Origin of the sequence: Pseudomonas sp. CFBP 13727 (assembly GCF_014841915.1) — a bacterium.
Lineage (GTDB): Bacteria > Pseudomonadota > Gammaproteobacteria > Pseudomonadales > Pseudomonadaceae > Aquipseudomonas > Aquipseudomonas baltica.
Map to the genome: position 1 here is coordinate 55,221 of NZ_JACYUT010000003.1, position 56,829 is coordinate 112,049.

Annotated in this window: 53 protein-coding genes and 5 pseudogenes (2 of these 58 running past the window's edge); 22 read left to right on the top strand and 36 right to left on the bottom strand. The window is 54.6% G+C overall.

All coding sequences use genetic code 11. The features are described from left to right. From IFT76_RS10865 to IFT76_RS10890, 6 genes are all read left to right on the top strand, one after another. Positions 1-261, top strand: the end of a protein-coding gene (locus tag IFT76_RS10865; RefSeq protein WP_192058331.1) for a lactonase family protein. The gene continues 804 nt to the left of window position 1, outside the view; only the last 261 of its 1,065 coding nucleotides appear in the window; its start codon lies beyond the left edge, outside the window; the stop codon is at positions 259-261. Between the two features lie 97 nt (positions 262-358). After that, positions 359-1,687, top strand: a complete 1,329-nt coding sequence (locus IFT76_RS10870) for an MFS transporter (protein WP_192058333.1) — start codon at positions 359-361, stop codon at positions 1,685-1,687. Further along, positions 1,684-2,430, top strand: a complete 747-nt coding sequence (locus IFT76_RS10875) for a transporter substrate-binding domain-containing protein (protein ID WP_192058335.1) — start codon at positions 1,684-1,686, stop codon at positions 2,428-2,430. The genes IFT76_RS10870 and IFT76_RS10875 overlap by 4 nt, the downstream gene beginning before the upstream one ends. An 841-nt stretch (positions 2,431-3,271) precedes the next feature. Further along, positions 3,272-4,015 carry an acetoacetyl-CoA reductase gene (gene phbB, locus IFT76_RS10880; RefSeq protein WP_192058337.1) on the top strand — a complete coding sequence of 248 codons (744 nt, stop codon included), beginning with the start codon at positions 3,272-3,274 and terminating at the stop codon, positions 4,013-4,015. A gap of 57 nt (positions 4,016-4,072) precedes the next feature. Beyond that, entirely contained in the window at positions 4,073-5,416 is a 1,344-nt protein-coding gene (locus tag IFT76_RS10885; protein ID WP_192058339.1) for a CitMHS family transporter, read from the top strand. A gap of 47 nt (positions 5,417-5,463) precedes the next feature. Next, a complete protein-coding gene (locus IFT76_RS10890; protein WP_192058341.1) occupies positions 5,464-6,537 on the top strand; it encodes an isocitrate/isopropylmalate dehydrogenase family protein in 1,074 nt (357 codons plus the stop codon). Positions 6,538-6,878: 341 nt separating this feature from the next. Here the strand turns inward: IFT76_RS10890 and IFT76_RS10895 are convergent, their stop codons facing one another. Next, on the bottom strand, positions 6,879-7,400 hold the full coding sequence (locus IFT76_RS10895) for a DUF2199 domain-containing protein (protein ID WP_192058343.1): 522 nt from the start codon (positions 7,398-7,400) through the stop codon (positions 6,879-6,881). An 815-nt stretch (positions 7,401-8,215) separates the two neighbouring features. Continuing rightward, entirely contained in the window at positions 8,216-8,761 is a 546-nt protein-coding gene (locus IFT76_RS21015; protein ID WP_414704842.1) for an NMCC_0638 family (lipo)protein, read from the bottom strand. 256 nt (positions 8,762-9,017) lie between these two features. On the opposite strand from IFT76_RS21015, the gene IFT76_RS10900 reads away from it, so the two are divergent. Then, positions 9,018-9,335 carry a histone-like nucleoid-structuring protein, MvaT/MvaU family gene (locus IFT76_RS10900; protein WP_197976921.1) on the top strand — a complete coding sequence of 106 codons (318 nt, stop codon included), beginning with the start codon at positions 9,018-9,020 and terminating at the stop codon, positions 9,333-9,335. Between the two features lie 310 nt (positions 9,336-9,645). On the opposite strand, the gene IFT76_RS10905 is transcribed toward IFT76_RS10900, so the two are convergent. The 3 genes from IFT76_RS10905 to IFT76_RS10915 form a co-directional block, all read right to left on the bottom strand. Further along, positions 9,646-10,032 carry a limonene-1,2-epoxide hydrolase family protein gene (locus IFT76_RS10905; RefSeq protein ID WP_087673361.1) on the bottom strand — a complete coding sequence of 129 codons (387 nt, stop codon included), beginning with the start codon at positions 10,030-10,032 and terminating at the stop codon, positions 9,646-9,648. 80 nt (positions 10,033-10,112) lie between these two features. Further along, on the bottom strand, positions 10,113-10,823 hold the full coding sequence (locus IFT76_RS10910) for a glutathione S-transferase family protein (protein WP_192058345.1): 711 nt from the start codon (positions 10,821-10,823) through the stop codon (positions 10,113-10,115). A gap of 50 nt (positions 10,824-10,873) precedes the next feature. Next, entirely contained in the window at positions 10,874-11,632 is a 759-nt protein-coding gene (locus IFT76_RS10915) for an SDR family NAD(P)-dependent oxidoreductase (protein ID WP_192058347.1), read from the bottom strand. 157 nt (positions 11,633-11,789) lie between these two features. Here IFT76_RS10915 and IFT76_RS10920 point away from each other — a divergent pair, with 157 nt between their 5' ends. Then, positions 11,790-12,704, top strand: coding sequence for an AraC family transcriptional regulator (locus IFT76_RS10920; RefSeq protein WP_087673365.1), 915 nt, complete (start codon positions 11,790-11,792; stop codon positions 12,702-12,704). Positions 12,705-12,843: 139 nt separating this feature from the next. Here IFT76_RS10920 and tnpC (IFT76_RS10925) read toward each other — a convergent pair. The 4 genes and pseudogenes from tnpC (IFT76_RS10925) to IFT76_RS10940 form a co-directional block, all read right to left on the bottom strand. Next, positions 12,844-14,369, bottom strand: a pseudogene (tnpC, locus tag IFT76_RS10925) (IS66 family transposase). A gap of 63 nt (positions 14,370-14,432) precedes the next feature. Then, the gene (gene tnpB, locus IFT76_RS20830; protein WP_140684503.1) at positions 14,433-14,768 is read right to left on the bottom strand and encodes an IS66 family insertion sequence element accessory protein TnpB; all 336 of its coding nucleotides are present in this window, start codon (positions 14,766-14,768) and stop codon (positions 14,433-14,435) included. Continuing rightward, positions 14,765-15,097 carry an IS66-like element accessory protein TnpA gene (gene tnpA, locus IFT76_RS10935; protein ID WP_087673368.1) on the bottom strand — a complete coding sequence of 111 codons (333 nt, stop codon included), beginning with the start codon at positions 15,095-15,097 and terminating at the stop codon, positions 14,765-14,767. The genes tnpB (IFT76_RS20830) and tnpA overlap by 4 nt, the downstream gene beginning before the upstream one ends. Before the next feature lie 169 nt (positions 15,098-15,266). Then, positions 15,267-15,578, bottom strand: coding sequence for a hypothetical protein (locus IFT76_RS10940; protein ID WP_192058349.1), 312 nt, complete (start codon positions 15,576-15,578; stop codon positions 15,267-15,269). A gap of 786 nt (positions 15,579-16,364) precedes the next feature. Here IFT76_RS10940 and IFT76_RS10945 point away from each other — a divergent pair. After that, positions 16,365-16,820: a 3'-5' exoribonuclease gene (locus tag IFT76_RS10945; RefSeq protein ID WP_192058351.1), complete on the top strand. Its 456-nt coding sequence runs from the start codon at positions 16,365-16,367 to the stop codon at positions 16,818-16,820. Here the strand turns inward: IFT76_RS10945 and IFT76_RS10950 are convergent. The 4 genes from IFT76_RS10950 to IFT76_RS20930 all read right to left on the bottom strand — a co-directional run bounded on the left by IFT76_RS10950 (position 16,817) and on the right by IFT76_RS20930 (position 19,070). After that, positions 16,817-17,086 carry a nucleotidyltransferase family protein gene (locus IFT76_RS10950; protein WP_320498431.1) on the bottom strand — a complete coding sequence of 90 codons (270 nt, stop codon included), beginning with the start codon at positions 17,084-17,086 and terminating at the stop codon, positions 16,817-16,819. The two genes, IFT76_RS10945 and IFT76_RS10950, sit on opposite strands and share 4 nt — an antisense overlap. Before the next feature lie 683 nt (positions 17,087-17,769). Further along, the gene (locus tag IFT76_RS20835) at positions 17,770-18,159 is read right to left on the bottom strand and encodes a hypothetical protein (protein WP_320498430.1); all 390 of its coding nucleotides are present in this window, start codon (positions 18,157-18,159) and stop codon (positions 17,770-17,772) included. A 2-nt stretch (positions 18,160-18,161) separates the two neighbouring features. Further along, positions 18,162-18,632: a hypothetical protein gene (locus IFT76_RS10955; protein WP_192058355.1), complete on the bottom strand. Its 471-nt coding sequence runs from the start codon at positions 18,630-18,632 to the stop codon at positions 18,162-18,164. Positions 18,633-18,674: 42 nt separating this feature from the next. Continuing rightward, on the bottom strand, positions 18,675-19,070 hold the full coding sequence (locus IFT76_RS20930) for a DUF6957 family protein (RefSeq protein ID WP_306458173.1): 396 nt from the start codon (positions 19,068-19,070) through the stop codon (positions 18,675-18,677). Between the two features lie 157 nt (positions 19,071-19,227). On the opposite strand from IFT76_RS20930, the gene IFT76_RS10960 reads away from it, so the two are divergent. Further along, positions 19,228-19,683: a helix-turn-helix domain-containing protein gene (locus tag IFT76_RS10960; RefSeq protein ID WP_122528815.1), complete on the top strand. Its 456-nt coding sequence runs from the start codon at positions 19,228-19,230 to the stop codon at positions 19,681-19,683. A 342-nt stretch (positions 19,684-20,025) separates the two neighbouring features. Here the strand turns inward: IFT76_RS10960 and IFT76_RS10965 are convergent. The 3 genes from IFT76_RS10965 to IFT76_RS10975 all read right to left on the bottom strand — a co-directional run bounded on the left by IFT76_RS10965 (position 20,026) and on the right by IFT76_RS10975 (position 22,874). Further along, positions 20,026-21,188 (bottom strand): IS3 family transposase gene (locus IFT76_RS10965; RefSeq protein WP_122796607.1). Its coding sequence is split into 2 segments (ribosomal slippage): positions 20,026-20,936 and positions 20,936-21,188, totalling 1,164 coding nucleotides; the frame shifts between segments, so codons are not numbered across the junction. Positions 21,189-21,336: 148 nt separating this feature from the next. After that, positions 21,337-21,882 carry a cysteine hydrolase family protein gene (locus IFT76_RS10970; RefSeq protein ID WP_192058357.1) on the bottom strand — a complete coding sequence of 182 codons (546 nt, stop codon included), beginning with the start codon at positions 21,880-21,882 and terminating at the stop codon, positions 21,337-21,339. 101 nt (positions 21,883-21,983) lie between these two features. Next, positions 21,984-22,874, bottom strand: a complete 891-nt coding sequence (locus IFT76_RS10975) for an MBL fold metallo-hydrolase (RefSeq protein WP_192058359.1) — start codon at positions 22,872-22,874, stop codon at positions 21,984-21,986. A gap of 132 nt (positions 22,875-23,006) precedes the next feature. On the opposite strand from IFT76_RS10975, the gene IFT76_RS10980 reads away from it, so the two are divergent. Continuing rightward, positions 23,007-24,029, top strand: coding sequence for a GlxA family transcriptional regulator (locus IFT76_RS10980; RefSeq protein WP_192058361.1), 1,023 nt, complete (start codon positions 23,007-23,009; stop codon positions 24,027-24,029). An 84-nt stretch (positions 24,030-24,113) separates the two neighbouring features. Here IFT76_RS10980 and IFT76_RS20840 read toward each other — a convergent pair. The 4 genes and pseudogenes from IFT76_RS20840 to IFT76_RS10995 form a co-directional block, all read right to left on the bottom strand. Beyond that, a pseudogene (locus IFT76_RS20840) lies at positions 24,114-24,695 on the bottom strand (hypothetical protein); the annotation flags it as partial. Positions 24,696-24,828: 133 nt separating this feature from the next. Continuing rightward, the gene (locus IFT76_RS10985; protein ID WP_192058364.1) at positions 24,829-25,803 is read right to left on the bottom strand and encodes a GlxA family transcriptional regulator; all 975 of its coding nucleotides are present in this window, start codon (positions 25,801-25,803) and stop codon (positions 24,829-24,831) included. A 600-nt stretch (positions 25,804-26,403) separates the two neighbouring features. After that, a pseudogene (locus IFT76_RS10990) lies at positions 26,404-28,461 on the bottom strand (TonB-dependent receptor); the annotation flags it as partial. 109 nt (positions 28,462-28,570) lie between these two features. After that, entirely contained in the window at positions 28,571-28,966 is a 396-nt protein-coding gene (locus IFT76_RS10995) for a DUF2946 domain-containing protein (protein WP_122797568.1), read from the bottom strand. Positions 28,967-29,142: 176 nt separating this feature from the next. Between IFT76_RS10995 and IFT76_RS11000 the strand changes: the two genes are divergently transcribed. From IFT76_RS11000 to IFT76_RS11010, 3 genes are all read left to right on the top strand, one after another. After that, a complete protein-coding gene (locus IFT76_RS11000; protein WP_192058366.1) occupies positions 29,143-30,027 on the top strand; it encodes a LysR substrate-binding domain-containing protein in 885 nt (294 codons plus the stop codon). A gap of 95 nt (positions 30,028-30,122) precedes the next feature. Further along, positions 30,123-31,289, top strand: a complete 1,167-nt coding sequence (locus tag IFT76_RS11005) for a pyridoxal phosphate-dependent aminotransferase (RefSeq protein ID WP_192058368.1) — start codon at positions 30,123-30,125, stop codon at positions 31,287-31,289. Next, positions 31,286-32,212 (top strand): AEC family transporter, encoded by a 927-nt coding sequence (locus IFT76_RS11010; protein WP_192058370.1) that lies wholly within the window; start codon positions 31,286-31,288, stop codon positions 32,210-32,212. The genes IFT76_RS11005 and IFT76_RS11010 overlap by 4 nt, the downstream gene beginning before the upstream one ends. A 233-nt stretch (positions 32,213-32,445) precedes the next feature. On the opposite strand, the gene IFT76_RS11015 is transcribed toward IFT76_RS11010, so the two are convergent. Beyond that, complete coding sequence (locus IFT76_RS11015) at positions 32,446-33,411, bottom strand: endonuclease (RefSeq protein WP_192058372.1); 966 nt, start codon at positions 33,409-33,411, stop codon at positions 32,446-32,448. A 76-nt stretch (positions 33,412-33,487) separates the two neighbouring features. On the opposite strand from IFT76_RS11015, the pseudogene IFT76_RS11020 reads away from it, so the two are divergent. Beyond that, positions 33,488-33,823, top strand: a pseudogene (locus tag IFT76_RS11020) (IS66 family transposase); the annotation flags it as partial. A 54-nt stretch (positions 33,824-33,877) separates the two neighbouring features. Here the strand turns inward: IFT76_RS11020 and chrA are convergent. The 3 genes and pseudogenes from chrA to IFT76_RS11035 all read right to left on the bottom strand — a co-directional run. Continuing rightward, the gene (gene chrA, locus IFT76_RS11025; protein ID WP_192058374.1) at positions 33,878-35,095 is read right to left on the bottom strand and encodes a chromate efflux transporter; all 1,218 of its coding nucleotides are present in this window, start codon (positions 35,093-35,095) and stop codon (positions 33,878-33,880) included. A gap of 153 nt (positions 35,096-35,248) precedes the next feature. Continuing rightward, entirely contained in the window at positions 35,249-35,575 is a 327-nt protein-coding gene (locus IFT76_RS11030; protein WP_192058376.1) for a metallophosphoesterase, read from the bottom strand. A gap of 29 nt (positions 35,576-35,604) precedes the next feature. Further along, positions 35,605-35,940: pseudogene (locus IFT76_RS11035) on the bottom strand (inositol monophosphatase family protein); the annotation flags it as partial. A gap of 493 nt (positions 35,941-36,433) precedes the next feature. On the opposite strand from IFT76_RS11035, the gene tnpB (IFT76_RS20845) reads away from it, so the two are divergent. Then, positions 36,434-36,769, top strand: a complete 336-nt coding sequence (tnpB, locus tag IFT76_RS20845; RefSeq protein ID WP_192058380.1) for an IS66 family insertion sequence element accessory protein TnpB — start codon at positions 36,434-36,436, stop codon at positions 36,767-36,769. A 61-nt stretch (positions 36,770-36,830) separates the two neighbouring features. Continuing rightward, positions 36,831-38,357, top strand: coding sequence for an IS66 family transposase (tnpC, locus tag IFT76_RS11045; protein WP_192058382.1), 1,527 nt, complete (start codon positions 36,831-36,833; stop codon positions 38,355-38,357). 25 nt (positions 38,358-38,382) lie between these two features. Here the strand turns inward: tnpC (IFT76_RS11045) and IFT76_RS11050 are convergent, their stop codons facing one another. Beyond that, complete coding sequence (locus IFT76_RS11050; RefSeq protein WP_122797584.1) at positions 38,383-39,345, bottom strand: arsenic resistance protein; 963 nt, start codon at positions 39,343-39,345, stop codon at positions 38,383-38,385. A gap of 91 nt (positions 39,346-39,436) precedes the next feature. Between IFT76_RS11050 and IFT76_RS21020 the strand changes: the two genes are divergently transcribed. Continuing rightward, the gene (locus IFT76_RS21020; protein ID WP_080898798.1) at positions 39,437-39,871 is read left to right on the top strand and encodes a MerR family transcriptional regulator; all 435 of its coding nucleotides are present in this window, start codon (positions 39,437-39,439) and stop codon (positions 39,869-39,871) included. 386 nt (positions 39,872-40,257) lie between these two features. Here the strand turns inward: IFT76_RS21020 and IFT76_RS11060 are convergent, their stop codons facing one another. The 7 genes from IFT76_RS11060 to IFT76_RS11090 form a co-directional block, all read right to left on the bottom strand. Next, positions 40,258-43,014 (bottom strand): AAA family ATPase, encoded by a 2,757-nt coding sequence (locus IFT76_RS11060; protein ID WP_192058384.1) that lies wholly within the window; start codon positions 43,012-43,014, stop codon positions 40,258-40,260. Further along, positions 43,007-43,576 carry a hypothetical protein gene (locus IFT76_RS11065; protein ID WP_192058386.1) on the bottom strand — a complete coding sequence of 190 codons (570 nt, stop codon included), beginning with the start codon at positions 43,574-43,576 and terminating at the stop codon, positions 43,007-43,009. Before IFT76_RS11065 ends, IFT76_RS11060 begins: the two co-directional genes overlap by 8 nt. Beyond that, on the bottom strand, positions 43,566-45,968 hold the full coding sequence (locus IFT76_RS11070; RefSeq protein ID WP_192058387.1) for an ABC-three component system protein: 2,403 nt from the start codon (positions 45,966-45,968) through the stop codon (positions 43,566-43,568). Before IFT76_RS11070 ends, IFT76_RS11065 begins: the two co-directional genes overlap by 11 nt. Before the next feature lie 511 nt (positions 45,969-46,479). After that, positions 46,480-47,412, bottom strand: coding sequence for a DUF2971 domain-containing protein (locus IFT76_RS11075; RefSeq protein WP_192058389.1), 933 nt, complete (start codon positions 47,410-47,412; stop codon positions 46,480-46,482). 454 nt (positions 47,413-47,866) lie between these two features. Next, on the bottom strand, positions 47,867-48,202 hold the full coding sequence (locus tag IFT76_RS11080; RefSeq protein WP_192058391.1) for a hypothetical protein: 336 nt from the start codon (positions 48,200-48,202) through the stop codon (positions 47,867-47,869). A gap of 219 nt (positions 48,203-48,421) precedes the next feature. Next, positions 48,422-48,769, bottom strand: a complete 348-nt coding sequence (locus IFT76_RS11085; RefSeq protein WP_192058393.1) for a hypothetical protein — start codon at positions 48,767-48,769, stop codon at positions 48,422-48,424. Between the two features lie 361 nt (positions 48,770-49,130). Beyond that, positions 49,131-49,367: a hypothetical protein gene (locus IFT76_RS11090; RefSeq protein ID WP_192058395.1), complete on the bottom strand. Its 237-nt coding sequence runs from the start codon at positions 49,365-49,367 to the stop codon at positions 49,131-49,133. Positions 49,368-49,859: 492 nt separating this feature from the next. Between IFT76_RS11090 and IFT76_RS20850 the strand changes: the two genes are divergently transcribed. Beyond that, positions 49,860-50,069 carry a hypothetical protein gene (locus IFT76_RS20850; protein ID WP_244647940.1) on the top strand — a complete coding sequence of 70 codons (210 nt, stop codon included), beginning with the start codon at positions 49,860-49,862 and terminating at the stop codon, positions 50,067-50,069. Positions 50,070-50,084: 15 nt separating this feature from the next. Here the strand turns inward: IFT76_RS20850 and IFT76_RS11095 are convergent, their stop codons facing one another. Next, positions 50,085-50,519, bottom strand: coding sequence for a hypothetical protein (locus tag IFT76_RS11095; protein ID WP_192058397.1), 435 nt, complete (start codon positions 50,517-50,519; stop codon positions 50,085-50,087). A gap of 1,311 nt (positions 50,520-51,830) precedes the next feature. Between IFT76_RS11095 and IFT76_RS11100 the strand changes: the two genes are divergently transcribed. The 3 genes from IFT76_RS11100 (at position 51,831) to IFT76_RS11110 (ending at position 54,935) form a co-directional block, all read left to right on the top strand. Beyond that, positions 51,831-52,967 (top strand): acyltransferase family protein, encoded by a 1,137-nt coding sequence (locus tag IFT76_RS11100; protein ID WP_192058399.1) that lies wholly within the window; start codon positions 51,831-51,833, stop codon positions 52,965-52,967. Between the two features lie 161 nt (positions 52,968-53,128). Continuing rightward, positions 53,129-54,013: a sugar nucleotide-binding protein gene (locus IFT76_RS11105; RefSeq protein WP_122475625.1), complete on the top strand. Its 885-nt coding sequence runs from the start codon at positions 53,129-53,131 to the stop codon at positions 54,011-54,013. After that, positions 54,006-54,935, top strand: a complete 930-nt coding sequence (locus IFT76_RS11110; RefSeq protein WP_122475623.1) for an NAD-dependent epimerase/dehydratase family protein — start codon at positions 54,006-54,008, stop codon at positions 54,933-54,935. Before IFT76_RS11105 ends, IFT76_RS11110 begins: the two co-directional genes overlap by 8 nt. A gap of 62 nt (positions 54,936-54,997) precedes the next feature. On the opposite strand, the gene IFT76_RS11115 is transcribed toward IFT76_RS11110, so the two are convergent. The 3 genes from IFT76_RS11115 to IFT76_RS11125 all read right to left on the bottom strand — a co-directional run. Next, positions 54,998-55,696, bottom strand: a complete 699-nt coding sequence (locus IFT76_RS11115) for an OmpW/AlkL family protein (RefSeq protein WP_192058401.1) — start codon at positions 55,694-55,696, stop codon at positions 54,998-55,000. Positions 55,697-55,790: 94 nt separating this feature from the next. Continuing rightward, positions 55,791-56,306 (bottom strand): DUF3299 domain-containing protein, encoded by a 516-nt coding sequence (locus IFT76_RS11120; protein ID WP_192058403.1) that lies wholly within the window; start codon positions 56,304-56,306, stop codon positions 55,791-55,793. A gap of 11 nt (positions 56,307-56,317) precedes the next feature. Then, positions 56,318-56,829, bottom strand: partial view of an ABC transporter permease gene (locus IFT76_RS11125; RefSeq protein ID WP_122475617.1) — the 3' portion only. Its footprint extends 754 nt past the window's final position; the window shows 512 of its 1,266 coding nt (coding positions 755-1,266); the start codon falls outside the window, past its right edge; its stop codon occupies positions 56,318-56,320.

The window sequence follows — 56,829 nt, forward strand, 5'->3', positions numbered from 1 at the left end:
TACGACAGTATTGCCGTCTTCTCGGTCGACCCTCTAAACGGGTTGCTTGGCTTCAAGGAGGCGGTTCATAGCGGAGGATGTACGCCGCGCTTTTTTGCACTGACTCCTAATGGGCGCTATCTGATGGCGCTGAATGAAGACAGCGACAGCATCGTCACCTTTGCCGTAGATCAAGAGCAGGGCACGTTGCGGGCCACGGGTTTTCAGACATCCACTGGCAGCCCAGTGTGCATGATTTTTTCCCCCTCGCAACGATGTTGATGTCCTGCAAGAGCTAGTTGCCGGCTCTTTCGATAACGCGCTTACAACCACGAACAAGAACAATGCAGGCCGCCTCGAAGCGGCCCCGTGAGGCCCTATGTCTACTGAAAGCTCAGCCTTCGAAAAGTCGGTGGTGCGCAAAGTTACGCTGCGTATCATCCCTTTCGTGTTCCTGCTCTATATCGTGTCCTACCTGGATCGCGCCAACATTGGTTACGCCGCGCTCCAGATGAACGCAGATTTGGCGCTAACCAGTGAGGCGTTCGGATTTATTTCCGGGATTTTTTTCATCGGTTATTTTCTGTTTGAAGTCCCCAGTAATGTTTTGCTCAATCGCTACGGTGCCAGGGTATGGATAGCCCGCATCCTCGTGACCTGGGGCATTATCGCCGCCGCCACGGCATTCGCGGAGACATCTACGCATCTGTATGTCTTGCGTTTTCTACTCGGGGTTGCCGAGGCCGGGTTTTTCCCAGGCATCATCGTCTATCTCACTTATTGGTTTCGCTCCAAGGAGCTAGCCACTACGGTCGCGCTTTTTACCGCAGCGATTCCCGTTTCCTACATCATAGGCGCGCCCCTCAGCACCTGGATCATGGACAACATTCATTGGTTCGGCTGGAGCGGCTGGCGCTGGATGCTGTTTCTGGAAGGCATCCCTGCGGTATTCCTGGGCGTGGCATGCTTTTTCTATCTGACGGACAAACCAGAGCAGGCGAAATGGCTTAAACGCGATGAAAAAGAATGGCTACTAGCCGAACTGGAACGTGATCGTCAGTCGCGCAAGAATGTGAAGAACTTTGGCGCATTGAAGGCCATGACCAATCCTAAAGTGCTGTACTTATCCTTCATCTATTTTGTGTATCAATGTGGCAGTTTGGGGGTCGGTTACTGGATGCCGCAAATCATTAGGGGGTTCTCGGATTCCCTGACCCATACCCAAATCGGCATGATCGCGATGGTGCCTTACATCTTCGCAACATTGATGATGATAGGTTGGTCACGCAGCTCTGATCGGCATGGTGAACGCAAGCTCCACTGCGCTATACCATTGGCTGTCGCAACGGCTGCAATGGTAGGCGCGAGCATGGTAAGCAGTCCAATCGTCGCCGTCGCCATGATCAGCCTTGCTCTAGCAGGTCTTTACAGTTTCAAGTCGCCTTTTTGGGCACTTCCAACGCTTTTCCTAAGCCGATCTACTGCTGCCGTTTCAATAGCTGTGATCAACTCGATTGGTAATCTTGGGGGTTTCGTCGGCCCTTTTGCGATAGGCATGATCAAAGGATCGACCAACAGCGCTTCGATGGGGTTGCTGTTTCTTAGCGGTCTGTTGGCAGTAGCCTTCGTTATGACGCTGTTGATGCGAACCCACAACGACGACGCTCCAAACCATAAGCACCCAACCATTGCAGAGAAGCACCCATGACTACTTTAGATTCAAGCGTTCTCGCTGACCTAGCCCCTACAGGTGTCTTGCGTGCTGCCATCAACTATGGAAATCCGGTGTTGGCTCAGCGCGACATGAGCGGAACCCCTGCTGGAGTATCTGCCCGCCTAGCCAAAGCCCTGGCAGACGAGTTGAACGTGGCCATCGAATTCGTGACATTCGATGCTGCAGGCAAAGTATTCGCAGCCCTGACCGAATCGATCTGGGATCTGGCGTTCCTGGCCATAGAGCCCGTACGCTCAGCGGAAATCGAGTTCAGTCATCCCTACGTCATCATTGAAGGAACCTACTTGGTACGTGACGCAAGCGCGTACCAAGCCGTAGCCGAACTTGATCACCTAGGTGCGCGACTTGCCGTTGGTAAAGGCGCGGCCTACGACTTGTACCTAACCCGTACGCTGACGGCTGCAGAACTGGTTCGTGCACCGACATCCGCTGCAGCGGTGGAGTGGTTTTTGGAAAAGGGTCTTGAGGCCGCCGCTGGCGTTCGGCAGCCCTTAGAGGCATTTGCAGATAAGAACGAAGGCTATCGCGTATTGCCGGACAGCTTCACTGAAATCCGCCAGGCGATGGCCGTACCAAAAGGACGTACGGCGGGAGCTGAATACGTACGAGCATTTTTGGATCAGAAGATATCTAGCGGTTTTGTTGCAGATGCATTACGTGCCAGCGGCCAGGAAGATGTCCGCGTGGGGCCAACGCTGAACGAGCAGCGCCAATGAGCATCACGGTGCTGAGTGGAGCCTCCTGAAGCGAAAGCAGGAGGAATTTTGCGGATTATCGCATTGCCAATCTATTCGTTTGCACACAGAAAGCGTTCCACGCTTCGCTGCACGTGCATAAAGCGTCAGCTCAGCGCTTGCTCCGCTATTGGCAAGCGCTCAGCCCTTTCTTGGTCATCCTTACCTACGTTCGTTATTTCTCAGTAAGGACGCTATCTCTGGCGTCTGTTGGGTACTGGCAGCGGCTGCGCTCACAGAGCAGCTGCTACCCACCTGTCCCACCTAAGGCTCGTGGTAGTGCCTCAATTCCATCTGGCAGGCATACAGCGATTTGCTCCACTCCTCTCTAACGTGTGGCAGCCCCGACGAATCCCACTGAGCGGCAGGCCTTCGCATTAATATCTCGGATTCGCTACCGATTTCCCATCAAGTCTCAAGGCGAGCGTCGGTGCGATGGTTTGACTGAGCGACGCTGCTATACGCAGCCCCTAGTTTCTGATCGATATCACCGTCCGACTGTCCCCAGCATTCTCATTTGGAGAAGGCTACGTTACCTAATGACCAATTCAAATGTCGTGTGCGCGCCCCTAGGATGAAGACTCAGCCAGTTCATGAAAACAATAAAAGAGACTCGCCCGTGGATAGACTCCTCCAGATACGCCGGATCAATTTCCCTCCACTGAGTTATCGGCAACCGCCTGCCGGGCCGAACCGCCGGGTGACCTTTTAGGCCTTCGTCTAGTAGCGGTAACCGGTATGCGAATTACCGAACTACATCCGACGAAGAGCTCCGGTAAACGCCCAAACTTCCGATGCACCTTGTCACTTAGGAGGACTGCTCATGTCCAAACGAATCGCGTTCGTAACAGGTGGTATGGGCGGAATTGGCACCGCTGTATGCCAGAGACTTCATAAAGACGGCTTCATTGTCGTAGCTGGCTGCGGGCCAGATTCTGCGATCAAGGACGCTTGGTTGAAGAAGAACAAGAAGCTGGGATTTGAGTTCATTGCGTGTGAAGGCAACGTAGCAGATTGGAATTCTACAGTGGCCGCCTTTGACAGGATCGTAAGCGAAGTGGGCCCTATCGACGTGCTGGTAAACAATGCCGGTACCACATGCAATGTGGTTTTCAAGGACATGTCTCCGAATGATTGGCAAACCGTCATTGATACCAACCTCAACTCGCTGTTCAACGTGACCAAGCAAGTTGTTGACGGCATGAGCTCACGACGCTGGGGACGGATTATCAATATCTCAACGGTTAATGCACAACTGGGGCATATCGGCCAGGTGAACTACACCACGGCAAAATCCTCGATTCGTGGTTTCACTCGAGCCCTTGCTAGGGAGGTTGCCCACCGTGGGGTCACCGTCAATACCGTCTCCCCAGGCTACATAGGCACCGAGCGGCTCAAATCGATCACCCACACGTCCCTGATGGACAAAATCGTGGAAGACATCCCGATGAAACGTCTTGGTAAACCCGAAGAAGTCGCGGCGATGTGTTCATGGTTAGCGTCAGAAGAATCCTCGTTCGTCACAGGTGCCGATTTCGCCGTGAACGGCGGGTTGCACATGACGTGAAGCCGGGGCTCTGCGTAACTACCTCCTTATAAAAATAATCTTGATCAGGAGAATTCAATGCTGTCCTTTTTTGGCTACGGCATGATTGTAGTGTTCATGACATTGATCATGACCAAGCGGCTTGCACCCTTGGTAGCTATGACAATCATCCCCATCATCTTTGCCATGATGGCTGGGTTCACAGGCGACATGGGCACCATGATGATCGAGGGGCTGCGCAAGGTCGCACCCACCGCAGTGATGGTCATGTTCGCCATCCTCTATTTCGGGATGATGTTCGATACCGGCCTGTTCGATCCCATTATCAAAACGTTCATTCGTCTGATCAAAGGCGACCCCGCCAAAGCCGTAGTGTTTGCGACAATATTGGCTGGCATGGTTTCCCTCGACGGCGATGGATCTACGACATACATGATTACGCTTACAGCCATGCTGCCATTATTCAGGAGGCTTGGACTCAATCCACTGATTCTTCCCTGCGTGGTGATACTGGCCGCGAGCGTGACAAACCTACTGCCTTGGGGAGGGCCGCTCGCACGCGCCGCTGCGGCGCTGCAAGTCGAAACTACTGAGTTGTTCCTGCCTTTGATTCCATCAATGCTCATTAGCTTTGCCGGCGTAGTTCTGCTGGCTTTTTACCTGGGGATACAAGAGCGCCGACGGTTAGGTACGCTAAAGCTACCCACTGAACGAAGCGGTCGTTACGCCCAGGGCGCAGATGAAGACATGTCTGACCTGATGACCCTCAGCGCGGAAAACGCTGAGTTGCGTCGCCCTAAAATGTTCTGGCTCAATGCAATTCTGACCGTGACGTTGATGGGTTGCCTGGTGGTGGAGCTTCTGCCGCTGCCGATCTTGTTCATGATGGCTTTCTCGGTCGCTTTGGTAATCAACTACCCCAGCATTGATGACCAACGTCGGCGTATTGCCGCACATGCCCCGACCGCACTGAATCAGATAGCCATCTTCCTAGCAGCGGGTATTTTTGCGGGCATCTTGTCCGGGACAGGGATGGTAAAAGCCATGTCCGATACGCTCCTGTGGGCTTTACCTGAATCGTGGGGTGCCTATTTAGCACCGATTACCGCCTTGCTTAGCATTCCGGGCACCTTCTTCATGTCCAACGATGCTTTCTACTACGGCGTGCTTCCGGTGCTGGCTCATGCTGCTGAGGCTTACGGCATTTCCGCAGCGGAAATCGGGCGTGCGTCTATGGCAGGTCAGCCGGTGCATCTGCTTAGTCCTCTGGTAGCCTCCACCTACTTGCTTGTAGGTCTCGCCGGCGTGGAATTCAGTGACCATCAGAAGTACACATTCAAATGGTCACTGGCGCTTTCCTTACTCATCATGATGTCTTCAATGTTACTGGGCTTGTTCCCACTGTACTCAGTGGCATCGTAAAAAAACGAACTCGGCTGGTGCTTCGTGCCGGCCAAGGAGCTAAGGCTATGCGTTTATTAGTATTACCTGGTGACGGTATCGGGCCCGAAATCGTGGAGTGCGCTCTGGTCGTCCTCTCAGCGGCTAATGAGAGGTTCGGGCTAGGGCTGAGCTTTGATCATGACGTCATCGGCTTCGCCAGTCTCAAGGAGCACGGCACCACTCTGCGGGATGAAGTATTGGAAAAAGCGAAGGGGTACGATGGCATCATCCTCGGTACCCAATCCCATGCCGACTATCCTGCACCAGAAAAAGGAGGGCGTAATATCTCCGCTGCCTTCCGTACAGGACTGGATCTCTATGCGAACATCCGGCCTGCCAGAACGCGTCCCTTCTTGCAATCGAACCTGCGCGAAGGGAGAACCATGGATCTTGTGATCATGCGAGAGGCGACCGAAGGTTTTTATCCTGATCGCAATATGAGCCGGGGCTGGGGTGAGGTGATGCCGACGCCAGACATGGCACTGTCTACCCGCAAGATCACACGTCACTGCTGTGAACGAATCGCCCGCCGCGCCTTCGAGCTTGCATCGGTAAGAAGAAAGAAGGTGACTGCTGTCCACAAGGTCAACAGTTTCCACATGACCGATGGCTTGTTCGTGGAGTGTGTACGCGACGTCAGCCGCGACTTCCCAGAAGTACATCTGGATGACTTGCTGGTAGATGCGTGTACTGCGCATCTGGTACGCAATCCGGAACGTTTCGATGTGCTGGTAACTACCAATTTTTACGGCGACATTCTTAGCGACTTGGCTAGTGAGCTATCAGGCAGCCTTGGTCTCGCTGGGTCGATAATGGCCGGCGACAAACACTGCTGCGCTCAGGCCCAACATGGGTCTGCACCCGACATTGCGGGCCAGGATAAAGCCAACCCAGTATCGATGATTCTATCTGTCGCCATGTTGCTTGGTTGGATTGGCGAACGTCGCGAACACCAAGGGTTGTTAGAAGCGGCTGCCGCCATCTCTAGGGCAGTAGATGTCGTACTAGAGGATCCCAGCAAGCGAACCCACGATATCGGAGGCTTGCTTGGCTGCAACGCCTTTGGACGGGAGACAGCGGCTGTACTGCGCAGTTACTGAATAGTGGATGCGTTCGATAGACACGAAGCATCAATTTGTAAGCCGTTTGCTGACGCTGGTCACCAGGAGGCAATCGGGCGGGAAGGTAGAAACAAATCAAAGTAAGGGCCGTGAAGCTGTATTGGTCGCCTGCTACCCCAGAACATGACCCAAGACAGCTCCTAGTAGCTCCCGGGCTGACACTTTGCAACTCTGTTATAGCTTAAGTGCCTTGCTGATCAAACTCCGAGTGGCTCGCCAGCGTCGGTGACTACGCCACCGTAGCCAACATGGCGGCTTTGATGGGCTTGCCGCTTTGCATACCTCGCTGGCTATTCTCGCTTAAGCCTGGAGATCATAAATCAATGTCTATGAATCACAAATTCGGCAATCTCTTGAGCTTTAGCCATGGATATCCCGGCTTCCTGATCCCGGATCAAAGGATGATCATCCTCACCGCCTGAGTGCAAACGCACTATCGGTCTGTTTCCGTCCGGCTGCACATAAACGTTGGCGGCTAAATTCCCTGCTTCCGGGTACCAAGGGATGGCGTTTGAAACCCAACCAAAGAACCCGTCACCTGCCGCCGGAGCATCGAAGGTTTCAACGTAGCGGTCGTAGCTTTGCTGCGATGCAGAAACCCAGACGCCCCACAGAAAGGGCTCGGTCACGCCATGGATGGGGACTTCGAGAATCGCGCGGATAAAATAATCTGTGTGTCCCTCGAACGTGACTTTGCACAGGTCATCGGTGATCCAGCCATACGATTCCTTCTGCTCTTCAGTAAGGTGCGCATAATAGTCGGGAGCGTCAAAACCAAACGACGGGGCGCCCTCATGAATTTCGCCGCAGCATTCACATCGGTATGCGAAGGTTCCAGCCATAACCAAGTCCTTTAAGGCGGGTTAGGCTTAGCACCCTACAAGGGTGACTCAGCCAAACCAAGCTCGGCTACGAATTTTCGCCACGGAAGATCAGCCAACGATGCCAGCCAGCCCAATCTGAATTCCAGAGGACAGGCAGCCCCCTGACCTGTCTAGCCCCCAACGCTTTAGGCCTTTGGTGCATCCTGTTCACCCGTCGCCCTGCGTTTGCGTTGGTTTAGCGCTGGCTTACGGGAATAGTGCTGGCCAGCTTACAATCGGGATGGCAACAGAGGGAAGGCGATGATCATCAGTAAGCCGAACCGACGACATAGCTAAGCGTCGCAGCGGTGAGCCGCTCGGGACTAACCGTCTGCGTGTGCCATTGCGTGTCTCGCGTGAAGTCGAACAATCAATCAGGACTGAATTGCTTTAATGAATAGGATGATCGCAAGGCCTCGGCACCGAATCGGCCATTGGCTGGCTGTAATAGCTGTCACCGTGCTGTCAGGATGTGACGACAGCAGTGAAATGTACTGTCCCCAGGAAGGGCAGGCTTTCTTTGAAAGCTCAATCGATGCGTACTTCGAAAGGCACCCGCCACGACAAGGCGACACGGTGCATATCCTGCCGGGCGCTAACTACGATAGGACGACGAACTGGTGGCTAGTCCCGGTGGATGTCGGCCCCGAAAAACTATTGGCGCTTCTTAGCTGTGATGGACACCTTGAGTTGTCTGGCCGCTGAGTCACCGCGTCCACCTGCACGAATACGATCCCTTAGCTCGCGGAGATCGAAATGCAGTGCTGCGAAAGCAGCCGCTTCGCCCTACTGGTTTACGGGGTAATGAGCGCTGCTGAGCCAAGCACCTGGAGTCCTGCAGATTCAGATGGGGCAGTTGTAATCGTAAACACCATTTTCCGGGGCGCGTTCGGAACCGACCATTCATACGATATGGTATGTACCGTCCCGCTTGCGGCGGTATGCCTCTGCTCATCCTGTACCAGCTTTGCGGTAATTGGAGGGGGAGCGTTAGCCACTAGCGCAGTGAACAGCCTAGCTGCCGTCTCAGTGTTCGCTCGACGGGCATGCACTGCGCAGAAGTTCTTTCCGTTCAGAAGGGATAGTACAAACGTTCCGTGCTTGTCGGGCACAGGCCAGACTTCGCCTTGTCTGCCCGAGAGAAAGAAAGCTGCTTTGTCTGGTGGAAGCTTCGGCAACGGTGCCAGCTTTTCGCGAAGCGCCTCTAAATCCTGAAGGTTTTTCAGGCAGAGCGATGCGTAGATCTTGGCAAATGACTTGGCCTGATCATCACCTTCGGAGGCGATGCTGACATTCGACACAAGACTAAGCGCAACTACGGCGAAGCAACATCTCAGCATGCAAAATCACCTCGGGGTTAATCAACCTAAGCGCCACCTCTAGCGACGAACCAGTCAGAGCGGAAACCTTGTATTTCACACATACGTAACTCGGCATCATCACCGCTCTCATTCTGCATCAGCCTGGTCTCGAAAGCTCTCATCCATGATGGCCGGACGATGTTAACCTCCTACCAATTTTTCCTGCCTATCATTCGGAGCACCCATGTCAAAACTTGCTGAATTCCGCCAGCTCGAACGCCACCTCGCATAACAGTTGGCCGCTCTGGAGGCTATGAAAGGCGACGAGGGCCTGGAGCAAGAAATTGAGTTTGAGACCAAACTGCGAGCTCTCCTGGGTGAGTACAACAAGAGCCTGAAGGACGTGATCGCGATCATCGCTCCGCAGGCTGGAGCCAAAGGTGGCCGTGCTCCTGTGGCTTCGTCGAAACAAACACGCAGGGCGCGTGCGGTGAAGCTCTACAAGAATCCACACTCAGGTGAAATCGTCGAGACTAAAGGTGGTAACCACAAGACGCTGAAGGCGTGGAAAGCTGAGTACGGTTCGGACGTCGTGGAGTCGTGGCTTTCCTGAGTTGAAGCAACTCCTAGGAGCGGAGACAGCTGCTTAGCTCTGCTACCTAGATGGCCGGTAGGGCCTGAGTTAGAACCATCTGCCCCATCCTCCTCCGGACGCGAGCTTGACCTTCAACAAGCAAGGTATGATCGGATCAAGCGGAAGTCGTATTTACCGCTTGTAGAGCGCACTAGCGTAAGCGTCCGGCCAACACACCTATCCGATCCAAAGCCAATGATCTCTTGCTCCCAACTTCGTGAGCCCAAGTTGTTCCAAACGCCGTGCCCGCAAAACCGTGGTTACCAAGCTTCAGTAGCTGCGATACTAATTAGCTATCGGAGATCTTCTGGGCGAAATTGACATCGAAATAATCTCTCCAAGCGACGATGTGATCGCCGTCAAGCTCAAGTATTCCCATTACCGTTGGCGCTCCGACCTGGCTGCCATCAGCGCGTTCGAACATATCAAGCCGTTCGGTAAGCACCTTGTTACCGTCAGCGGCGATGGCGAGCATTTCAAAGCGCACCGTAGCGATGCCCGAGGCCTTCTCAAGCGCATCAATGAACGCAATCGCTTCATCGATCCCGGTAGTAGTGGCCACACCTTCATTGACCCAAACCGTGCTGGGCGTGAACCAACGCCGTATGGCAACCCTACCGCCATCTTCAGGATAAGCAGCAAAAAAAGCGGTGACATTCTCGATTGGTGTTGGCATGGAGGTGTCCTCTATCAAATGAAATGAGGCAGTGCGGCGAAAACACTTTCTTGCAGTGGTTCTCCGTAGTATTTGAGATCCTATCTACTCAAGCCTGCTAGAAGGTCGTTACGTATCGAACCTGACAGCAGTGACTGCTGGTTAACGAGATGCTGCTGGAGTCGATTGGCGTAATCTTCTCCCACGGCAGACATGACACTTGGCCTGTCCGCCAATGAAGATCGCCAGGCCGATACGCGGGGAAGATCGTTGAAGATCGGCTGGGAGACGACTGGGCTCAGCAAGTCGAAGTATCGAAAAATAGGCGCAAACACCGCATCGACCATACTGAACGATGATCCTGAGAAATAGGGCCCTTGATCAAGCTTTGATTCAAGCTGATGCAATTTATCTCTAAAGGCAGTTTTCTTGCTGTCGGCCATTTCCAGATCTTTGGCATTTAGGAACTGCCAGGCATCGGAGAGCGCCGCCACGCCAAACTCTGCCCAGGCACGTTGTTGGGCACGAGACAGCGCATTATCGGAATAAAGACTGGCGCCACCCTGCGTTTCGTTTAGGTATTCGCAGATAGCCGTGCTTTCAAACAACGTTGCGTGCGTACTGTCCGCTAGCGCCACCCCGAGTAATGGCACTTTTCCCGACGGCGAAAGCGCCAGGAACCAGGCAGGCTTCGCTGAGAGGTCAATGTTGATCCTCTCAAAGGGCACATGTTTTTCCAGTAGCACAATGGCCGCTCGTTGAACGAACGGGCACAGAGGATGGCTGATGAGCGTTAGTTGAGCGTGCGGCATGGTGGTCTCTCGAAAAAGCCAGTGACGGGGTGGAGTTAATCCGGCTGTGGCTACAGCAACTGCCCGCCCGAGATGTCAAAAGTCGTCCCATTAGCCCAGGCCATGTCATCTGACAGGATGGCAGCTACCGCACCGCCGATGTCGTCCGGTAGGCCCACACGCCCCAGCGCGATGCCCTGCGCCACGTAGGCGTTCACATCCTTGTTGTCACGCACTGCACCACCGCCAAAATCGGTTGCGATGGCACCTGGGGCAATCGCATTCACTCGAATCTGGCGCGAGCCCAGTTCTACAGCCATGTATCGGGTCAGCACTTCGACTGCCGCCTTTACCGCTGCATAAACGCTGTACCCTGGCAAAGTAAACCGCACGAAGCCGGAGGATACGTTCAGGATACGACCGCCATCTTCCACGAGCGGTAATAGCTTCTGAGTCAGGAAAATCGGGCCGCGAAGGTGCGTGGCGATCAGTGAGGCAAACTGATCCTCGGTTGCGTCAATAAAGTTCGCAAAGAGGCCATTGCCGGCATTGTTGACGAGGAAGTCGAAGCGCTCGCGACCGAAGTCGGTTTTCAGAATATCAGTCAGTGCGTTTGAAAAAGCCTGGTAGCTGGCAGTATCGGTGATGTCGAGCGGCAGCATCGCTGCCTTGCCGCCTTGCGCTTCTATTTCCCGCATCAGCGATTCGGCTTCTGCCGCGCCGCTGCGATAAGTGCCGATGATGTATACGCCGCGCTTGGCGAGGTGAAGGGCCATGTTGCGGCCAAGGCCACGGCTGGCGCCAGTGATGAGTGCGATCTGATTGGTCATGGACTGTCTCTGCTAAGTTAGGCACGCCTTTCAGCGGTTTCTTGACCTGCCCAAGATAAGCAATGACGGGCATGCAACCCAAACCCAATAAGCTCAATTTATTGCCTGATTATATCAATCCGCTTGCATGGTGTCGGAGCTTGGTCATAATCGGCGCATGAATAGAGATCTTGCACCGCATCTTGATATAGCCCTGCGCCATGCGCCACCGGGTTTGACCGCCACGCGGATCCCGCGTGTGGATCTCTGTGTTGGCCAAGGTTCTACAGACAAGGCGCCGTGTCTTTATCGCTCAATGATCTGCTTCATCCTACAGGGCTCTAAGAGCGTTTCTATTAACGACAATCTTCTTAGTTACGGCAGCGAACAATATCTCATCAGCGCTCTGGATCTGCCTCTGATCGGCCAGATTTTTGATGCTGAAGACGGACAGCCCTACGTTGCGGTATCGCTCGTGCTGGATCCGGCCATATTGGCTGAACTGGCGGCGAACATGCCGCCGATTCGCGAGAGTTCACAAACAGGAATTGGCATCACGATTAACCCGATGACCGCTTCGCTTCGCGATACGTTGCTACGCCTATTGTCATTGCTCGACACGCCTGCCGATATCCCAGTTCTCGGCCCCATGGTTGAACGGGAATTGCTTTATCGTCTTCTACTGGGCCCTCAGGGGCGGCTGCTGCGGCAGATTGCGCAACCCGATGGCGCACTTGGCAGTATCCGTCGTGCTGTTGCCTGGATCAGGGACAATTACGACACTCGACTGCGCATCGAGGCCTTGTGCGACGCAAGTGGCATGAGCCGAGCAAGCCTTCATCGCCACTTTCTGTCGATGACAGGCCTAAGTCCGATCCAGTATCAGAAACTGCTTAGATTGCAGGAAGCTCGGCAGCTTTTGCTTGCTGGCGAGCACCGCGCATCTGATGTGGCGTTCGCTGTGGGATATGAAAGCGCTTCACAGTTTAGCCGCGAATATTTGCGACAATTCGGCGCTTCGCCTGCCCGCGACGTGCGCGCGATACGGCAAGCGATCACTGGCGAGGCAGCTCAAAACGAATTCAAGGCTTGATATCCGTTAGTCAAGCAGGCCACGACTAATTAGCTGGTAATGTTCGGCACGATTAATTCGAAGTGCTATCGCCAACCGGCGTTCCGAGACTCTGTCTACTCGCACCTTGTATGCATCTTCCAAAGTCACCTTGTGTGACTCAGGCAGATACCCGCTGATGCGGCAATAACTGGTCAATCTGACTCGCCCGCTGCGTCGGCAGCCGCGTCAGCACATCTTTGAGATACTCATACGGATCGTGCCCATTCATGCGCGCTGACTGGATCAAACTCATGATCGCCGCAGCCCGTTTCCCACTGCGAAGCGACCCGGCAAATAGCCAGTTGGAACGTCCAAGTGCCCATGGCCGTATCTGGTTCTCGACCTGATTGTTGTCGATGGGCAAAGCTCCATCGTCCAGGTAGCGCGTCAGCGCTACCCAGCGTTTCAAGCTGTAATCCAAAGCCTTGGCCGTGGCCGAGCCCTCGGGCACGAGGTCGCGCTGACCCAGCATCCACTCATGTAACTTCTGTGCAATGGGCGCCGCTATTTCTTGGCGTAATCGCCAGCGTTCTTCATCGCTCATGTCTTTGGCCTGCCGTTCGACTTCGTACAGCCCGCCGATTGAGTGCAGCGTTTGTTCGGCCAACTGGCTTTTGTTCGCTACATGCAGGTCGAAGAACTTACGGCGGGCATGCGCCATGCAGCCGATTTCGGTGATGCCCAGGTCGAAGCTGGCCTTGTAACCCGCGAAGTCATCACAGACCAGCTTGCCGTTCCAGGTGCCCAGGAAGTTACGCGCATGTTCGCCGGCGCGGCTGGGGCTGAAGTCGTAGACCACCGCCTTGAGGGCCGAGAACGGCGTTGTGCAATAAGCCCAGACATAAGCGCGATGCGTTTTCTTCTCTCCGGGCGCTAGCATCTGCACCGGCGTTTCATCTGCATGCACGACTCGCTGAGCCAGCACCGCTTCGCGCAGTGCATCCACCAGCGGTTGTAGCTGTACGCCAGTTGGCCCACCCACTGAGCCAGCGTTGAACGCGGGATCGCCAGGCCTGCACGGCCAAAGATCTTTTCTTGCCGGTACAGCGGCAGATGATCAGCGAACTTCGCCACCATCACATGAGCCAACAGACCGGCGGTCGGAATGCCCTTGTCGATCACTTGGGCTGGCACCGGTGCCTGGATTAGCGTTTCACACTGACGGCAGGCCCATTTTCCACGTACATGTTGCTCGACGGTGAACACGCCCGGCGTGTAATCGAGCTTCTCGCTGACGTCCTCGCCGATGCGCTGAAGTTGGCAACCGCAAGTGCACTGAGTGTTTTCTGGTTCGTGGTGAATGAAAGTGCGTGGAAACTGCGGCGGCAGCGGTGCGCGCTTTGGTTTTTGGCGCACCTCTGCTGGAGCCGGAGCCGGACGCAGTGCCGTCAGCTCAGCGTCGATAGCCTCAAGATCAGTGTTCAGCAGATCGTCGAACAAGCTGCCTTGCTCAGGGCTGATCTGCTCGCTGCGCTTGGCAAACCTGTGCCGCTTGAGGATCGCGATCTCGTGGGTCAGCTGTTCGATGATGGTTTGATCGCGGTGGATCTTTCTGCCCATGGTATCGACCTTCGACGTCAACTTCGCAGCGAGGGCGCGCAGTTGGTCGGGGGTCATTTGGTCGAGGTTGGGCAAGGAAGTCATGCCGTGGATTTTACCAAAGCAGACCGCCTACGGCAGCAGGCCCAAGCGTTAGTTACAGCCTTTTTAAAGGATCGTGATTGCACCGCCAGCGCCAACGCGCTGCCACGGCAGACCAAGTACCAAGGCCTGAAGTTGCTCGGTATCCAGTTCCAGCTCGCTACCTTGTCGAATGCCTGGCCATTGAAACTTGCCCTGGTTCAACCGGCGTGCCGCCAGCCAAACGCCGATCCCGTCATGCACCAGCACTTTCATCCGGTTGGCCCGTCGATTGGCAAACAGATAAGCGCAGTGCGGCTTCGCCGCACCGAATACCGTAATGACTCTGGCCAGCGCGGTCTCGGTACCAGCACGCATATCCATGGGCTCGGTGGCGAGCCAGATGGCGTCGATGCGGATCATCGCAACAGGTCTCGAAGAAAGGTCGCGCAGACAGCAGCACTTTCAGTTGGCCAGTTTACTTTAACGGTGCCGCGTGGGTGCTGGATCTCAACGCAGATATTCGATGACGTTGCGAGCGAACTTGCTCCGGCCAACGGAATGGGTAATGGAATAAATGCAGGTTGCAGCACGGTGCTTCTCTGCGCCTGCACCCGAATCCATTTGTGGACGAGATTTGCGTTGAGGCTATGGCTGAGCGCAATGCTGGCAATCGAAGCGCCGGGCTGGGCGCACTCTTGAATGACCTGGGCTTTGAAGGACTTGGAATAGGAACGGCGTGTTGGCTGCATGAAATACCCGCTTAAAAGGCTAGAACTGGTGCCCACTTAAATTTAAGTGCACACCATGTCTTGGCTTTGCGGGGCTGGGTAGGTGACTTGGCCGGACGGTTACGCACTAGCGGCTCGGGCTACCTGCCATTACCGACTCGCCAAGCATAGGCAGTGACGCTGCAGAGCATCAGGCTCGTACCGGGTAAATGTGGTAGCGGTTAACACCGTTTTTTTCAATCACGACCTTACTGCCAGCGGCCAGACCGTGGGCTTGGAAAAACTCCCGCACCCAGGAACGTTTTCTGAAAATTTTCTTATCGCCGGCGATGTCGGTAAATACTGGCTCCGCGATCCCACAGTGAATCTCCAACGCTGCGCCGGATTCACACTGATTATGACCGCCAACAGATTCTGCTGGGAACATGTCAATAACACTGCTGAGGTACAGATGGTCATGGGTAAGGTTGCCTTGCGTGAGCTCAATTATCCGAAATGCCATAAATTCTCCTTGTTGAACAGGCAACCTGTCAGGGTGAGACGGGCGTGGGTCTCTGCGCTGTCAAGCACGCTGCGTACAGCGATCATTTTCAGCTGACCTTCTTGCGCCATGTCGAGGCGACCAAGCCTTGTTCACGCCATACGCAGCACTTGCGCGGTATTAAAAAACGGGAGGGCTTGCTGTCCCGCAATGCGACGACAATCTAGTCCTCAATATATGACCTTGTAGTCAGGGGTGACAACTGATGCCTTTTATGCGCCCCTCCCAATACGCCATGCAGCAACGTACCGACGGTGGCCCTTTTCCCCGTATTGATTTTGATGACGCAATGGCTCAAGGCCGCTGAATCGAAGGGTGAGTATGAATCGAAACTCGTAGTGTCTTTTGGGCGCATGCCCGGACGTCAGATGCCCAGCTCGATTGCAAGACAGGAGCCTCTCCAGGCACGCGAAAGCAGGCCTTTTGGCAGTCGCGTAATGAGCCCGTCCGCTAGGTCGCTCGCGTGACGAGCGTACAGTGTCACCATACCAGGCGCCGGCGTTTGGCCAGGTACAAATGCCCCGACTCGCTCCTGGGCAATATTCAGTACATTCAGCACTGGTTGGCTCAGGTTGCTGGTGCTGAGATGCTCTACTAATCGTGTGGGCGGAGGAGAAACGCCTCGCCACAGCTCTACTACCAGCTCGAGTAGCTCATTATGGCCAAGGTGCTGGAGGGCCATATCCCACAGCTGTCCTTCCTGCTCCATATTTAGGCGAGCCCTAGTCATCACGGAGTTTTTGCAGCATGAGGCTCTATCTCGATTGCGAATTTACACGGCTTTCAGCGGCAGCGAAGCTGATATCGGTCGCATTGGTAGCTGAGGATGGGCGCGAATTCTACGTGGAATTGCAAGACACGTGGCGACTCGAGGAGTGCAGTGATTTCGTAAAGGAAATCGTGCTTCCGCAGCTCTGGGGCGGTGAGTACGCCATGCCTCTGATCGAGGCCAGATCAGCGCTCCTCCGGTTCTTGGCAACCTACGACGAACAGCTCGAGGTTGTCACTGATGCGCCTGAGTACGACTGGGAGTTGTTTTGCGAGCTCGCCTACTACGATGGGAAGTGGCCCAGGAACATCAGAAACTTCCCTACCAATGCGACGACCCTGTCGCCTACAAATGAAGGAAAAGAACTGCCTCACCACGCTCTTTTGGACGCCAGGATCATCGCGAGCATGTTCACCTCCCCAGCCAGCAGCTAGAGCGTGAACATCTCTCGTTCGATGGATTGCCTGAAGTGTTCGGAGATGTTGTTGTGGATGTGGAGGTCGACCGGCACACCGACCAGGGCCCGAAACTCGTCTTCAAACTCAAAGACATCGAACAAGGAAATCTTGCCGACCATTGCTGGAGGGATGGTCACGAGCAGATCAAGGTAGTTACCCTTGTGATCATCGCCTCGAGCAACTGAGTCGAACAGGTTGGGCTCAGTGAAGCCATAGGTCTCGATGAGACGCTGAATCTCCACTTCCTTTCCTCGTATCGCGTCTGCAGGCCTCACCGTTTTCTCCATGGATGCAGATAGGTCGTCAAATCAGTGCAATTTCTCAGTTAGACGCAAATCTGTCAGTCACTATGTCTCGACCGAGTGCTGCCGTCGTGCATCGAGCACAATGTACTGATCCAAGCGCCGCCAACCTGCTTTCCAGGCGCTCCGCAATACGAGCAGGTTTTCGTCGATAGCTGGATCGCTGCGTCTACTGCCCCTCTGCAGTACGCATCCCCACCGTCGAAGAAAAAGTGCAGCTCGCCGAATTTAGATTTGATCTGCACGACAGTCACGGGGGTAACCTCCGGGTGGCGCCTCAGGTAATCCTGGAGAACTTCACAAACCGCAATCAGGAGATTCTTCCACCCGGGGTCGCAGTAGATCTCATCGACTGCAGGGTCTGAGAACATCTGAGGATAGCGGCCTCGAAACTCCTTGATGTCAATTTCAGGTAGGGCGTCAGTTGGCTGATTCATAGTATCCAAGGTGTATCAGGGGCCGGGATCTGCAGCGTTAGCCTCGCGGCCAACACGGCAAGCGGAGCGCGCAGGCCACGGGCCGGAGGCGTGCGGATGGAAGCCCGCGAGGGCCGAGACCCGGCAGGGACTTGGTTTACGACAGCCGTCCCGTAGGGCACGCCAGAAAAACAGTCTGGGAATGGACTACTGGAAACGGCTGGGCGTTGGCACATACCGCCCACTCGCTACACGCATAAACTCCCGCAAGCTACGCCGCCCGACGTCACGCCTAAACGTCGCGATCACGTACTTCGAGTTGAGCGTGTCGATCACCCAAAACCTACCTTGCTTTGAGACAGACTGAATGTCCGACGTCCGGATCAGGTGACCGTCTGAAAACCGGTCATATGGCCCTGGGCAAATATGGCTGAACACGACACCAACAGCGCTGCACGCATGAATGTGGACGTTCACCAGGAACGCAGTGACCAACCCTTCGTAATCCTGGGTAGCAGCCTTAGCGATTCGAATGAGGTCGAAATCGGAGTAGCGTTTTACATGTAGATCGACCGACACGGTGTTGACTCCAGCCACGACTATAAGCCTCTCAATGAGGAAAATACGGTAGGGTTTGACGCGCTGCGCCGGTATAGCTCTTTCAAGCCGGTCAGCGAATTGACATCAAGGTCGCGTTGATGGGTATTGACGTACACATCACCACTCTCCACTTCCACCACGCAGATGGGTACGTCAACCTGGTTGAATCCCATGGACAGGGAGGTCAGTTTTTCCATCCTCCAGCTCGAGCCCTTATTCATCCAACTTGGAGTGACGATCTGGACTTCTTGGACGGCCATACTCTCGTCTTGGGAGACCAGAAGCTCAACAAGTCGCGGCTCGTCGTTTAGCATTTCCTCATAAGCCACGAAGCGACCGTCGTGCCGCCGCTGCAGGCTTACGTGATACCAATGCGTAACCAAGGTGCGCGACACGGCGTGGAAGTGAGCCAGGCCGTCGCCGAACATTCCCACTGGGCCCGCCTGGTCTTGCATGCTAATCCTAAACATCGTGTATCTCGTGTAGAGCAGGCCCGGGAAGCGCACCTGCGATTAACATAAGCCAAATATTGTCTTCAGCGAGGCAGTCATCTCGCGCCCTTTTCCCATGAGCACGTACACGGTGTTTCGCGTCTCGAAAAGGCAAACACCGTCGAACGATTTGCAAAGGGTTGAGCGTACCCATCCCCCTGGCGGGAACCGGCCATGACCGTCATGGATGACGCAATGGGCATACATGAACATCGGCTCTAGGCCAGTTGCTCGTACTTTCGCGAGCGACTCAGGGGGCTCGTCGACATGAAAGATGAGCCAATCCTCAACAGTGCAAAAAGGCTTGCGACCGAAGCGCTGCGCTACCAATGCCTCCACCTCGGTATGAGATAGAGACGTGCCAGCGGAGGACTGCCTACCATCCTGGAGCAGCTCGTGTTCAGGAGAATTAGCCATAAATTGATGATCCCCTTGGCGACAAAGAAAATAGGGTTCAGCGTACGTACAGATCGCAAAGGCGGCATGCCTTTAGTTCCATCGCAATGACTATATACATTTGTGTGGAACTCATCAAACGCGGCATACGTTCTCCTTTTGGGCAGAGGTGCGCTTGATGTCTTTGCGCAAGGCATATGCGGCAACGCTACAGTGGCTGAGGGTTCGACATGGGTTGTCGCAAGCAGACCTCCAGCATCAGACCGATCAAGCACACATAAGCCGCCTGGAAGCATCGACGACATCGGCAACCGTCGATCTCAGTGCCGACTTAGCTAAAGCGCTAGGCCTGATGCCACTCTCTTTTCTCACGCTGGTGGCCGCAGCTGATGAAGGCAAAACCGCGCGCTCAGTTCTGAATGACACAATCAAAGAACTCATGCAGCTTGGTGTTCTTGATGAGCAGCTACCTGCTGAACCCCAAAAGCTCACTACGCCCCAGAGAATCGCTGCCGCAGAAAGACTCAAAGCGGTGCGCGATCTCAAGGCTGCAGGCCTTTCTCAGGCGGAGGTTTGCCGGCAATTAGAACTGCCCAAGAGCACCGTTAACCGGCTGTGGTACTTTTCCGGTTGACCGTGTTCAGGTCTCAAACTCAAGAATATCAGCGGCCTGCCTTGCAACGAGAACAACGTTCCGATCAATAGGTTCTGATCCCTGATCGGGTCGCTCAAGATATGGAGACTCAGGAATCTCCTGTTGGTAATGCCTTAGGACGTACATCGCCCGCTTTCGCTTGCCACGAAGGGAAATGAATCCTGGATCCTTGGAAACCGCCTTCGCGACGTTTTCCATCCCACTATTCAGTCTTGCCTGGTCTAGAGATGACGCCATTTCCTCAGCCTCATCCGCAGCCTGCTCAAATCTGTCGAGTGCCTCTGTGAAGTCCTGGTAGTCACCTACCTCAATGTGTAGTGGTCAACAATTCCCGGACACTAAATTGAGTTTTTCCTCAGCGACCGCAGGCGCTAGCCCTTCGTTGAACTGATGCGGTCGCCGCCAGTTGTATCGCTCCATCAGGAACCGGCCGATGTCCTGTTGCGCTAGCGCAGCGCTCATGTAGCCCACCGTCGGTATCCATTCAGTTTTCAGGCTGCGAAATAGCCGCTCCATCGGCGCGTTATCGTGGCAGTTGCCGCGCCGACTCATGCTCTGTGTGAAGCGGTATCGCCATAGTCTTTGGCGGAAACTCCTGCTGCCATACTGGCTGCCCTGATCGCTATGAAACATTACGTTTTGCGGCCTGCCACGCTGCTCGTAAGCCATGTCCAACGCCTTGATCACCAAGTCGGCGTCGGGCTTGGATGAGAACGCCCAACCCACAACACGGCGGGCACAAAGGTCGATGACAGCCGCCAGGTAGTGCCATCGACCCTCAGCCCAAACGTACGTAATGTCACCGCACCAGACCTTGTTCGGGGATGTAACGTTGAAGCCCCGATCAAGCACGTTCGGAATATCAGGCCGCTCCACAGTAGCCTTTTTGTAGGCATGTGAGCCCGGCTGTTTGCTGATCAAGTTCATCTCGCGCATCAACCTACGTACCTTGAATCGCCCGATCTGCATGCCGTCCTCTTTCATCATCAGCATGATGCTTCGGCTGCCCGCAGCGCTTCGGCTTTGCGTGAACAGCTCGTTCACGCGACTACGCAAAACCACCCGTTCGGCATCCGGATACCGACGTTTTCGGCAGTACGCGTAGTAGCAAGATCGGGTTACTTCAAATACCGAGCACAACAGATCAATCGGCTCTTGAGCCCGCAGTTGATCGATTAACGCGAACGCTCGTGTTCCTCGGCCATCAAGAGCGCGGTGGCCTTTTTTAAGATCGATTTTTCCCGTTCTAGCCGATTGATACGGGCTTCGAGTTCCTGGATTTTTTGCTGCTCAGGCGTCAGGGCTTTGCTGGTCGGAGTAACACCGCCACGCTCCTGCTGGAGCTGGTTCACCCAACGACGCAGAGCCGACTCAACCAGCCCAAGCGAACGGGCTGCTTCGGTATGGCTGTAGCCTTGATCGAGCACCAGGCACGCCGCCTCGCGCTTGAACTCAGGGGTAAAGGTACGACGTTGCTTGGTCATCAGACACCTCTCTGTGGCGAGCATTCTCGCCTAAATGGGTGTCCGGTTTCATTAGACCACTACAAAGTAAGGGCCCTGGAAATTGAGTATGGATGCGTTGATGAAAACAGGAGCCCCAAGGGCCCCGCTTAATCGTGTAGCCACGCAGTCAAGCCGTCAGGTACTCGTCCACCGATTTGACGGTAGCGTAGCCGAACTCCAAAGCTGCCATCATCGTTACATGCACTTGGACGGCGGGAACGTTTACACCGTTGAATGTGAGATCCAAGGTAGCGCAGGCATCGTGCAGCACGGTAACGGGATAGCCCATGTCTGCCGCCGCCCGCACTACCGCGTCGATGCACATATGGCTCATGGCACCGATGACCACGACTTCCTGGATATCCGCAGCTTCCAGCTGCTGCTTAAGATCAGTTTCACGGAAGGCGTTGATGTGTTTTTTTACAATCACAGGCTCGTGACCTACAGGGGCAACAGCCAGTTGAATGCCTGCGCCGCTGGAGCCCTTGACGAAAATCGGAGCGTCTTCATCACTGGACTCGTGCCGAATGTGAAAAACAGCAACATCTGTTCGGCGCGAGTAGCTGATCACTCGAACAGCATTCGCGACAGCCGCTTCAATGCCGGTCAGTGGCAGGTTGCCGGTGGGCAGGTATTCGTTTTGCAGATCAACTACTATAAGGCCACGTTTCATGAACGATCTCCGGTCAAATTATCCGAGTATAGGGATTGGGTAGTGAAGGCTCAGATCGGCAGGTTGAGCACCTGCCTTATTCCGAACCTAAAAGGTTTGAGTCAGAATTCCAGTGAAGCGCCATCTTCCGGAATATCGACCCGGCTCTCGATACCTTGCTTTTTGACGTATGTGCGTAGCTCTTCACGAGTCAGGGACATGTGGTTAATTGCGTCCATGTGCACTGCGACGATTTTCGCGTCCTTCGCAGCCTTTGAGGCGCGTAAAACGTCTTCCTCGCCCATGATGATCGATCCCTTATAGCCGGTCATCATTGCTTTCCCGGCATTCAGTACGATGACTTCGGGATGATATTTCTCAATGGTCTGATCAACCTCTTTTCGCCAGATTGTGTCGCCGGCGAGGTAGAGGGTCTTGTAGCCCGGCGCCTTAAAAACTACGCCCATTGCTTCGCCCAGAGGCTTCGCGAGAGCTGGAACGGCATACATCTCGTCGGTACCGTGCTGCCCACCGGTCTTGGTGATTTTGACGCCGCCGAATTCAGCTTCGTCAGTCAGCACGCGCACATTCTTGAAACCTTGGGAGCGAATCAATTTCGCATCGTCTTCATGCTGTGCAAACAGAGGGATGTCTTTGGGTAACGCTTTTTGAGCGGCATCATCCCAGTGATCGAGATGCGTATGCGTGACGATGACAGCGTCTACGCCAGAAATCACTTCTTCGGGCGACTCTGTCAGATCGACGAGGGGATTACGCAGGTTGCTGCGGTAAGTATTGTCAAATCCTGGGTAAGTACCTTTCTTGGACAGCATCGGGTCGATCAGAAAAGTTGTGTCGCCATAAGAGATTTTCACCGTTGCATTACGGATTTGCTGCAAACCGACTTTATGAGCTGCATCGGGAGTTTTGTGAGCGTCGGAACCTGCGAATGCCAACGGAGTGGCCGCAGCGCAAGCAATGCTCAGGGCGATGGGAAGTGTTTTGAGATTCATAGGCTTAGTCCTTTGAATAGGTTATGACCCCATTCTCATGCAACGGTATACCGGGTACCAGTGGCCTGAATGACATATTTCGATATAATCGGGCCATGTAATCAACGCTGTTCACGAATGTGAGGCTTACCGATGAAATCCATCAGGGTTGCTGTTCTGGCTTTCGAAGGCGTGAGCCTGTTCCATCTCTCCGTGCCCGGAATGGTGCTGGGGACGGCTCAATCCGCTCCTGGCGAACCTCAATACGAGGTCAGCTACTTCACAGAGTCGCCAGGTATGGTCAGCAGCGACCAAGGCATCGGCTTAAAGGTCAGTCACGGTCTGGAGCTGATGCAGGTATCCGACGTGATTGTCATTCCGGCGTGGGGCGATCAATCGGTCGCTGCGTCTGCAGAACTTGTGAAAGCCTTGCAGCTCGCGAACACTCAGGAAAAACTCATCGTGGGCTTATGCCTGGGCGCGTTTGTGCTCGGGGCTGCCGGACTGCTTGACGGTAAAGAAGCCACCACTCACTGGGCAGCCCGCGACGAGTTCGCACGCCGTTTTCCTGAAGTTCGTTTCAGGCCCGAAGTGCTCTATGTCAGTGATGGCAACATCATGACCTCGGCGGGTACTGTGGCGGCAATCGATTGCTGCCTTCATCTGGTACGCCAGCGACTTGGCGCTGATATCGCGAATCGCACCGCGAAGATGCTGGTGACCCCGCCGCACAGGCAGGGAGGCCAAGCGCAATACGTGGAGCACCCGGTGCCGCAGCTATCCAGCGAGACGCACTTATCTGATGTACTAGGGTGGGCCCGGAAGAATCTGGCCAAAGATCTGACGCTCGACGTGCTGGCGGACAAGGCGAAAATGAGCAGGCGTACATTTACCCGGCGATTCAGAGACACCACTGGCAGTACCGTCTCGAAATGGTTGAACGCAGAGCGCGTCGTCAGAGCACAAGAGCTGTTGGAAACCACCGATTTGCCGATCGAATGTATTGCCGGCGAGGCAGGTTTCGGAACGCCTTTGTCGCTGAGGCAACAATTCGCTGTTCATCTCGGGACGTCGCCGTCTGAATACCGACGGGCGTTTTCTCGCAAAATGAACCCAGGCCGCAAGACGAGCGGCAGTACGCTCATCGCCAAAGAGTCGGCTCACTCTCCTGCATGAAATAGAGATCTCGAGTGGTCAGGCAGTATCATCTCTGACCACTGCGAGCAGCGCCTGCAGCGGATGCAAGATGGTTACTGCGTCCTATCGCTTAACTTGGCTTCGGCAAGAATATCCGTCAGCCAATTACCGGCCTCAAGCGTTAAGCTTTTTCACAAGCGGTCTTCATGACTGTTTGTAAATTACGCCAGAAGTGCCAGCGTTCTTTGCCTCATGCCCATAGGTGCCGGACATGCCACAGCATCCGCTGGCTTACACGCTTAGTTTTAACTCCATTCGCTCATAGACTTGCTGCCATAGGCCAACGATACTGGGCTCATGTGTTTTTTCTGTGCAGTGGGGAAGGAATTGATAGGGATCGCCATCTTTCACAATTTGCGACTGTGGAAGCGTATTGGCGAGCCATTCCTGCGGCAGTAGTACGGTTGGAACCTCGTGACTGCCAATCGTCTTCGCATACTCCTGGCGATACACCAACGTCATCGCGGGATCGAGGCCCACCAGCGGTATTGCGTACTCCTGAAGCTGGTGCAACGCTTCACTGTTGAAACGTGCGGCCTTTTCAAAGGCTTTGATGAAGCCCTGTACCTGAAGCGGTTTGCCATTGGGTTCAGAGGGTGCGATATAAACCTGATAGCCAGGCCTTGAGATCAGTTCGATCCAATCAATGAACGTGACTTATCGACACTTATCAGCCTGATGCGTAAAACAAAAGATAGGGTTGAGAAACGTTTTCTACTTAGATCTCAAGCAGGGTTACAAGCTCAAAGTCATTCGTAGGTGCAAACGCTCTGAGCACTCATTCTTGTGCTTCCTCGCCAGACCTAAAGCGTTCGCGATACTCGCCAGGTGTCACAGCATAGGTTTTCATAAAACTACGTATCAAGGTCGCTTCATTAGATAGGCCGCATTTTCGGGCAATTGTTTTGAGTGGCGTACGTGACGTTAGCAGCATATGACAAACGGCTTCCAAGCGGATTTTTTCGACCATTTTGCTAGGTGTAAACCCACTGTCCTCACGATATTTTCGAGCAAATGTTCGCTCACTCATATTCATGAAGTTTGCTAGTGAAGATACCGATAGATCGCCACTAATATTAGTGTTGATCCATGCGTGAAGGTCGGAGAAATTGCTGCTCTTTGACTGTAGGGTTAGTGTTGAACTGAACTGATTCTGATCGCCGGAACGCTTCAGAAAGACAACCAGATGTCGTGCAACCTCTAGTGCAGTAGCATACCCCAGGTCTGCCTCGATAATTGCAAGAGCTAAATCGATTCCTGAGGTGACGCCAGCAGATGTCCATATATCTCCATCGTTAATAAATATAGGCCCGCGCTTCACCTTGATAGATGGGAATTCAATTTCCAGCCTATCGTAGGCCGACCAGTGTGTTGTGACATTTCGTCCGTCTAATCTTCCGGCAGTCGCCAGTGCAAAGACCCCTGTGCAAACTGAAACTAAGCGAGATGCTTTTTCACAATGCCCTACAAAATTTCTAAAGAAATCTGGATGTTCACAAAAGTTGTGAATTCCAGGCCCGCCCGGCACGATCAGCGTGTGCGGTGCTGGTGTATCTATGCCCAAGACTTCGGCGCTGAACGAGAAACTAGGAAATATCTCCGTAGTTGGATCTAACGACAGAATGGATAATGAATATGGTGCATGATCAGCTTGCGCAAAATGGTTGGCAGCAATGAAAACGTCTAAAGGGCCGGCTAAGTCAAGCAGGCTGACTTCAGGATAGGTAACGAACTGAATACATTTGGCAGGCATCTGCGATCGACCCTCGTCTAGAGACTACTATGCGGATTTGTGAATCTTGGCAGGAATCGGCAACGTTTTGGCATTTTTTTTACCAATTTTCGTTTATTTTAGCCTCTTGAGAGTTGTGCAGGCTGGATCGATGGTAACTGAGGTTTTAGTAATATTTCGGTTTGTCTATATTTAATTTAGCAGTTTACCTAAATTTATAAATTCTTTTCAGCTGGGAGTTTTAATTTATGCCGAGTCTTATGAGAACAGCTATGGGATTCGAGATTAAGATGGATGATGATTTTCAGAACAGGATATCTCACGTTCTTGAATTGTTAGAAAGCGATTCTGTGGGTAATGCAACATGCGAGTTAAAAAAAGGTTCCGAATCAGATGGCTGGGTAGTAGAGTGTTTATGGCATGATCAAAATGCTATGCGTGCTCATTTCGTGTCGAGTCACCTGCAAGATTTGATAGCCCTCCTTGCTTTGCGATCCCGTATAATTAAATTCGAGTGTGGAATTTTATTGATCTAATTTCCAATGGTGCTGGAGTTTTATCAGGTTATTTCCTCTTTCGATGAACAGCATGGAAAGCAGGGCACGTTAAAACATTGGCGGNATAAAGTGCACGACCATCACCTGGCGAATGCAGGGATGCCTGCGCGCCATCCGGGTCGTACCAGACATATTCATAGTATCGATTCGTGAGATTCTTCAGCTGCAAGTCAACACTCACTGATTGAGTCACCTTGTAGGTTGCGCCAAGGTTCATTAGCACGTAACCGCCGTAAGTCCCCTTCGTATTTTCCCGCTCCAGATAATAATTAGTCTGACCGTTCATCCACGCGGTCAGCTGTAATGCAGGTGTCGCGTCATAGCTGATGCCAGCGTTGTACAAGTGATGCGGGATGTGGTCGATTTCCTGACCTTTGCTGTTAGGCAACGTGGCACTTGGCTGGAGTATTTTCGAATACTGCCAGGAGTAACCCATCCAGATATTGGTGCGTTCATTCGGATACAGGTTCATCTGTAAGTCGTAACCCCAGCGACGTGTTTCACCGACATTATCGGATTCGCCGCTCGGGTCGTTCAGCCGGCGACTGACTTCCCCAGAGGCCTTTTGCTGCCAATAGGCGACGCGTCCATCCACCCAGTCAACCGGCGTGAATTTGATGCCTGTTTCCCATCCCTCGTTGATCGAAGGTGCTAGGTCAGTATCTCTGGGCGGAATCTTGTAAGCCGCCGCCCCGCTGCCCACCTGGAAGGTACGCCCCCAGTTCGCGTAGAAGCTGGCAACTTCCCACGGAGAATAGACAACGCTGATCTTCGGCTGCTTGATCAGTCCGTAGTCGTTGATGTCGAAATTTGTGCCGGTCGTTTCATTAGTGAAATCGCCCTGGATCTTGTCGACCCGGTAGGCGGGTACGATCTTCAGAGACTCGAAAGGTTTTATCTCTGCCTGGGCATAAGCGCCGTAGGTGTCGAAGTCGAACTGCTGGTCGCGGGTTGTAGCTAGACGCTTACGGTCTCTGGTGCGATATCGCTCACTTTTGTTTTGCTGCTGCTGTACGTCTGCGCCACCTTCCAACGCGAAGTCGTATAGCCATTTGACTTCCGGTCGCCAGGTCAGGGAGGTGAGGGCGCCATATTGCGTCTCATAAGCGTCGCGTTCCTGTTGTGCGCTGGTGCTCCAGTATTGTGTCCAGCGCCTGTCATCGAAGGTGTTGACGTAGGTCTTCGCTGACCAGGCAAGCGTATCAGCCAAGTCTGTATCGAAATGCAGACTGACCTGATTCATACGACGAGTACCCTTGTCCGTCGCGTTGAAGCTGTTGGTCATTTCCGGGTGATGACGTGCATCATCTTCACTCAGATAGCCTGGCTCCTGAGCCTCGGTTTCGTAGTGACGAGCGATCAGTCCAATACGGTAACTGTCATCGTCCGGCGTATAGAACCATTTGCCCGACATCGAAAACTTATCTGCTTCAGCGTGATCTCTGTAGCCATCAGATTTTTGATAGGCGAAGAAATAGTTTTGCGTCCAGTTGCTGCCCTCAATGCCATTGGCAAGTTGGGCCTCGTGGGTATTGAAGCTGCCATAGCGCAGCCGCGCCTTGTTGTAGTCGCCCCCCGTGCGAGTCAGCATGTTCACGTTGCCGGCAATATTGTTCAGGCCATAGCGCGCATCGCTGGTGCCACGCACCACCTCAATGCTGTCCAACTCCATGGGGAAAATCATGTCCATGTACGGCATATTGCCGTCATTGCTGTTGCTTGGGATGCCATCAATCAGCAATTTTACTGCGTTCACTTCACCTTCGCCGTTGAAGCCTCGGAAGGAGATTTTGCCTGACGTGGTGCCTTGGTTGAACTCAGTCAGCATTACCCCCGGAGCGCGGCGGAACAGCTCCCAGCTGTAATTGACTGGCATCTTTTCGAGGATTTCCGCGCCCAAAATATCCACCGAGCTGAGTACGCTGCGGGTAGCCAAAGGGCCACTGGCGGAGCCTTGAACGCTCACGGCGCCCAAGGTGAGCGTCGAGCTTCCGGGCTCGCCGGCTTCAGCCTGTGCCAAGGACAGCGGGCTGGATACCAGTACGCCTATCGACAATACAGGCCACATAGAACGGGACACAGACAAACGCTTTGCAGAGCGCAAAGAAAATGGAGCAGGCATAGCACGCACTTCCTGATCATCAAGAAACTTCAAGGGCGTTCAGCAACCGTTGCAGATCGCTGAAAGAATTTAAAGCGAGCAACACCGCACGCAGTGGGCGGTGTCGTGATCAGGCAAAAGGGGAGGCGCGTGGACTCAGGCTGGGCCAGCGGATTCTTGGGTGCAGCGTTGGCAGTTCAGGATCTTCAAGGACAACGCCGGGTGTGTACTGCGGCAAGAAATGGCGGTAGTAATCCGAGGGCAGGGCTGCCAGCCCGGCATGGCCGCAACAGCAGTCCGCATGGTGCATGGCGTGTTCGGGTTCGGATTGAGGTATCTGAAGCGCCTCGATCGCCTGGCGAAACTCAGCTGAGACGACGCTCGAGTTTCCCCCGGAACAAAATCCGCCCCACAGCATGAGATTTACATCGGGCGCTTGCATCGCACGGCTGAGCGGCATGGCCAGAATGTTCAGCAAGATCGCCAGGCAGGCAATCCAGGGTCGGATACGTCTCAACGAACTCATGAATGAAATCGCTGCAAAGGGGAGGCTATTTAGCGCTCTTTAACACGCGATGTACATTTTACAAGGGTGCGCCATTTCGCCGCAGGTACATTGAGCAGGAGCAGAAGGGGTTTCATCCAAACACCACGCATGTCCAGACTGGTAAGCTCGCCCATCAATTCGATGGATGAATGGCTATGTCGCTACGCGCACTTCGAACACTGCTCGCTATTTCCCAGCACGGCTCTTTCGTCAGAGCAGCGGATGCCGTGCACCTCACCCAGTCAGCAGTCAGCCTTCATGTTCGGGCGTTGGAGGAGGATTTCAACGCACTTCTGTTTGATCGTTCAAGGCGGCTGGCGGTGCTCACGGATGCAGGTCATATCGCAGTAGAGCGCGCACGAGAAATCCTATCCCTATACGACGGCATCTCATCCGAGATTGGTGGCGACAGTGAGCTGCGCGGCAGGCTTAGAATCGGCGCCATTCAGACAGCGCTGGCCGGCGTCCTGCCCCATGCGCTATCAGCACTGCGTACCGATCATCCCCACCTGCGAATCACGGTTGCTTCGGGCATGTCCGCAGAGCTGGCTACGCGCGTTGAAGCGGGCGAGTTTGACGTTGCGATCACAACGGAGCCGGTCAAACCGCACCCATATGGTCTGACGAGCACGGCGCTTTACGAGGAGGGATTCTGGATCATCGCGCCGGTGTCACTTGCTCTTCAAGACCTGCAGTTGCTGCTCAAAAGCCAGCCGTTCATTAGGTTCGACCGCCGCGCCTGGGCAGGTCGAACCATTGAGCGCGAGCTACGCGCTATGAGGCTGCGCGTGCAGACTAGCATGGAGCTAGATAGTCAAGATGCAATAATAAAGATGGTTTCGAATGGACTTGGCATCTCCATTATTCCGCTTGCTAAGCATCAAGTCGAAAGCCTAACGACACTGACCATCGCGCCGTTCGGCACGCCGCAAAAAACCAGGCGCGTCGTGTTGCTGGAGCGTGAAGACCGTCCACTTGGACGGTTGGCTTCAGCACTGGCGAACGCCGTGAAGGCGCATCAGCCGAAAGCTGACCTATGAGAAAAACTTGTTGATTTCTGAATTTTAAATCGTTTTTATTTTAGAGTCGAACTTCTTATCGTGGTGCCTATCTTGATGATTCGCTGAGGGGCACCATGATCATTTCATCTACCGACACTACTACGTTGCGGTCTCCTATCTTAATCATGGCTGAGCGCGCCGCGCTGATACGCGCTCAGGGCAGGGATGTCATCGACCTGACATTGGGAGAGCCGGATTTCAATGCGCCGCCCCACGTGCTTGAGGCTGCGCACGCCGCGCTTGAAGGTCGCCTTACTTACTCACCTTCGAACGGTATCGAACCGCTTCGTTACGCGATCCGTATGCGCATGAAAGCCATTCGAAACCTGGATTACTCAGACGATCAGGTGACAGTCGGCTGTGGCGCGAAGCAGATCATTTACAACGCTTTCCAAGCGACATTGAAACAGGGGGATGAGGTCATCGTTCCTGCGCCCTATTGGGCAAGCTATCCCACCATCATCAAAATGTGTGGCGCGCGACCTTTGATGGTGCCTACTACCCTAGAAGCCGGTTATCGCCTCACCGCAGAGGCTTTGGATGCAGCGCTTCGCGTGGCAAGGTCGCCCAAATGGGTCATCTTGAACGCGCCCGGTAATCCTTCAGGCTCGCTCTACTCAAGCCAGCAACTGTCAGACATCGCTGAAGTCCTGCGCCGATACCCAGGTGTGATGGTGCTTTCAGATGACATCTATTCAGAAATTCGTTACACGGATGATGTATATCAGACCTTGGCGGCGGTGGCACCTGATTTGACTCACCGTATTTTGATCGTAGATGGCGTGTCCAAAGTCTACGCAATGACCGGCTGGCGGGTAGGATGGGGATGTGGGCCAACGCCATTGATCACGGCCATCAATTCGGTTCAGTCACAGAGCTGTACTCAGACCAGCACTCTGAGCCAAGTGGCGGCGGTGGCTGCGTTGACTGGGCCTCAGACACTGGTGAAAGAGCGAAATGCTATTTATCGCCAGCGGCGTGATGCCGCTCTGAATGTCTTCGAGGCCTGCGAAGCGATTGATGTCGCGTGTCCGGAGGGTGCGTTTTACCTGTTACCTCGGATCAGAACGATCAAAGATGATCAGGCTTTCGCACTAACCCTACTCGAAGTAGGCGTAGCTACCGTTCCAGGTAGCGCATTCGGTATGCCGGGGCATCTCAGGCTTTCATTCGCCCTTGATGAGTCAGTTCTGATTGAGGGCTGTGAACGGCTGGTTCAGAAAATCAAGGCAAGCGCATGACGCTCTCTTTGCTGACAGCTTTGTTGCCTATCGCATTATTGATCGTGTTAGGCGCATGGCTCAAACGTAGTCAATTCTTGGCAGATAACTTTTGGGCGCAGGCAGAGCGCTTGGCATATTACGTACTGCTTCCCTCTCTTTTTTTTCACGGGCTGGCTACAGCTAAGCTTGATGGGGTGCCCTTTCAAAGCATGGTCTCTGTGCTCATCGTATCGACTGTTGTGGTATCGCTGATGTTAGTAAGCGCGCGAGCGCTCATCACCACAAACGATGCGGCATTCACCTCCATATTCCAGGGTGGTATACGTTTCAACAATTACGTGGGCGTGTCGATAGCGGCGGGATTATTCGGTGTTCAGGGCATTGCCCTGGCAGCCGTTGCGAACGCGGCGATAGTGCCCACAGTGAATATCCTGTGCGTGTTGGTCTTTGCGAAGTACGGGGCGGGTGGCAGGATGCCATTGAGCAAAGTCCTTAAGCAATTGGCTCTGAATCCGCTGTTGCTGTCGTGCTTGGCTGGTGGGTTGATCCAAGTGACAGGTTTGGGACTGCCCATCGGTATTGAGCCAGTGCTCAAAGCGTTGGGCCAAGCGTCACTCCCTCTAGGTTTACTCTGCGTGGGCGCCGCGCTGGAGTTCGGGAGCATGAGGCAGTGGCTGCGCCCAGTTGGCTATTCGTCACTGGTGAAGTTTTTAGTCATGCCACTGGTCACGCTTGGAGCTTGCCATTTGTTCGGGCTGGAAGGAAAAGCTGCCATCGCAGCACTGCTGTTTCAGGCGCTCCCCACTGCTTCATCGTCCTACATCATGGCGCGGCAGCTAGGTGGAGATGCACCGCTTATGGCCGGGATCATTGCTTGTCAGACCCTGCTGGCGGGAGTGGCCCTTCCCATCGTTATCCTTGCGGTGACCCAGTGGGTTTGAGCCTCATATCCACGTGGTACCGTCCAAAGCACATTCATTACCATTTGAGTTTCATTGCGAAATCTTTTACAAACGGAGGGCGCAGGTTGCTAGGCCGAATGTGGGGTATGGACGCCCGAAGGGCCAAGCCAATGGCTTTCCCCTTGGCTTGGTTTACGACAGCCGTCCCCGCGAGGGGTCTGCACAAACACTCAAGCCGTCATCTTTAAGGACGGCATGGCCACAAGACTTGCCTACCTGCAATTACCTGCCTTTCTAAATCCGGCAGCTTCCGCTTCTGACTCTGACCCGAAAGTGATCTGATTCTTCGTTGCTACTTTGTCATAGCTCGGGCACCCATTCGGTAGGTGATACACATGGCTATTCGTGTTGCCAATAATCACTCCTGTCGAAGCGGTACTGATGACCTCAGGGGCGGACGCTGACTTCGCTACCCTCTGCGGTATCGGATTCACAATCCCATCACCAGCCGGTTTGTACCCCGGCGTCCATGAGCGCTCGCCTGTCACGAATGGATTCGCATGCCCCATGATGGCTGCAATCCGTTTGTTGCGCTCTTGCTCCCAAGGCGTGACTGGATACTGCTTGTCCCAAGCCATAAGCAGCTGTTGCTGCTGTCGCGACATGTTGAGTTGATACCGATCAAACATGTAGAAGGTCGTTCGGGCGACAAGGCCTTTGACCTCGTCACGTGGTTCTGCAGCACGCTGATCGAAGTCAACCTTGGTCTTGCACTGACCGTACTGCGGAGCCACACCCGAAGCCATGCCGTAGTTAAAGTTGCTTCGATCACCGTTCACCTCACCCACAGACGGGTAGAGGTTGAATAGGTCTGCTTCCATGGCGCGAAATACTGGATCGTCGTCGACACAGTGCTTACGACCGCCGTTCTGCCAGCACTGACGCTGATGTCCAAACGTCCATGCTGGAACGATGTGTTCCCATTCAGTGCGCTCTGCGCGAGTCTCCTGTTTCCTGGTCTTGAGTCCGCAGGATTCCGCGTCAATGCGACCTCCAGACTTACCGACCCACGTCCATTTACAGCCGCAGTAGAGTTCGCCCATCACGCTATCAGCTTGGTCAAGGTAGACCTTCTGCTTCGCGACAATCTTTGCTTCGGTAAAGGTGGCAGGAGGGGTAGCAAAGGCTTGAAGGTTGAACGAAAGGAAGATGGCTAGAACGGTAAATAGGTTTTTCATGGGAACGGCAATGACTGAATGAGCAGCGCATTGTACTGACGTCCGTCAGGGATGCCGAAAGCTTATTGCTGTGGCCATGGTGCCCAGCGGATCTGCGACGGCCAAAGCCTTGGATTACAGCCTTAAACGCTGGGTAGCGCTGACGCGCTACCTGGACAATGGGGCTGTGCCAATCGACAACAATCAGGTCGAAAACCAGATTCGACCGTGGGCCCTTGGGCGTTCAAACTGGTTGTTTGCTGGATCGCTACGCAGCGGAAAACGGGCAGCGGCGATCATGAGCTTGATCCAGTCTGCACGCATGAACAGGCATGATCCGTATGCGTATCTCAAAGACGTTCTGACTCGTCTGCCGACGCAGCGGTCGAGCGATATTGCCGAGCTTCTGCCGCATAGATGGACGCCCGTTTAATCACGCACTGTTTTCGGGCTGATGCTTATAGCATCGAGCGCAGATTAGACATGCTCAAAAAACATTGCTTAGCAACCATCCGATCAAGCCACTGCCCAAGACAACCAACCAAGGAGGGGCCTTCCAGAACATTAAGGCAACAAGGGCTATAAGCGCCAACCCGAAGTCTTGGGGTTTTAATATGGCACTCGTCCATACCGGGTTGTACAAGGCCGCCAAGAGAAGCCCGACCACTCCCGCGTTGACTCCTGAAAGCGCCGCTTGGGTGCGAAAGCTATGCCGGAGTTGCTCCCAGAATGGCAACACCCCGATCACGAGGAGGAATGAGGGCGCGAAGATAGCAATGAGGCATACAGATGCGCCCACCCAACCAGAGGGCTGAACGTTCATGGACGCACCGAGGAATGCTGCAAAGGTAAAGAGTGGGCCCGGTACGGCCTGCGCTACGCCATACCCGGCCAGGAAAGTATCATTGGCTACCCAGCCGTTGGGTACCGTTGCCGTCTGAAGTAACGGCAGCACAACGTGCCCCCCTCCGAAGACTAATGAACCGGCTCGGTAAAAGTCGTGCACCATAGATAGCGTTTGAGAAGGCAAAGCCTCCATCAATAATGGAAGGCCAGCCAACAAGCTGAAAAACACCACCAACGAGATCACACCGACTTTCCGGCTGATCGAGATCGGTAAAGATTCCGCAGCTTGACCTTGAGCGGGTTTATGCAGCGTCAAACCGACGACGGCGGCGCAGACGATCACACCAATCTGCCCCATTGGATTGGGCCACAACAGCGCAGCGCAGGCAGAGAACGCGGCGATGGTCACGCGAGGCACATCGGTACAAAGATTGCGGGCCATTCCCCAGACTGCTTGAGCGACGACAGCGACCGCGACAATTTTAAGGCCATGCAATAGACCGCTTGGGAAAGCACTTCCCCAAGTGGACACACCCTTAGCGAACAGAACCAAGATTATAGCCGATGGCAACGTGAAACCTGCCCAAGCAGCGACGGCTCCAGAAAACCCGGCACGCGATAGTCCTAAACCTATGCCAACCTGGCTACTCGCAGGCCCCGGAAGGAATTGGCACAGAGCGACCAAATCGACATAGCTGCGCTCGCTAAGCCATCGGCGCCGAGCAACGAACTCTTCGCGAAAGTACCCCAAGTGCGCAATCGGGCCTCCGAAAGAAGTTAGTCCTAAGCGCAAGAACACCAGAAACACTGACCATGCGGAATCAGCCGTAACCACCCTGGTATTACCTTCTGGTGACAAAACTCGTGCTCCCCACAGTGCCTGATGTAGTTGGATTGCCAAATATCATTCAAGCACAACTCTACTATTCAATCAGCTCATTCGAGGGGTGAGCAAGCTCATTACCTAATGCTGGGCGCCCATTGAATTGCGCAAGGCGTGCTGAGCGGACGCTTACGACTCGTCAGCAATGGTCGACCACCAGCCGGCGCCATGTGCGCTGTAAGGTGCATCTGGGTTTGTGCGATAGGCGTTGATCAACATCTGCTCGTGGTTGCCTTGGACGGTGAGGAACCATGGCTCACCGAGCAGTTTCAGGCCGTCCAGCACCCCTTGGCCCCGGTCAATGAGATCACCGACAGCGATGACTCGGTCGATTGCGCTATCAAAATCCAGAGCCTCCAAGCCTTCGTAAAGCACGATTGTCCTGAAGTGGATGTCGCCTATGACGAAGTCGCGACCAATCTCGTTTGGGGGAAGTCTCAGGACTCTTTCAGTCATGCCTGCAGTATCCTCAACAATAGGCCACCTCCCAGGACTGGCAGGTTGTCGTGGAGCAATCCCACCGATACCGCAGAGCCTTCCAGGCCTTTCAAAAAATCGCTCGTGCCGTCGTTGGGATCGACCACCCAACACCACGGATTCCCCGTGAGTACATGGCCAGTCTCTTCACCCCACCAATCGTAATTCAGTATGGCCAGTAGCTCAACTCGAAGTTGAATCTCAATTTCGACATCGATATCAGCTTTGTCTCCAAAGCCTCGTCGGCCATCTGGGCGGACGCACTCAGCTGCAAGGAGCGCGCCGGCGCGTTCGACGGTGGCGATCACGGCTGGGAGGATCCGCAGGAGGTTTGGGGCGTCCATTGCGGTACCGTCAGGTTTGTGGGTAGTGCGCAGGGAAGGGGCATAGCCTCGATGCATCGTAGCATCTTGGCAAACGCTAGGGAGGCCCGTGGTGAGAGCGGCGGTTCGGGATTGCTGAATAGGGGGACTGCATAGGCACCTACCAACAGTGGGCTACATGAGCGCTGCCTTAGCCGAACAGGATGTTGACCGATTACTGTTGCAGCGGTACAACTGGCAACGGCCGCATCAGTTCAACAAAGGACTAGCGCTTGGGGTTGCTGAAGAGAAACTTAAAGGAGTGTCCGGGATCATTAGACCACTACAAAACTAACAAAGCTCTGGAGCTGCAACCTGCTTTCATTCCTCTACCTTTGCAGCTCGCCGGAGGGCATTCGCAGGCTCCGTCATCGAGCATCTGCGTTGAAATCCAGCATTCGCGTGGCATCATCAAAGTGAATTGGCCGACCGAAAGCGCTGCCGCCTGTGCCTCCTTTCTGCGAGACCTATTGCGGTGATTCGAATCGATGCGATCTGGCTCGCCACCGAACCGATGGACATGCGCGCCGGCACCGAAACGGCGTTAGCCCGGGTCATTGCGGTGTTCGGTGCGGCGCAGCCGCACTGCGCTTATCTGTTCGCCAACCGCCGCGCCAATCGCATGAAAGTGCTGGTGCATGACGGCTTCGGAATATGGCTGGCGGCGCGCCGGTTAAACCAAGGCAAGTTCCACTGGCCTGGCATTCGCCATGGTTCTGAGATGGAACTGGATGCCGAGCAACTTCAAGCATTGGTGCTGGGGCTGCCATGGCAACGCGCAGGTTCTGGAGGCTTGATCATACTGCTTTAACGGCTGCCATTAGCCTATCGGTCTATCGTCGCGAAAAGCCTGCTCTGGCAAAGTCCGGCGTATGACTTCTTCGCCCAATCTCGACCAACTATCTCCCACTCAACTGCGCGTCCTCGCAGCGCAGTTGCTCTCGCAAGTCGACACTATGGGCAAGAAAATCAACCGTGATCAAACAGTCATTGAGAAACTGACCCATGAGATCGCCCAGCTCAAGCGTTTGAAGTTTGCCAAGCGCAGCGAGCAGATGAATCCTGAACAGGCCAGCCTGCTAGATGACCTGATCGATACTGATATCGCGGCGATTGAGGCCGAGCTTCAGGCGTTGCAAATAGCACCAACGGCGACCGAGGAAAAGCAAAAGCCCAAGCGCACGGCATTGCCGGCAGAATTTCCGCGAACGTTGATCCATCACGAACCGGACAACACTCACTGCCCATGCGGCTGCGCCCTCAAGCGCATCGGTGAGGACGTTAGCGAGAAGCTGGACTACACGCCCGGCGTGTTCACCGTCGAGCGCCATGTCCGTGGCAAGTGGGTCTGCGATAACTGCGAAACGCTGATCCAGGCACCGGTTCCGGCGCAGGTCATTGATAAGGGCATCCCGACTTCGGGCCTGCTCGCACAGGTCATGATCGCCAAGTTTGCTGACCATCTGCCGCTTTACCGTCAGGAATCGATCTTCGGTCGAGCGGGCCTGGCGATTCCACGTTCAACCTTGGCTCAATGGGTTGGCGTGACCGGAGTTCAGTTGCAGCCGCTGGTCGATGCGCTGCGCGAAGTAGTGCTTGGGCAACAAGTCATCCACGCAGATGAAACACCGGTGCAGATGCTCATGCCGGGAACAAAGAAAACCCATCGCTCCTATGTGTGGGCCTACGCTACCAGCCAGTTCTCGGATGTGGCAGCGGTGGTTTATGACTTCAGCTCCAGTCGCGCCGGAGAGCATGCTCGCAACTTCCTTCAGGACTGGAAGGGCAAGTTGGTCTGCGACGATTTTGGCGGCTACAAGGCCAGCTTTGAACTCGGCGTGACAGAGATCGGCTGCATGGCCCATACACGGCGCAAGTTCTTCGAACTGCACGCTACGAATAAAAGCACGCTCGCCGAGCAAGCCCTGCGCTATATCCAGTTGTTGTACGAAATCGAAAGAGAAGTCAGAGACCTGGAGCCGGATTTACGGCGCCGAATACGGCAAGAAAAAGCCGTACCGGTGATGGACAGGCTGCATGCCTGGATGATCGCGCAGCGTGATCTTGTGCCCGAAGGTTCGGCCATCAGCAGAGCACTCGATTACAGCCTTAAACGCTGGGCAGCGCTGTCGCGCTACCTCGATGACGGGGCGGTTCCCATTGATAATAATTGGGCGGAGAACCAGATCCGGCCATGGGCTCTTGGGCGCAAGAACTGGCTCTTCGCCGGGTCGCTACGCAGCGGAAAACGGGCTGCGGCGATCATGAGCCTGATCCAGTCAGCGCGGCTGAATGGCCATGATCCGTACGCCTATCTAAAGGATGTTCTCATGCGCCTGCCGACGCAGCGCGCGAGTGAGATTAACAAGCTGCTGCCGCACATGTGGGCGCCTATTTAATCGCGCAGGGTGTCTGCCCTGGCATCTACATTTTGCGCCACACCAAAGCAGGAATTGCTCGGATGTAAATTAGTTCGCTGACCAACTCAATCAGCGTTTGAGTAATGACTGCTGCCGCAGCGAGCCCTCTGATTTCCTCGGGCAAGGCCAATGCCAATGGCAGAACCACTAATGAGTTTCGTGTCGAGCTGCTGAAAGCGACTGATCTTGCCGTGCTGGCCGGTAACTTAAACGCCCGAGCCACCAGCGCACCTACCACTGGTGCCAAGAGCATGAAACCAATGTAGGCGGGAATAACAGGCAGCAGCTTGTCCATGTCTCTGACCACCGTTGAAATCTGAGAGCCGATCACTACGACCAATACAGCCGCCATAGCCGGTACAGGCATCCAGGCCCATGCGTTGTTCCAGCTTTCAACGATGCGTGATCTCTTTGCCCCGGCAGCTGTTGCTACCGCTAAGACCAAAGGCAAAGCGATCAGCATCACAAAGGCCTCAACAAATGGGCCTATAGAAATGACCACTGCTGAGTCGTTACCCAGCATGAAGGTCAGGTACACCGGCAGCAGCACAAGCTGCATCAAAAGAAGCAATGGGGTGGCCGCCAGAGTGAGTTTGGAGTCGCCTTTACCGATGTGGGTAAAAACCACCACATAGTCGATACAAGGCGTCAGCAAGACCAACAGGGCACCCACCAAAATCGCCGGGTGATTGGTTATCCCCATCGTCAATGCCCAAACCAGCAAGGGGATTGCCACGAAGTTGGCTGTGAGCAGCGCCGCCATGAAACGCTTATTTGCGAGGCCATTACGGAGATCCAAGAACGGGATCTGTAGAAACATGGCGTACATCAGCACTGCGATGGTGGGTGTCACCGTCAACCCTAATGCTTCAGACGCATTGGGGGCGAGCAGGCCTCCGAGGGCTGCGACAATGACCGCGATGAAGTAAATGGGAATCTGGTTCGTCTCTAGCTGTTCTCTGTCCACAAAATGCCCTTCAAGCGCGTGAAATTATTTTCAGAAGACAGGTTAATATCTGTAGCTACTACAGGTTCAAGAAAATGCTTGGAGAGTTTGCATGTCAGGAATCGGGGCGCTGTCGAAATCAACGGGTTGCCACATTGAAACGATTCGCTACTACGAGAAAATAGGCCTTCTACCTCCCGCCCTGCGGTCGGCTGGGCGGCATCGAATCTATACTGAAAAGCATCGATCAAGACTCGTCTTCATCCGGCAGAATCGTGAATTGGGTTTCCCGCTCGAAGATATCCGAGAACTCATCGCGCTCGCAGCAGATGCTGATCGTCCGTGCGCTGACGCGCTTTCGGTGGTCAAAAAGCACCTAGCGGAAGTAGAGTCGAAGGTAGCAAAGCTTCAGCAAATCCGGGTAGAGCTGCTCTCAATGGCAAGTATGTGTGAGTCAACATGCCTAGGTTCAAACACTCCAGACTGCACGATTGTTGAGTCACTTTTTGAACCTGCTGCTGGGGTTCGCTCTGGTTGCTGCTCCTAGACGAGTCAAGAGCATAGGGGGAGCAAGCTGCCATCGAAACCGAATAGCGCGATAGCCTCGACAGGGTGTTTCGAGCGTCTGTCTACACCAAACGGGCTGGTACAAGATGTGTTCGGCAGACGCTTACTCGCAATGTGACTTCCCAGGACGCTTACCGAGTTTCAGCGTTTTGCGGCAGGGCTGCACCATTTCACCCATGTGTGTTGCAGTGATCTTTTAGCGGGGTGGCTAGGGGCGCTTTATAGGAGGTCTTGGCTCTGACGGGCTTCCATCCTCATGTCTCCTGCCAAGTGGCCTGCGCGCTCCGCTTGCCTAAAACCCAGGAGGAGTTATTGAACGGCCAGTAGTCATTCCTGCCACTGGCCGTTTCTCACACCTATATCGGGCTATGCTGGTGCAGTTGAGGTATTTCTGGTCACCGTTGCCTTGACACCTGTCCGAGGATTGCCCTCGAGGTGGATAGTATTCAAAAGGTATTCGTCGGGCAGACTGGAAAACTTCTGCGCCAGATGTCTCGCCAGGGTATCGCTAGCTGTAGTCAGGATCAGATTCATGTTATCCATCGAGGTAGCTACGAGCCTGAATATGTCCAGCATGGCTACCCTGTTGAGGTCGTCCAGGTGAGCGATTGGCTCGTCAAGCAGGAAGCTGCCTCCCGTGGACTTAGCCCTGGACAGGTAAAGTGACAGCGCCAAATCCTGCCGCTGTCCTTGGCTCAACTTTTCCTGCGCGGCGAGCGGAGTATCGTTACCTTCCGCAAGCACCATCCAGTTCAGATCGTCTCCAGATACGCTCAGCTTGTGATACACCTCGTTAGCATGCATCCGAGAGAACAGTTCTGTCGCCGGGGTCAAGAGAGGAGACAGGCATGATACAGTCACGTTACGAACATGTTCACCATATCGACTGATAGCTTCGTCCGCAGTAAGGATGTAATTTTGACCTGTTTGCAGTTTTTTGCTCACAGCCGCTTTTTCTTTCTGAAGTTCGCTCAGTTTTCCAGAGTCGTCGTCGACACTCAGCAAGACTTGGCATTCGGTGATTTGCGACTCGTATCCTTCCGCTCTGATGAGCTCTGCCTCTACGCGAGCTAGGGTCGCCGCGTACAGCTCCTTAGAAATTGGATGACCATCATTAACCTGATTCCACTCGGCTTGAAAGTGGCTCACCACTTGAGAAACTGCAGCAATGCTTGCATTGAGTTGATTGGACTCTTGGGCTTTGGCTTGTATGGCGCGAAGTTTTTCGCCCACAGAGCGGGCAAGGTTAGTACGCTGTAATGTTTCCGTGTCCAGTTGGCGCTGGTAGTGCTGCGAATACTGAGCCAGTCTTTGACGCGCCTCCAGCACTCTTGTGATCGCATTAGGAGAGGCTTGAACTTGAAAGAAATCTTCGACCTCTAGCAGTGATCGAGCTACCTTTTTCGTCCCGATAGCAACGATGACGCGACCCCGCAACCCTTCAAAATGAATGACGTCAGAGTCCGCAAAGTCTTCCTTGCCCATGGTGGAGAGGTAGTTTGTTTTTGACTCAATAGCCTTTAATCTTTTGCGCACTGACTCAAGCTGATCGGCGTAATCCGTGGCGGATTTTTGCTGTGAGCGCGCGGTCTTTAATGTGCCGTTCCAAAGATTGTCTGTTTTCTGAGCAGTCTCCAGTTTGGTCTTCGCTGCCTGTATCTCAGGAGTTATTGCCGCGTAGGTGAGGTGCTGGCGCAAGGTTTCAGCATTCCCCCAGTCGTGGCTGCAGAGAGGGCAATGGCCGGTAATCAAATTCTGCGCGGCTTCATGCCCTAACGCTCTCAAGCGATCTACCACATTTGATAGGGCGTCGAATTCAGATTGGGCCTTCTCTCGCTCTCGCTTAGCGTCATTTGCAGATTTTGAGATCTGGACGAGGTCTGCTGGAGGAAGGACAGGGCTGCGCAGCAAATCAGACCTTTGCTTTAGGAGGCTTAGCAGATTGTCTTTGTTGTCGATCAGATACTCTAGGGCGCTCAGCCACCCCTGTTGTCGGCTGTCCTCCCATCTATATTCGACGAACTCGTCCTCCACCGCTTTGAAAAAATTGACGGCGTCATGATTTGTTTGAGCGACGATAGGGTTCTTGGCGACGCTGTCCCATTGCTCAAGGAGGGCAGTTTGCGATTGCGCCCATCCTACGCCCAGCTTCGCTTGGCCGATGCTTACATCGACCTCGGAGAGCTGCCCGGATAATTTGAGGTGCTCCTTGCTCAACGTTTCACTGGTGTCTATGGTTTCTTTGAGCTGCTTTCGGGTAGTTAAGAGCAGTTCCTGACTGGATTCATATCCTGCCCACCCTTCGAGCAGGAGATTTAACACCTCCTTCTGTTGCCTAGTGGCCTGCAGCAATTTGGCGACCTTCAGCTGGGCATTTTTAAAGTCATCCAAAACGTTCCCAGACAGCTGGCTGTCAGGAAATCCAGATAACACTGCGTTCAGCTTCGGAATGGCTTGATCACGCCCTTGCTGACTTTGAGCCAACCTTGCCTCTAGGATTTCGATGTTTGCCAAAACGCTCTTGAGCTTCGTCTCCAAACCTTGAGTCTTGGGTAACTCGTTTCGATACTCCTTCAAGTTGCTGAGCGTGCTAGCGAGATGGCCAAGCCCAAGTATGTCGGCAAATATTTGCTGCCGGGTTGCTGATTCGCTGTTGTCTACAAGAAGGGCTAGGGAGTTTGCGTACAACCATCGGCTGTTGCGCAGCCAATCTCGTCTGGCTTTGCTGGTAGCCTGCGCTGTACCACCCGAGACTGAGGTAGGAGTTAACATCCCGAGCAGGTCAGGATCTTTAATCTGCCTCATCTTCTTGTCGGTTGCGGCTTTGATCCAGGCTTTGCCCTTGATTCGTTCTAGCTCGTACCTGACGCCGTTTATTTCGCATTCAACGTGGACAGCAGTATCACCAGATCCCCACTCGCACGAAAAATCAGTAGTCGTTGGAAGGTCATTCACTTTGTTTGTCAGCAGCCACTCCAACGCATAGCAAATAGTGCTTTTGCCGGTTCCATTTGCAGCGTGGATAATAGTGAGACGTGCGTCGAGAGGAATTTTCAAGACTTTCGGGACGCCCCGAAAATTTCTGATCTCGACCGAGAGGAATTTTATGGCTGAGTTATTCATTCAAATCCCACTTCTTTCCGTGTTGGCGAGCTAGTACCTTTCCGGTTGACCCAGCGATTGCCTGCAGCAAGCTAGTCACACTCTCGTTGTCAGTGTCGAATGCTGAGAATTCGGTCTGCCCTGATGGCGCCGCCAATCCAAGCGGGGTAACGCGCTGACAACGTTGCCAACCACCGGCGTCAGGGTAGACAACATGTTTTCTCACGAATCGTGTGTCTTTTTCGACCTCGTTCATGAAATGCTTCAGCTCATCGGTCATTCCCGAGAGCGCCAGGACTAAGTATCCGTCTACGACTGAACCTTTTTTTTCCAGTCGCAGAAGTCCTGCGTCCAGGAAAGCCTCAGCCTGTCTGGTTTCGGCCCAGACTTCATCTGGCGTAGCGCCTTCAATCCGTACCAGCAGAACCGCCGCAAATTTTGTAGACCAATATTTCACTTGAGTCGGCAATGGTGGGCCAGGCCAGTGAGGGTCGTTATCAAATATCAGGAGCTCTTCCTGGGGCGATGCGAAGCCAGCATCGATAGCTCGCTCATCCAAGAGCTTGATCAGTTCATTGAGCATCTAGAGTTTTCCTGCGAGTGGCAATGTCATCCATGAAGTCCTCGACCGCCATTGTTTCCTCTTCGTCGCAGCACGAGTGAACTTCATCAAGCGGAAATACGTACACTCGATTTACCATGCTGACGTCCGTGAATGACCCCCTTTGATGCGGGGCTGCCGTGATGTCCAGACGTTCTTCGCTTTCATTTTTGAGCTCGCCCAGTTTTTGGTCTTTGATTCTGCCCTCAGCATTGGCAAAAACGACGAGGTGAGGGTGGTTGGCGGTGTCTCTCGCCCACTTGTAAAGCTCTACGGTCATCTGTCTTACTAGGTAGTCGTCGTTTGTCCACGCGAGCACGTTGTATTCACCTTCGCTCGCTGTGCTGAGCTGGAGATGACCTTTCGATCCAGGCTCGGTTATCCATGTGGCGCTGCCGTGTGACTTGAGATAGCTGAGGGCGCAAACCGCCTTCATTACGTATTTTCCAGAGGCGGCGAGGTCTTCCAAGGTGAATGCTTTTTCCGGCGCAACGCCATGACGTGTCTGATACGCAAACGACTGTGAATCTTTCAGCCCTCCTTGCTCGATCAAGTCGTCCAAGATAGCTAGTTGATTCCTTACCTCTGGGATGTAATAGCTTGAGGCTGGGTGTCGATCAAAGAGCTCATGCAATTCGACCGCTGATGGCATCAGGTCGCATGTGATACCCCCTGCCTGCAATCGATGGCCTCTAACACGCTTCAGAGTGATATTCGTATCCCAACTGAGCGTCAGGGTAAGGCTACCGCTTGTACTCCTGCGCATCACGCGGCTGGGGGGCTGCATGGAAGGAGGGCTTGATCGCATGTTTAGATCGGTCTCGGTGGCAGGAAAGATGCCCGTAGCACTGTGAAGCTGCAACTTACAGTTTAGAAGTCGGGCGCTGTTCGCCGACGCTATCGCAACCGGGGAAATCAATCGGCGTGCATGGTAGTCGGCGAGTGATGTCACGACACCCATAAGATCGTCGATGTGCTGGGAGGCCAAAACCAGATTCGGGCGTTTGAATTTGTCCTCGGCTTGACTGGCGATGAGTCTGCGTAATTGAGAGTTTCTGTTCGAGGCTGGATTGACGAAATCATCACCTAACATTGGCCATATGATCACGTCCTTGAAGGCGAGTCGAAGTGAGAAGTTGCCGTGATCAAGAGTTGGATCTTTAGGGGCGGTTTCGACCAGCACATGACAGTTGATCTCACCCTGCGCGTCATTTTTTACCCAGCACCATCCTGCTCTGTATTCTTGAGCCGACGCGGGCTCCCAGAGCGGATCGATCCAAGAGATATTGTCCGCAACCCGCCAAGCGTTGAGTTGCCCCCCCGTCACTGTCCCGCACCCCACTAGAAGTACGAGCGGGCTTGGATACGCTTCTACCAATTCGCTAATTTCAAGCCACTGGGCAGGCGTGGCTGCTGTCGAACCGGCTGTTACAACCACAGGCCTACTGCCAAACACCTCCTTCAGAACTCCGGATTTAGGGTTGAGCATGCCCTGTAAGAATGGCAATAAGTCTTGGCCTTGGATCAGGCATACATTGAGATCATCTCCCTCCCTCAGCTCCCAACTGATGTACTCAGTGCGGATTTTGCTCAGGGACGCCTCATCTCCGGAAGGCAATGTCCCTCCAAGAGAAGCCAGGTAGTCCCGTACGACCTTTAGGGTTTCACCGGCATCCGATTCCAATTTGAAGTATGTATTTCTTACCGAGGGGTACCTACCTACCAGCGCTGATAGGCTGTCCTTTTTTAGAACCCTGGTTTCTAAGGTGGGTATCCGCTGCCACACGATTGCACATAGTTCAGCAGGCGAGAGTTTGTTCAGTGCATCACTGTTCTGAAGGGTCTTGGATTTCTTCAAGACCTTCTCACAGCTCTCTTGGAATGCCGCTAGCCTGTCGTCGAATCGCTGTGTTCCTGCCGCTTGAAGAAACTCAATCGCCTCCGTGGTGACGCCATCTGCAGCTGCAAAGTAATACTTAAACGCTTCACCAATCGGAGGTGCGATCTGGGGGCGGATGTGTGCATACAGGAAGAACTTGCAGGTCTCGTAAATTACAGTGCCCAGATCAAGATTCTTCTTTAGACGCTTGCACTGAATAACTCCGACTGGAACGCCTGCTTTGTGGAGAATGACATCGCGGCCTTGGTCGGCTCCATCGTTGAGGCGACCCACCACGTCGTACCACGTGTCATTGTCGCGCTCGTATTCGGCCCTATAGACGTCTGCAACCAAAAGCTCAAAATGAGCATCACCCATACGTTCGAATGGGAGTTGCCCGCAATCCATAGCGAATAGATCTGGAGCGGTTGTCTTGTCCGCTCTAACCTCCGCTTCCTCCTCAGGGCTGATGAGTGAGATTTCTTCTTCGGCCAATTTCCGCTCCTAGCGTTCAGTGATTGGCATCGAGCTGAGCTCGGCGTTTATCCACAAGGACAGTGGTGGGCAGCTGGCTACGCATATTCTGTTCCGTGTTTGGAAGCCTTGTGCCCCAACGCCCTATTTGAAAGGGTGGAGATGCCAAGCGGCCATCATCATAAATCGTGCAGGAGCCTGAAGATAGCCGCTTAACTCATACGTTCTCCCTATTCCGATAAGCGTCAGTGAACCCAACCGGCTCGAATATCCCTCCCTCGGCTTAAAGCAGATCTAGGCTCAGCTCTTCAAGCTAGTTCGGGCATAGCTCGAAATGCGGGTATCCGCACCCGCAGGGTCAGGATGAGGCATCCTGGGGGATGCAGCTAGGGACTATAGGGCGATGGCTATGAATAGCCTTCACGCAGGGTGAGCTTGCCCGATATTTACCTGCGACTCCTCATAGACCCAGTGGGCTCTCAGGGATAGCAGTGAGCGGTAAATCACTTACCGGATAGATACTAAAACCCGATTATTCCAGTTGGTCAAAACACTCTGCTGCAGAGCGCGCGCGGTGGGGATAAGAGACTGTCAGTTCCTGTTCGTTCAATGCCAATCTTTTGAGTTTAAAGGTTCCATAAATCTCACGCATCTCGTACATTTTAATAGGTTTATCCCGCCCCTCTAATGCTTTGATAACCGTGTGCTTAACCGAGTCTATGCAACGTGTGCCAAAGGTCACGTCAGTTAGTTCAAGTGGTGAGTCTGATAGGCCCCGGCGTCCTATCAATCTCCACTCTTTTTCATAACGCCAGTCTTGAGCTTTACGCAGCAACACCGAAGCATCAACTTCCTTTCGCGCAGCATCATCGGCGTTAAGCATCGCGGCCACTTTGCTTGCGTCAATGAGCCGGCTGCCTCCATAGGCCACTTTATGAAGGTTTTCCTGAGCGTCCAGAGGAACCTCATAACCTATACAAAGACCATGATGCTGGTCACCATAGTGGCTCCACATAAGTGGGCAGGAGTTTCTCGCCGCGAGCGAGAGCACGCCCTTGTCATATGCTTGAATTAGTTCAATCTGTAACTGGTAGGTCAAGAGCTTAATTTGAGGGTTGGGTGAAATGGCAGAATATTCGGGATTGGTCGCATTGTAAGCAATGTCCGCAATGATTCTCTCTGCTTGACGTTTACTATGCCGCTGGATGTGATCTATGGTCTTAGGGCCCCGATACATTATCGCCTTGGCAGCGGCTGTCATCTCAGCAGATATTCTGTTTTCTATTAGCATTCGGAGTGTGTGCTCGAGCTGGTCAACAGGAAGATCTGGGTTAATGCAAGGCTTTGTGTCAAGTGGGTCATTGAATGAAGCAGGATCGGCATAGTAGATCTTGTCCGACACCAGTAAATCGACGGTCAGCGCACTGAATGCTCTGTATTTGTACAGCCGTTTTGGTGCTTCCATTTTGGCATCCTTGGCAAATCGTAAAAAATCTCAAACAGCATAATCTAGTCGTAACGCGCTTACCCCAGCCTGATTTTTCCCGAGTGGCTGATGCGAAGGGCATGAGTTCTGCGGAAGAGGAAAAAACTCGCTCGTACTGGATGGCGTGGAGTGAGACTTTAGGAACTGCGGTTTTGTACAACGCGCGCCACACGAAAGGAAAAGAGCAAACAGCAGGTCTTGAGCTCCAAGAGCGTTATATAAATCGCCAAAATGAGGTGAGTATCCGCTTTGGGCTTGCCCTCTTCGGGCTACGGCTGTCGTGAACCAAACCCGGCTGCGCCAGGTTTTGGCCCTCTGGGCTTCCATCCTCAAGCCTCTGGCCCATCGTGGGTCGGCGCGCTCCGCTTGCTCTCGACGTACGTGTGACAAACGGGTGGCTCAGTCAGCCGCCTAGCCAGGTTAGCTGGGCCGTCTACATCGATTTGACCGATACCACTTCAACATATTTGTACTTCTTCCTGGCAGCCTTCACAGCCTCTTGCTCGGCAAGCAGCGAGCTCAACGTGTCGGCCTCGTGAATCAACTCCTGCATCTTCCCCTCAAATTCGTTCCCGACCCGGAGCGTGACCCTAAGCCTAGGCGTAAACGCTTTCGCCGCTTTCTTCTTTGCTACGGGAGCAGCTACTGGCGTCGTAAAGACAACCTCTGGCACAGGCTCCTCTACTACAGGATCTGACACCTGCTCTTCGGGCTGAGGCGTACCGAACAGGGCACGACGCATTTCTTTTTCAGTTAACTCAGAGTTCATAGAGCATCTCAAAGGGGCGGCACTTAGCTCAACAAATTCTACTAGGATTGTTACTGACCGCCAGTGTTCAACCCACTGTAATCCTCCGGCGCCGGCAGAAGTCGGCCAAAGGCAGTCGTTTGGAAAAGGGAAATAAATCTGCCCCTCTTTCTGTCATTAAGTTCGGTGCATCTCTGCAGGTAAGTGCTATGAAATAACTGAGCTTCATTCAGAGACTGACTAGCTGTTTTTCCATTTGTTTCTCAGACTTTTTATTGAGCTACCCAGAGAGGCTTTTTTGGCTTCAGGCGTCAGTAAGCAAACACAGCCACGAGGCAGACCAAAAACCTTCTCAATAGTTGATTGAATTGTTTTAATGGAAGCATCACTGCGAGCAACCTTGAATCTAGTGCCATTAGGCTTTTTATCCTGCCCAAGCTCTTGGTCGTCATCGTCTGCGCTTATTTCAAGCTCCCATGAAAAAGGCTTGCTACATAACGTTCTACCTGGCTTGCTGATGCGTTGAATCTTAACTGTGTAGCCGTCAAATTCGAGATCATAAACAATGTGATCTTCAACTCTCTTCACATTGCCTGAATTTCATGTCGTCCAGTCAATCGCCTTGGTTGATACTTCGATTGTGCACAACAATGAATATCGACGACCCATCAGCGAATCAGAGAGATCCAGCCTGCTGCGTGCAGATTCGGCAATGATTTCGCCATTGGAATTCATGCACTTTATTTTTGAGTGCGCGGGCCATTGATTCACTGGCTTAAATCTCCATAAATATTCAATTAAGTGACCAGGCAGATTGATCGACAAACGATATTTCGAGGTCTTTCAAGCTTGGAGTGGCTGAAGTTTTAGCTGAGTCCTATCGCCGCAGCGAGAACTACCGATTACGACTCGCCGGCGATACCACTCAGCAATGCGCGCTGCTCACAGGCTAGATCGTTACAGGGTTCCAGCAGAAATCACGAACGACAATGACGTTATTGCCATAAATAATATGGAGGTCATTTTTCTTCATGTGTTTGGCGATGTTTTCCATGACCACATCCGCGAGACGCTCGCGCTCACATACTTTATAAAACTGAGCCCATTTCAGGGTCATGCATTCATTGCCATTTTTACGCATGATTTCGTTAAGCTCTGCGGCGATGCTCTGTGCTGTCTTTGCCATAAAAACTCCTGAAACGACTGCCTTTACAGGTTTTTCCGGGGGAAGGAGCGGGAGTCTTATGGAAATCTTAAAAATAATCAATAGAAATCTTAAGAAAACCTTACAAGATCCTTGCAGATACCTTGTAGAGTCATTGGAAAGCCAAGGTGTGCGTAGTGTTAGCTGCTCGCCCAGCGCCTAAAACGCACGTCATGGAACCCTGACTCAGCGCATCCGGGCAGCACAATAGCCTCGTCCCCCCCTTCGGGTGAAGTTTTGAAACGCTCGGACTCCAGGCACTTGGTCAATTGGAGTGTAATCACGCACGGGTAGTTAGCTCAGTTGGGCTGGCTTGGGCAAGTGGAGCGCGCAGGCGTGTAGGATGGAAGCCCGAAGGGCCGAGACTCAGGCTTTGCCAAGGCTCGGTTCACAACAGCATTTCCCCGCAGGGGCACGCCTGACAACGGGCTATTGAACTGTGGGGAAAACCGACCATGCTACGTGGAGAGTCAGATGGGTATGACGGACGATGACGACACAGTGTATTGCGACGTTCAAATGCCCTTGGCGGAGGGCAGAGAGCTGCTGCAACTGGTGACCACGCTGAGGGAGTCGAATGCCCATCCGACTCTCAACCGGGTCTTTGAGCGCATGCAGTACGAGCTCAGCACCTCAATCGATATCGTCGAGAACCCACCTACGTGGGGGCCTAAGTTCCAATGAGCCGAACTACGCCGCTTACAACCCGAGATCAGCCTCAACCTTTATACCGCGAAGCTTTCTAGGAAGTGCATTCGGTGGGCACCATTCAAGTGCTTTGGAGATGCACAGATGCCAGATCTCAACCTGGATATAAAGAACATCATCAGCCGTGTCCAGAGGCATCAACCCACGCGGCTTCAGCACCTGTTTAACAGCGTTGATGACGCCCCGAGGATAACGACCGCGCCCTTGAACATCAGAAATTGCCGCGTACCGCAAGCAACCAGCGTCACGATAACCATCAGCAACCTTTTTCAGCCGCTTTCGGAGCTCTTTATTGCTCATCCTAGAAGCGACTGTCCACCAGATGAGTTCCACCTCTTCTATATCCATGCCCTCTGGTGGGATGTCACCGTAATCTTCGTACTGCACAAGCGGAACCGGACGAGCCTTTCTGTTTTGTAGGGACATCAAAGCGCTGCGTCCCAGGCATTCATCGCCTCACCCACAGTCGCATACCAGTGGAACTCTCTGTTCTGGAAGGCGCTAGCGACTTGCCTGTTCATATTGCTATCAACCCAAGGCGGAAGACTTTCGGTACCCCCTGAGAACAGGCTAGCTGCCGCGACAACGAATCGACCTGTACTCGCGCGCTGGAGGCAGGTGTAACGCACTGCAGCGCCACTGGTTAGCCGACGCCAAGCCACGACCTCGATGCAGTCCAAGGCACCGTCTGGAGACTCCACGCTGGAACTCGCTTCCTGTTGTGCCACGGGACTGAATGGCCCGCTAGGTACTCTTGGTTTGTGGACAAGATGCTTCAACTGCTCACGTGACGTGACGATCTGTTCGCGAAGCTCTTCTGGATCGATGGACATCCCGCCCTCCGGGGTGACCCTGAGGGTTTTGAGGCTGTTCGCTGCCTGGATGAACCCGCGTTCACGGGCCTTCTCCCGCTCGGGGCGGCGGTCGGGGCAGACGATGCTCCAGAGGCTCGATAGCAGATTCAAGGACGTTTTCCTACCTTCAAGCATTGGGCTATGATCCTGCGATCATACGACACCGTGAAGCGGCGTTCGAATGATCTTGCGGGCTCAATGAGCGTAAGCGGATGGCGAACACAGCTAACTTCCTGGGCACCTGGATAGGCAAGCTGGTCTGTGACGGCTTCGTTGGCTACTAAGCCAGTTTCGAGCTGGGCATTACCGAAATCGGCTGCGTAGAAGCGGGCTTTTTATTGTGAACATCCATTGATGCTTTAATTTCAACGTCGGGGGACGGTCGCTGACGCTGTTTAGCGCAAAACTGATTTGTAAAGTCTTGGACTGATTTCAGCGCCTAATCGACTAAAAATTTACAAAAAACGCTACGTTTTTATTTGCGTTTCGGACTTTATAGTTGCAAGAGCCCTGTTCTGCGGTGGTTTCACTCACTCACGCGATAAGATTATAGTGCTTTATGGTATGCATTACCGTTTTAGAGTATAGCTGCACTGCCCGTATGACCTGAAAAAGCCCCGCTGCCACCCGGCACCGGGGCTTTTTGCCGCTCGCCAAAAAGCAGGCGAGGGTGCTGCTTCGAACAGGCCTTGCAAAGCGGCTTTGACGCCAGTTTTTCAGCTGTTTTCACAGCGGCAAAATATAAATATATGCATCGCGTATTACCTTGCCCTGGCCCCGCCGCTTCACTAAGATTTTTCCAACTTCGCGGCCCTGTTGCCCACGCTTCGTTACCTGGAGCGCACTGCCTGCAGCCGATACACCCTTCGAACGGAATCACGTCATGGCTTCAGGTCAACGCTTTCACGCGCTCGACAGTCTTCGCGGTATCTGCGCGTTGGCCGTTGTGCTGTATCACCTGCACGTGGTCGGCAGTGTGACGGAGCTGGCGTTCTTTCGCAGTGCCGATTTGTTCGTGGATTTCTTCTTCGTGCTCAGCGGCTTCGTGATCACCCATGCCTACGGCGCGCGGCACGATCTGGACTTGCGGCGGTTCTTCATTCTGCGCACTTTTCGGCTGGCTCCCTTGCATGTCTGTTTGCTGGGCGTGTTCATCGTCTTCGAGTTCGTGAAGTGGGCCGCCGCGCAGCAAGGGGTCAACTTCAACAAGGAGCCGTTCACCGGTATGTATGCGCCTTCGCAGATCGTGCCCAACTTGCTGTTGATCCAGGCGTGGACGCCGTGGACGGAAAACATGTCGTTCAACTATCCCTCCTGGAGCATCAGCATCGAGTACTACATGTATTTGATTTTCGCCGCGGTGGTGCTGTGCACGTCGGCGCGTCGTCGGGTGCTGGCCTGGGCAGGCATCGTCATGGGTGCTGCGGCGTTGTTGTACAGCGGGGCAGGGCCGTTCACCGCGCTGGCCTACAAGGGGCTGGCGTGCTTCTTCGCCGGGGCGCTGTGCTACAAGGCCTTCGAGGCACTGCGCCGACGCGTGCAGCCGGGGTTCGCAATGGCTTCGCTGCTTGAAGTCGTGGCGGGCGGATCTATTGTCTGGGTGCTCAGCAGTGACGAGCCGAACAAGGCCATGCTGGCCAGCGCTCTGTTCTGCCTGACGGTGACCTTGTATGCGTTCGATGCCGGGGTCGTTTCCAACGTGCTGAAGACGCGTGTGTTCGAGCTGCTGGGGCGACTTTCTTACTCGATCTACCTGACCCATGTGATCATTTTGAGTGTGTTGATCCTGCTCTTCATGGTGTTGGAGAAGAAGACCGGCTTGCCGCTGGCGCCGGTGTTCGGAGATTTCCGTTATCTGGACAGCGGTTATCCGTGGCTGAACAATCTGCTCGTGGGCCTGGTATTGCTGGCCGTGATCGGGGTTTCCTTCATCACCTACCACCTGATCGAGGTCAACGGGCAGAAGCTGGGGCGTCGTTTACTGGGGCAACGATTGCCTGCGCAGGCTGTGCCGGGCTGAGGCTGCGGGGCTGTCACTAACCCCTCTTTTTGATAGCGCGTGACGTCGGCGTCAGAAAAACGCAAAATGGCTGTTCGATTCGAGTGCGGGCGAAGGTTTTGTCGTCGACTACGCGCCTGCGGTTAATCTGAACTGCCAATTTGAACGGACCTGCTGACTCTATGCGAATGCGCCTTATGCTGTTGGGCGGTGGGAATGCCCTAGGACAAGCGCTGATTCGCCTCGGAGCGGAAGAGGGCATCGGCTTCCTGGCCCCGCGGCCGCCGGAAAACGGTTGGGACGGGGCGAGCCTCACCGACCTGCTCGATGAAACCCGCCCCGATGCGCTGATCAATCTGGCGTACTACTTCGACTGGTTTCAGGCCGATGCAGTGAGCCAGGCGCGCCTGGACCAACAAGAAATCGCGGTAGAGCGCCTGGCCGAACGCTGCCAGCAGCACCAGATCGTGCTGTTGCAGCCTTCCAGCTATCGTGTGTTCGATGGCTCGCGGGCCACTGCCTACAGCGAAAAGGATGAGCCGGTGCCCCTTGGCCTGCGCGGTCAGGCGCTGTGGCGCATCGAGCAGAGCGTGCGCGCGGCCTGCCCACGGCACGTGCTGTTGCGGTTCGGCTGGCTGCTGGACGACAGCGCCGACGGCGTGCTGGGGCGCTACCTGCAGCGCGCCGAGCTGCCGCAACCGCTGCCGCTGGCCGATGACCGGCGCGGCAATCCGACCCCGGTGGATGATGCCGCGCGGGTGATCCTCTCGGTGCTCAAGCAGCTGGACTGCGAAGCGCCGCTGTGGGGCACCTACCACTATGCCGGCAACGAGGCGACCACTGCCTTGGCCCTTGGCCAGGCGATCATCAGCGAAGCCAGGACGATGCACGCACTGGCGATCGATGCGCCCACCGCGCAGGCCCACGCCGCGCGGCCCGATGCCGGGGAAGAACCGCAGCACGCCGTGCTGGCCTGCAAGAAAATCCTGCACACCTTCGGTATCAAGCCGCGCGCCTGGCGTTCGGGGCTGCCGAGCCTTCTGGACAGATACTACCGACATGGCTGATACACCCATTCTGATCACCGGCGGTGCCGGTTTCATTGGCTCCCATCTGGTCGATGCGTTGCTGGCCGAAGGTCACTCGGTGCGGGTGCTCGACGACTTGTCCACAGGCAAGCGCAGCAACCTGCCGATGGAAAACCCCAGGCTGGAGCTGATCGAAGGCGATGTCGCCGACGCACGCCTGTTGGCACAGGTGGTAGGCGGCTGCAAAGCGGTGGTGCACCTGGCCGCGGTCGCTTCGGTGCAGGCTTCCGTGGACGATCCGGTGAAGACTCACCAGAGCAACTTCATCGGCACCTTGAACCTGTGCGAAGCGATGCGTCTGGCGGGGGTCAAGCGTGTGCTGTTCGCTTCCAGTGCCGCGGTGTATGGCAACAATGGCGAAGGTGAGGCGGTCGGCGAGAACACACCCAAGGCACCTTTGACGCCCTATGCATCGGACAAGCTGGCCAGTGAGTACTATCTGGACTTCTACCGCCGCGAGCATGGGCTGGAGCCGGTGGTGTTTCGCTTCTTCAATATCTACGGGCCGAGGCAGGATCCTTCCTCGCCGTATTCGGGCGTCATCAGTATTTTCAGCGAGCGCGCCCAGCGTGGGCAGCCGATCAGCCTGTTCGGCGATGGCGAACAGACCCGCGACTTCTTCTATGTCGGTGACCTGGTGACCTTGCTGATGCAGGGGTTGCAGCAGGCCACCGTGCAACCGGGGCCGGTGAACGTAGGGTTGAACCAGGCGACGTCGCTCAATCAGCTGCTGGCGGGGCTGGGCGCAGTGCTGGGCGGTTTGCCGGCGGTGAGCCACGGCCCGGCGCGTGCGGGCGATATCCGTCACTCGCGCGCCGATAACGCCTTGCTGCTGGAACGCTTCGAACTGGGCCCGGTGACGCCGCTGGAAGAAGGGTTGCGGCGCCTCCTGGCACCGTAACCGCCCACTGTCGCCAGCCCGTTGCCGCACCGATGGGGCAGGGCTGGCGGCAGGATCGTTGCCTAGAACTTGTAGCCCACACCCACCATGTACACCCACGGATCGACTTCCAGGTCGACTTTGGTGCGGCCGACGCCTAGCGCCGTGGGGCCGTCGACGCTGGCCTTGGTGTCGATGTCGACGTACCAGACCGACGCATTGAGCATCATGTGCTCGCCCAACATGTAGTCGAAACCCAATTGCCCGGCAATGCCCACCGAGTCCTGGATCTTCAGGTTGTCGAAGCCCTGCTGCTTGCGCGCGCCACTTAGGTCTTCGTCGTAGAACAGGGTGTAGTTGATGCCGACGCCGGCGTACGGCTGGAAGCGCGACGTTGGCGCCAATGGGTAGTACTGCAATGACAGGGTGGGAGGCAGTTGCTTGACGTCTGCCAGCTTGCCGTCGAGCCCGCCGATACCGGTGGCGGCGCTGATTCCGCGCACGCCTACGGTGTGCTGGAATGGAGTGGCCGCCAGCAGCTCGATGCCGACGTGGTCGGTGAGCATGTAGGCTAAGGCCAGGCCCAGCTGCGTGTCGCTGTCGAGGGTGGCTTTGGTGCCTGCGATCTTGGCGCCGTCCAGCTTGAGCTGGCCGCTGTCTTCATTGGGCGCGGTGGTGGCGGCGCCGGCGCGAATGATCATGTCGCCGGCCTGGTGGGCCTGGGCCGGTGAGGTTGCCAGCGCCAGGGCAATCAGTGAGGCGCCGAGCAAGGACTTGTTCATGGGGGCTCCATTGGGGAATGCGAAGGACATTCGCCCAATGGTAGTCAGTGCGTCGCTACGGTTTTTTGATCTGGCTCAATGAAAAGTCATTGGCTCAGTCGGGAAGTTCGTAGGCATAGATCTTCGCCGCGGCCATCTGGTAGCCGGCCTGGGCCAGGTCGCTGGTGCTGGCCTTGACCTGCATCGGTCCCTCGATCCAGTAGGGCTGGTAGAGCTCCTCGACCTTGACCCCGACGGCGCTGGTGACGTGCACGATCTGGTTGGACGGCGGCGGTGGTACATGGATGCAGGCGCCAAAATAGGGCACCAGGAGAAACTCGGTGGTTCGACCGGCCTCGTTGACCTCCAGCGGCACGATGTAGCCGGGGATGCGCAGCTGCTGGCCGTCCAGTGCCTGGACCACGGGTGCATCGGGCGCCTGCTGGTGGACGGCAGGCGCTGCTTCGGCCAAGGTCGTGCCGATGTTCGCCAGATCGTGCATTGGCGTCATCTGCGGGGTCAGCTTGGGCGCATCTGGCGGGATAAGCGCCTCCCAGCTGACTTCCTTGAGATCGGCTGCGGACAGCGACATGCTGGTCAGCAGCAACAGGGCCATTACCGCGCGCAACATAGGTGAAATCCTCACAGGTGGATCGACAGGCCGTCTGCCAGAGATTGCCGGTAGGCGCGCCAGGCCGGGATCGCGCCCATGACCACTGCGGCTGCGAGGATGATCCCCAGCAGCGACCACTCATAGGCGCTGGGCAGGCTCAGCGGCAGATACAGGCCGTAGTTGGACTGCACGTAGCCCTGCGCGCAGGCAATGCCCAGGTACAACAATGCCATGCCCGCGAGGATTCCGACCAGTGCCAGGGCGAAGGCTTCGAGAATCAGCAGGCCGGCGATGTGCCAGGGACGAGCGCCGACCGAGCGCAGGATGGCCATCTCGCGACGGCGTTCGTTGAGGCTGGTGACGATGGCCGTGAGCATGCCGATCAGGCCGGTCAGCACGACGAATACGGAGATCACGAACAACGCCTGTTCTGCAGTGCCCATCAGGCTCCACAGCTCCTGCAGGGCCACGCCGGGCAGGATCGCCATCAACGGTTCGCCGCGAAAGTCGTTGATGTCGCGTTGCAGGGCGAAGGTGGCGA

Coding starts and splice junctions, on each gene's coding strand:
- IFT76_RS10870 (WP_192058333.1), top strand. CDS start 359: ATGTCTACTGAAAGCTCAGCCTTCGAAAAGTCGGTGGTGCGCAAAGTT.
- IFT76_RS10875 (WP_192058335.1), top strand. CDS start 1,684: ATGACTACTTTAGATTCAAGCGTTCTCGCTGACCTAGCCCCTACAGGT.
- phbB (WP_192058337.1), top strand. CDS start 3,272: ATGTCCAAACGAATCGCGTTCGTAACAGGTGGTATGGGCGGAATTGGC.
- IFT76_RS10885 (WP_192058339.1), top strand. CDS start 4,073: ATGCTGTCCTTTTTTGGCTACGGCATGATTGTAGTGTTCATGACATTG.
- IFT76_RS10890 (WP_192058341.1), top strand. CDS start 5,464: ATGCGTTTATTAGTATTACCTGGTGACGGTATCGGGCCCGAAATCGTG.
- IFT76_RS10895 (WP_192058343.1), bottom strand. CDS start 7,400: ATGGCTGGAACCTTCGCATACCGATGTGAATGCTGCGGCGAAATTCAT.
- IFT76_RS21015 (WP_414704842.1), bottom strand. CDS start 8,761: ATGCTGAGATGTTGCTTCGCCGTAGTTGCGCTTAGTCTTGTGTCGAAT.
- IFT76_RS10905 (WP_087673361.1), bottom strand. CDS start 10,032: ATGCCAACACCAATCGAGAATGTCACCGCTTTTTTTGCTGCTTATCCT.
- IFT76_RS10910 (WP_192058345.1), bottom strand. CDS start 10,823: ATGCCGCACGCTCAACTAACGCTCATCAGCCATCCTCTGTGCCCGTTC.
- IFT76_RS10915 (WP_192058347.1), bottom strand. CDS start 11,632: ATGACCAATCAGATCGCACTCATCACTGGCGCCAGCCGTGGCCTTGGC.
- IFT76_RS10920 (WP_087673365.1), top strand. CDS start 11,790: ATGAATAGAGATCTTGCACCGCATCTTGATATAGCCCTGCGCCATGCG.
- tnpB (WP_140684503.1), bottom strand. CDS start 14,768: ATGATCCGCATCGACGCCATCTGGCTCGCCACCGAGCCCATGGATATG.
- tnpA (WP_087673368.1), bottom strand. CDS start 15,097: ATGCAGCCAACACGCCGTTCCTATTCCAAGTCCTTCAAAGCCCAGGTC.
- IFT76_RS10940 (WP_192058349.1), bottom strand. CDS start 15,578: ATGGCATTTCGGATAATTGAGCTCACGCAAGGCAACCTTACCCATGAC.
- IFT76_RS10945 (WP_192058351.1), top strand. CDS start 16,365: ATGAGGCTCTATCTCGATTGCGAATTTACACGGCTTTCAGCGGCAGCG.
- IFT76_RS10955 (WP_192058355.1), bottom strand. CDS start 18,632: ATGTTTAGGATTAGCATGCAAGACCAGGCGGGCCCAGTGGGAATGTTC.
- IFT76_RS20930 (WP_306458173.1), bottom strand. CDS start 19,070: ATGGCTAATTCTCCTGAACACGAGCTGCTCCAGGATGGTAGGCAGTCC.
- IFT76_RS10960 (WP_122528815.1), top strand. CDS start 19,228: ATGTCTTTGCGCAAGGCATATGCGGCAACGCTACAGTGGCTGAGGGTT.
- IFT76_RS10970 (WP_192058357.1), bottom strand. CDS start 21,882: ATGAAACGTGGCCTTATAGTAGTTGATCTGCAAAACGAATACCTGCCC.
- IFT76_RS10975 (WP_192058359.1), bottom strand. CDS start 22,874: ATGAATCTCAAAACACTTCCCATCGCCCTGAGCATTGCTTGCGCTGCG.
- IFT76_RS10980 (WP_192058361.1), top strand. CDS start 23,007: ATGAAATCCATCAGGGTTGCTGTTCTGGCTTTCGAAGGCGTGAGCCTG.
- IFT76_RS10985 (WP_192058364.1), bottom strand. CDS start 25,803: ATGCCTGCCAAATGTATTCAGTTCGTTACCTATCCTGAAGTCAGCCTG.
- IFT76_RS10995 (WP_122797568.1), bottom strand. CDS start 28,966: ATGAGTTCGTTGAGACGTATCCGACCCTGGATTGCCTGCCTGGCGATC.
- IFT76_RS11000 (WP_192058366.1), top strand. CDS start 29,143: ATGTCGCTACGCGCACTTCGAACACTGCTCGCTATTTCCCAGCACGGC.
- IFT76_RS11005 (WP_192058368.1), top strand. CDS start 30,123: ATGATCATTTCATCTACCGACACTACTACGTTGCGGTCTCCTATCTTA.
- IFT76_RS11010 (WP_192058370.1), top strand. CDS start 31,286: ATGACGCTCTCTTTGCTGACAGCTTTGTTGCCTATCGCATTATTGATC.
- IFT76_RS11015 (WP_192058372.1), bottom strand. CDS start 33,411: ATGAAAAACCTATTTACCGTTCTAGCCATCTTCCTTTCGTTCAACCTT.
- IFT76_RS11030 (WP_192058376.1), bottom strand. CDS start 35,575: ATGACTGAAAGAGTCCTGAGACTTCCCCCAAACGAGATTGGTCGCGAC.
- tnpC (WP_192058382.1), top strand. CDS start 36,831: ATGACTTCTTCGCCCAATCTCGACCAACTATCTCCCACTCAACTGCGC.
- IFT76_RS21020 (WP_080898798.1), top strand. CDS start 39,437: ATGTCAGGAATCGGGGCGCTGTCGAAATCAACGGGTTGCCACATTGAA.
- IFT76_RS11060 (WP_192058384.1), bottom strand. CDS start 43,014: ATGAATAACTCAGCCATAAAATTCCTCTCGGTCGAGATCAGAAATTTT.
- IFT76_RS11065 (WP_192058386.1), bottom strand. CDS start 43,576: ATGCTCAATGAACTGATCAAGCTCTTGGATGAGCGAGCTATCGATGCT.
- IFT76_RS11075 (WP_192058389.1), bottom strand. CDS start 47,412: ATGGAAGCACCAAAACGGCTGTACAAATACAGAGCATTCAGTGCGCTG.
- IFT76_RS11080 (WP_192058391.1), bottom strand. CDS start 48,202: ATGAACTCTGAGTTAACTGAAAAAGAAATGCGTCGTGCCCTGTTCGGT.
- IFT76_RS11090 (WP_192058395.1), bottom strand. CDS start 49,367: ATGGCAAAGACAGCACAGAGCATCGCCGCAGAGCTTAACGAAATCATG.
- IFT76_RS20850 (WP_244647940.1), top strand. CDS start 49,860: ATGGGTATGACGGACGATGACGACACAGTGTATTGCGACGTTCAAATG.
- IFT76_RS11095 (WP_192058397.1), bottom strand. CDS start 50,519: ATGTCCCTACAAAACAGAAAGGCTCGTCCGGTTCCGCTTGTGCAGTAC.
- IFT76_RS11100 (WP_192058399.1), top strand. CDS start 51,831: ATGGCTTCAGGTCAACGCTTTCACGCGCTCGACAGTCTTCGCGGTATC.
- IFT76_RS11105 (WP_122475625.1), top strand. CDS start 53,129: ATGCGAATGCGCCTTATGCTGTTGGGCGGTGGGAATGCCCTAGGACAA.
- IFT76_RS11110 (WP_122475623.1), top strand. CDS start 54,006: ATGGCTGATACACCCATTCTGATCACCGGCGGTGCCGGTTTCATTGGC.
- IFT76_RS11115 (WP_192058401.1), bottom strand. CDS start 55,696: ATGAACAAGTCCTTGCTCGGCGCCTCACTGATTGCCCTGGCGCTGGCA.
- IFT76_RS11120 (WP_192058403.1), bottom strand. CDS start 56,306: ATGTTGCGCGCGGTAATGGCCCTGTTGCTGCTGACCAGCATGTCGCTG.